Source organism: Xanthomonas sp. NCPPB 2864 (assembly GCF_056675615.1).
In genome coordinates, this window is record NZ_JBWWVS010000006.1 from 115,344 (window position 1) to 173,014 (window position 57,671).

40 protein-coding genes and 1 riboswitch (2 of these 41 cut by a window edge) are annotated in these 57,671 nt (G+C 65.5%); of the genes, 18 read left to right on the forward strand and 22 right to left on the reverse strand.

What is annotated here, in order from left to right; all coding sequences use genetic code 11:
• Positions 1-612: the start of an acetylornithine transaminase gene (locus AC1KVE_RS14510; protein WP_184456605.1), read on the reverse strand. The gene continues 615 nt to the left of window position 1, outside the view; the window shows 612 of its 1,227 coding nt (coding positions 1-612); the start codon lies at positions 610-612; the stop codon falls past the left edge of the window.
• A 72-nt stretch (positions 613-684) separates the two neighbouring features.
• Here AC1KVE_RS14510 and AC1KVE_RS14515 point away from each other — a divergent pair, with 72 nt between their 5' ends.
• Entirely contained in the window at positions 685-1,557 is an 873-nt protein-coding gene (locus tag AC1KVE_RS14515) for an ion transporter (RefSeq protein ID WP_184456603.1), read from the forward strand.
• A 538-nt stretch (positions 1,558-2,095) separates the two neighbouring features.
• Here the strand turns inward: AC1KVE_RS14515 and AC1KVE_RS14520 are convergent.
• The 4 genes from AC1KVE_RS14520 to AC1KVE_RS14535 all read right to left on the reverse strand — a co-directional run bounded on the left by AC1KVE_RS14520 (position 2,096) and on the right by AC1KVE_RS14535 (position 6,021).
• Positions 2,096-3,037, reverse strand: coding sequence for a YiiG family protein (locus AC1KVE_RS14520; RefSeq protein WP_481092405.1), 942 nt, complete (start codon positions 3,035-3,037; stop codon positions 2,096-2,098).
• A 107-nt stretch (positions 3,038-3,144) separates the two neighbouring features.
• Positions 3,145-4,119 (reverse strand): YiiG family protein, encoded by a 975-nt coding sequence (locus tag AC1KVE_RS14525; RefSeq protein ID WP_456362942.1) that lies wholly within the window; start codon positions 4,117-4,119, stop codon positions 3,145-3,147.
• 218 nt (positions 4,120-4,337) lie between these two features.
• Positions 4,338-5,153, reverse strand: coding sequence for an SDR family oxidoreductase (locus AC1KVE_RS14530; protein ID WP_065048197.1), 816 nt, complete (start codon positions 5,151-5,153; stop codon positions 4,338-4,340).
• A 208-nt stretch (positions 5,154-5,361) separates the two neighbouring features.
• The gene (locus tag AC1KVE_RS14535; RefSeq protein ID WP_154832598.1) at positions 5,362-6,021 is read right to left on the reverse strand and encodes a serine/threonine-protein kinase; all 660 of its coding nucleotides are present in this window, start codon (positions 6,019-6,021) and stop codon (positions 5,362-5,364) included.
• Positions 6,022-6,180: 159 nt separating this feature from the next.
• On the opposite strand from AC1KVE_RS14535, the gene AC1KVE_RS14540 reads away from it, so the two are divergent.
• Positions 6,181-8,268: a bifunctional DedA family/phosphatase PAP2 family protein gene (locus tag AC1KVE_RS14540; RefSeq protein WP_184456599.1), complete on the forward strand. Its 2,088-nt coding sequence runs from the start codon at positions 6,181-6,183 to the stop codon at positions 8,266-8,268.
• Between the two features lie 399 nt (positions 8,269-8,667).
• On the opposite strand, the gene AC1KVE_RS14545 is transcribed toward AC1KVE_RS14540, so the two are convergent.
• The 4 genes from AC1KVE_RS14545 to AC1KVE_RS14560 form a co-directional block, all read right to left on the reverse strand.
• The gene (locus AC1KVE_RS14545; RefSeq protein WP_024938088.1) at positions 8,668-9,552 is read right to left on the reverse strand and encodes a bestrophin family protein; all 885 of its coding nucleotides are present in this window, start codon (positions 9,550-9,552) and stop codon (positions 8,668-8,670) included.
• Positions 9,553-9,698: 146 nt separating this feature from the next.
• Positions 9,699-10,295 (reverse strand): LON peptidase substrate-binding domain-containing protein, encoded by a 597-nt coding sequence (locus tag AC1KVE_RS14550; RefSeq protein ID WP_024940084.1) that lies wholly within the window; start codon positions 10,293-10,295, stop codon positions 9,699-9,701.
• Positions 10,292-11,662: a UDP-N-acetylmuramate:L-alanyl-gamma-D-glutamyl-meso-diaminopimelate ligase gene (gene mpl / locus AC1KVE_RS14555; RefSeq protein WP_184433579.1), complete on the reverse strand. Its 1,371-nt coding sequence runs from the start codon at positions 11,660-11,662 to the stop codon at positions 10,292-10,294. Before mpl ends, AC1KVE_RS14550 begins: the two co-directional genes overlap by 4 nt.
• A gap of 342 nt (positions 11,663-12,004) precedes the next feature.
• Positions 12,005-12,568: an adenylate kinase gene (locus AC1KVE_RS14560; protein ID WP_024940086.1), complete on the reverse strand. Its 564-nt coding sequence runs from the start codon at positions 12,566-12,568 to the stop codon at positions 12,005-12,007.
• Positions 12,569-12,725: 157 nt separating this feature from the next.
• Here AC1KVE_RS14560 and AC1KVE_RS14565 point away from each other — a divergent pair, with 157 nt between their 5' ends.
• Positions 12,726-13,982 carry a 6-phosphofructokinase gene (locus tag AC1KVE_RS14565; RefSeq protein ID WP_046344185.1) on the forward strand — a complete coding sequence of 419 codons (1,257 nt, stop codon included), beginning with the start codon at positions 12,726-12,728 and terminating at the stop codon, positions 13,980-13,982.
• A gap of 264 nt (positions 13,983-14,246) precedes the next feature.
• Here the strand turns inward: AC1KVE_RS14565 and AC1KVE_RS14570 are convergent, their stop codons facing one another.
• A complete protein-coding gene (locus tag AC1KVE_RS14570) occupies positions 14,247-14,771 on the reverse strand; it encodes a hypothetical protein (RefSeq protein ID WP_046344187.1) in 525 nt (174 codons plus the stop codon).
• 249 nt (positions 14,772-15,020) lie between these two features.
• Here AC1KVE_RS14570 and AC1KVE_RS14575 point away from each other — a divergent pair, with 249 nt between their 5' ends.
• Positions 15,021-17,048 (forward strand): sodium-translocating pyrophosphatase, encoded by a 2,028-nt coding sequence (locus AC1KVE_RS14575; protein WP_166770341.1) that lies wholly within the window; start codon positions 15,021-15,023, stop codon positions 17,046-17,048.
• A 273-nt stretch (positions 17,049-17,321) separates the two neighbouring features.
• Here the strand turns inward: AC1KVE_RS14575 and AC1KVE_RS14580 are convergent, their stop codons facing one another.
• Positions 17,322-17,804 (reverse strand): hypothetical protein, encoded by a 483-nt coding sequence (locus AC1KVE_RS14580; protein ID WP_024940090.1) that lies wholly within the window; start codon positions 17,802-17,804, stop codon positions 17,322-17,324.
• A 198-nt stretch (positions 17,805-18,002) separates the two neighbouring features.
• Between AC1KVE_RS14580 and ppa the strand changes: the two genes are divergently transcribed.
• Positions 18,003-18,539: an inorganic diphosphatase gene (gene ppa, locus AC1KVE_RS14585; protein ID WP_005990841.1), complete on the forward strand. Its 537-nt coding sequence runs from the start codon at positions 18,003-18,005 to the stop codon at positions 18,537-18,539.
• 113 nt (positions 18,540-18,652) lie between these two features.
• On the forward strand, positions 18,653-19,801 hold the full coding sequence (locus AC1KVE_RS14590; protein ID WP_481092406.1) for an HDOD domain-containing protein: 1,149 nt from the start codon (positions 18,653-18,655) through the stop codon (positions 19,799-19,801).
• Between the two features lie 287 nt (positions 19,802-20,088).
• On the opposite strand, the gene AC1KVE_RS14595 is transcribed toward AC1KVE_RS14590, so the two are convergent.
• From AC1KVE_RS14595 to thiC, 4 genes are all read right to left on the reverse strand, one after another.
• Positions 20,089-22,932: a TonB-dependent receptor plug domain-containing protein gene (locus AC1KVE_RS14595; protein WP_024940092.1), complete on the reverse strand. Its 2,844-nt coding sequence runs from the start codon at positions 22,930-22,932 to the stop codon at positions 20,089-20,091.
• 48 nt (positions 22,933-22,980) lie between these two features.
• Positions 22,981-23,874 carry a helix-turn-helix domain-containing protein gene (locus AC1KVE_RS14600; RefSeq protein WP_024940093.1) on the reverse strand — a complete coding sequence of 298 codons (894 nt, stop codon included), beginning with the start codon at positions 23,872-23,874 and terminating at the stop codon, positions 22,981-22,983.
• Positions 23,875-23,984: 110 nt separating this feature from the next.
• Positions 23,985-26,318 (reverse strand): winged helix-turn-helix domain-containing protein, encoded by a 2,334-nt coding sequence (locus AC1KVE_RS14605; protein WP_184456947.1) that lies wholly within the window; start codon positions 26,316-26,318, stop codon positions 23,985-23,987.
• A 424-nt stretch (positions 26,319-26,742) separates the two neighbouring features.
• Positions 26,743-28,620: a phosphomethylpyrimidine synthase ThiC gene (gene thiC, locus AC1KVE_RS14610; protein ID WP_481092407.1), complete on the reverse strand. Its 1,878-nt coding sequence runs from the start codon at positions 28,618-28,620 to the stop codon at positions 26,743-26,745.
• Positions 28,621-28,734: 114 nt separating this feature from the next.
• Positions 28,735-28,832: riboswitch (TPP riboswitch) on the reverse strand.
• Positions 28,833-29,261: 429 nt separating this feature from the next.
• On the opposite strand from thiC, the gene AC1KVE_RS14615 reads away from it, so the two are divergent.
• Together AC1KVE_RS14615 and AC1KVE_RS14620 are read left to right on the forward strand one after the other, a co-directional pair.
• Complete coding sequence (locus AC1KVE_RS14615) at positions 29,262-32,033, forward strand: TonB-dependent receptor (RefSeq protein WP_481092421.1); 2,772 nt, start codon at positions 29,262-29,264, stop codon at positions 32,031-32,033.
• A 304-nt stretch (positions 32,034-32,337) separates the two neighbouring features.
• On the forward strand, positions 32,338-34,311 hold the full coding sequence (locus AC1KVE_RS14620; RefSeq protein WP_065032821.1) for a prolyl oligopeptidase family serine peptidase: 1,974 nt from the start codon (positions 32,338-32,340) through the stop codon (positions 34,309-34,311).
• Between the two features lie 9 nt (positions 34,312-34,320).
• Here AC1KVE_RS14620 and AC1KVE_RS14625 read toward each other — a convergent pair whose 3' ends face one another.
• A complete protein-coding gene (locus tag AC1KVE_RS14625) occupies positions 34,321-36,159 on the reverse strand; it encodes a methyl-accepting chemotaxis protein (RefSeq protein ID WP_184613083.1) in 1,839 nt (612 codons plus the stop codon).
• A 79-nt stretch (positions 36,160-36,238) separates the two neighbouring features.
• Positions 36,239-37,948 (reverse strand): gamma-glutamyltransferase, encoded by a 1,710-nt coding sequence (ggt, locus tag AC1KVE_RS14630; RefSeq protein WP_102253487.1) that lies wholly within the window; start codon positions 37,946-37,948, stop codon positions 36,239-36,241.
• Positions 37,949-38,590: 642 nt separating this feature from the next.
• Between ggt and ilvC the strand changes: the two genes are divergently transcribed.
• The 5 genes from ilvC (at position 38,591) to AC1KVE_RS14655 (ending at position 44,350) form a co-directional block, all read left to right on the forward strand.
• Complete coding sequence (gene ilvC / locus AC1KVE_RS14635) at positions 38,591-39,592, forward strand: ketol-acid reductoisomerase (protein ID WP_024940100.1); 1,002 nt, start codon at positions 38,591-38,593, stop codon at positions 39,590-39,592.
• A gap of 42 nt (positions 39,593-39,634) precedes the next feature.
• Positions 39,635-41,356 carry an acetolactate synthase 2 catalytic subunit gene (gene ilvG / locus AC1KVE_RS14640; protein WP_016902671.1) on the forward strand — a complete coding sequence of 574 codons (1,722 nt, stop codon included), beginning with the start codon at positions 39,635-39,637 and terminating at the stop codon, positions 41,354-41,356.
• Positions 41,340-41,597: an ACT domain-containing protein gene (locus AC1KVE_RS14645; protein ID WP_047127199.1), complete on the forward strand. Its 258-nt coding sequence runs from the start codon at positions 41,340-41,342 to the stop codon at positions 41,595-41,597. The genes ilvG and AC1KVE_RS14645 overlap by 17 nt, the downstream gene beginning before the upstream one ends.
• A gap of 123 nt (positions 41,598-41,720) precedes the next feature.
• On the forward strand, positions 41,721-42,791 hold the full coding sequence (locus AC1KVE_RS14650; protein WP_241239518.1) for a threonine dehydratase: 1,071 nt from the start codon (positions 41,721-41,723) through the stop codon (positions 42,789-42,791).
• Positions 42,788-44,350: a 2-isopropylmalate synthase gene (locus AC1KVE_RS14655; protein ID WP_024940104.1), complete on the forward strand. Its 1,563-nt coding sequence runs from the start codon at positions 42,788-42,790 to the stop codon at positions 44,348-44,350. Before AC1KVE_RS14650 ends, AC1KVE_RS14655 begins: the two co-directional genes overlap by 4 nt.
• Positions 44,351-45,069: 719 nt before the next feature.
• On the opposite strand, the gene leuB is transcribed toward AC1KVE_RS14655, so the two are convergent.
• The 3 genes from leuB to leuC all read right to left on the reverse strand — a co-directional run bounded on the left by leuB (position 45,070) and on the right by leuC (position 48,401).
• Positions 45,070-46,143 (reverse strand): 3-isopropylmalate dehydrogenase, encoded by a 1,074-nt coding sequence (leuB, locus tag AC1KVE_RS14660; RefSeq protein WP_047127201.1) that lies wholly within the window; start codon positions 46,141-46,143, stop codon positions 45,070-45,072.
• Between the two features lie 94 nt (positions 46,144-46,237).
• The gene (gene leuD / locus AC1KVE_RS14665; RefSeq protein ID WP_184456584.1) at positions 46,238-46,885 is read right to left on the reverse strand and encodes a 3-isopropylmalate dehydratase small subunit; all 648 of its coding nucleotides are present in this window, start codon (positions 46,883-46,885) and stop codon (positions 46,238-46,240) included.
• 67 nt (positions 46,886-46,952) lie between these two features.
• Positions 46,953-48,401, reverse strand: coding sequence for a 3-isopropylmalate dehydratase large subunit (gene leuC / locus AC1KVE_RS14670; RefSeq protein ID WP_184456582.1), 1,449 nt, complete (start codon positions 48,399-48,401; stop codon positions 46,953-46,955).
• A gap of 120 nt (positions 48,402-48,521) precedes the next feature.
• Between leuC and AC1KVE_RS14675 the strand changes: the two genes are divergently transcribed.
• Complete coding sequence (locus AC1KVE_RS14675; protein ID WP_039525576.1) at positions 48,522-49,406, forward strand: LysR family transcriptional regulator; 885 nt, start codon at positions 48,522-48,524, stop codon at positions 49,404-49,406.
• Positions 49,407-49,442: 36 nt separating this feature from the next.
• On the opposite strand, the gene AC1KVE_RS14680 is transcribed toward AC1KVE_RS14675, so the two are convergent.
• Positions 49,443-52,490, reverse strand: a complete 3,048-nt coding sequence (locus AC1KVE_RS14680) for a diguanylate cyclase (protein ID WP_456362941.1) — start codon at positions 52,488-52,490, stop codon at positions 49,443-49,445.
• Between the two features lie 232 nt (positions 52,491-52,722).
• Here AC1KVE_RS14680 and AC1KVE_RS14685 point away from each other — a divergent pair, with 232 nt between their 5' ends.
• The 3 genes from AC1KVE_RS14685 (at position 52,723) to AC1KVE_RS14695 (ending at position 55,564) form a co-directional block, all read left to right on the forward strand.
• Positions 52,723-53,376: a TetR/AcrR family transcriptional regulator gene (locus tag AC1KVE_RS14685; RefSeq protein ID WP_184456578.1), complete on the forward strand. Its 654-nt coding sequence runs from the start codon at positions 52,723-52,725 to the stop codon at positions 53,374-53,376.
• A 128-nt stretch (positions 53,377-53,504) separates the two neighbouring features.
• Positions 53,505-54,161 carry a protein-L-isoaspartate O-methyltransferase family protein gene (locus tag AC1KVE_RS14690; protein ID WP_024938983.1) on the forward strand — a complete coding sequence of 219 codons (657 nt, stop codon included), beginning with the start codon at positions 53,505-53,507 and terminating at the stop codon, positions 54,159-54,161.
• 20 nt (positions 54,162-54,181) lie between these two features.
• A complete protein-coding gene (locus tag AC1KVE_RS14695; RefSeq protein ID WP_065032829.1) occupies positions 54,182-55,564 on the forward strand; it encodes a TolC family outer membrane protein in 1,383 nt (460 codons plus the stop codon).
• Between the two features lie 577 nt (positions 55,565-56,141).
• Here the strand turns inward: AC1KVE_RS14695 and waaA are convergent.
• Positions 56,142-57,458, reverse strand: coding sequence for a lipid IV(A) 3-deoxy-D-manno-octulosonic acid transferase (waaA, locus tag AC1KVE_RS14700; RefSeq protein WP_065032830.1), 1,317 nt, complete (start codon positions 57,456-57,458; stop codon positions 56,142-56,144).
• A 76-nt stretch (positions 57,459-57,534) separates the two neighbouring features.
• Between waaA and AC1KVE_RS14705 the strand changes: the two genes are divergently transcribed.
• On the forward strand, positions 57,535-57,671 hold the 5' portion of the coding sequence (locus tag AC1KVE_RS14705; RefSeq protein ID WP_024938980.1) for an LpxL/LpxP family Kdo(2)-lipid IV(A) lauroyl/palmitoleoyl acyltransferase. Its footprint extends 784 nt past the window's final position; the window shows 137 of its 921 coding nt (coding positions 1-137); its start codon is at positions 57,535-57,537; the stop codon falls past the right edge of the window.

A 57,671-nucleotide genomic window follows, 5' to 3' on the forward strand; every position in this document is an offset into this window, starting at 1 on the left:
CGGCATCACCCCGCCCTCGCCCTGGATCGGCTCGACCATCACCGCGGCCACATCGCCCGCGGCCATAGCCGCTTCCAGCGCGGCGACATCGTTGAAGTCCACATAGCGAAACCCGCCGGGCAGCGGCTCGTAGCCTTCCTGATACTTGGGCTGCGCGGTTGCGGTGACCGCCGCCAGGGTGCGCCCATGGAAGCTGCCGCGGAAGGTCACGATCACGCGCTTGTCGGCCGGGCGGCCCTGACTGCTGGCCCACTTGCGCACCAGCTTGATCGCCGCTTCGTTGGCCTCGGTACCCGAATTGCACAGGAACACCTTGTGCGCGAAGCGCGAGGCGGTGACCAGCTCTTCGGCCAGCTTCAGCGGCGGCGCACTGAAGAACACATTGCTGGTGTGCCACAGCTTGCCGGCCTGCTCGGTCAGCGCGGCCATCAGGTCCGGATCGTTGTGGCCCAGCCCGCTGACCGCAATACCGGCGGACAGATCCACATACGCGCGGCCCTGGTCGTCCCACACGCGACTGCCCTGGCCACGCTCCAGCACCACCTGGCGCGGGCGATACACCGGCAGGTAGTAATGCGCGAGGGACAGGGGCGAATCGGCAGCGGTGCTCATGATGGTGGGTCACAGAAGCGGAGGGAGAACGCGCATTCTCGCGCATTCGCCGGCCTGCGGCACAATGCGCGGATGCGCCCCTTCTCCGATCCCCAGCTCACTCCCGCCACCGACCACGGCTGGCGCCGGCAATGGTTCGACATCATCTACCGGCACGACACCCGCCCATCGCGCAATTTCGACCTGATGCTGGTGGTGGCGATCCTCACCAGCGTGGTGGTGATCATGATCGACAGCGTGCCGCGCATCCATTCGCATTCGGCGCACCGGCTGGTGCCGCTGGAATGGGCGTTCACGGTCCTGTTCACCGTCGAATACGCGTTACGCCTGGCGGTGGTGCGGCGCCCGCTGCATTACGCATTGAGCGTGTGGGGCGTGATCGATCTGCTCTCGATCCTGCCCAGCTATCTGTCGTTCTTCGTGCCCGGTGCGCAGACGCTGCTGGTGGTGCGTGTGCTGCGCATCCTGCGCCTGTTCCGCATCCTCAAGCTCACCCGCTACATTGAAGAAAGCGGGCAACTGGTGGACGCGCTGTGGCGCAGCCGGCGCAAGGTGCTGGTGTTCCTGTTCAGCGTGCTCACCATCACCGTGATCGCCGGCGCCACGATGTATGTGATCGAAGGCCCCCAACATGGGTTCACCAGCATCCCGACCAGCATGTACTGGGCCATCGTGACCATGGCCACGGTGGGGTTTGGCGACCTGGTGCCGCAGACCACGCTGGGCCGCTTCATCACCTCGGCCCTGATCCTGATCGGCTACAGCATCATCGCCGTGCCCACCGGCATCTACACCGCCGAGCTGGCCAGCACGCTGCGCGAAGGTGGCCACACCGGCAAGCGCGATGCGCGCAATTGTCCACGTTGCGGGCTGGAAGGCCACGCGCCCGACGCACGCTATTGCCGCCAGTGTGCCGAGCCGCTGCCGGAGATCTCCAACGGCTGACGCGGTGCTGCCGACGCGACGCAACGCCTGCGCCCGCCGAGAAGCGGGGGCAGCCGGCTTTGCGGTTCCCATCGGCATGCAACAAGGCTGACATGTGCGGTGGTCTTATCGATTTCGGAACCCTTGGCGGCAAGGATGCCGCTACGGAGCCTGCTGGCACGGATTCACGGCATGTCCCGCAAGCAGTGGAGGCATCGCGCCGTCGACTCGCCGAACTTTCGATCTCAGCAGCTGATCGCGCCTAAACACGGTCACGCTTCCAGGTCTCGACTTCTTTATGTGGTGTGTTTCGATGGACCTGGATAGTGCTGATGGATCAATCGTAGAACGAATGATCTGTTGCTTGGCTGCGGGGCCCTTGCCCGCCCACCATCGCAGGACACGCCGCAAGTACGTCCTTGTAGGCTCTTACGCGGCATCCATGCCGCGTAAGGTCCCGCGACGATGGGCCGGCAAGGACCTGTCGAGATGATCGGTGTGCACGGTAAAAGCGGTGCGCGATCCGCTTACACAACGCGACAGGAATGCCTGCACAGCATCAATGCGACATGCGGTTGCTCATATCGATCAGATCGTTGTAGCTGGCCAGCACGGCCTGGCGGGTGCCGCCCGGCGGCATCGAACCGCTTTCCAGCAGCATCTGCTCGCTCTTGTTCAATGGTGTCTTGGTGCGGATACGTTCGACCAGTCGTCCCGACTCGCGCGTCAGCTTGTCGGCAGAGCGTTCCATGTGGCCCCACATCGCATCGCCCTGGCCGATCTTGGCTTTCTGCGCCTCTTCCAGAATGCCTTGATAACGCGCGAGCTGGGACTGCGCTGCGGCAAGATCCGGCGTGTCGCTGTCGAGCACCTGCACCAGCTGCTTGCCTTCGCCGATGATCTTCAGGTGATACCAGGAGGCGCTGCGACCTTCTTCCTTTTCGATCGCATCGATCTGCGCCTGGCGACGCATGTCTTCGTTACGTTCGAGTGCGGCATTCATGGCTTCGCCGGCTTCGAAGAATGCGTGATAGGCCTGCATCAACGGCGCGTGCAGCGCCTTCATGCCCTTGCCGTCGTCGCGCAGATAATCCTCGCGGTCGTAGTAGCGCACCGCTTCGCCGATACGCTCGTTGAGTGCGGTGAACCGTTCCTGATAGGTCTTGGCCACCGGATCGAGCTCGGGGTTGGCGGGCGTTTGCGCCAGCGCAGCGGTCATCGGCGCGCCACATTCGTCCACGTGATGCGACAGCACCGTGCCAGGTGCATGGATGCCGCTTTCCTTGCCGGTCGGGCCAGCCTCGGGGTCCTGCATCCACTCGATGTATTGCTGGTAGCTCTCGTGGATCGGCTGCTCAACGCCATTGAAGCACGTGATGTAGGCATTGATCTTGTCGGCGCCTTCCACTGCGGTGGCGGGTGCGTCTTTCTGGCAGCCGGCAAGCAGCGCGGCAAAAGCCATCGCCGCGGTGAGCGGCGCATAACGAAGTCGAAGGGTCATCTTGGGTTCCAGTGATGGGTTGAACGAGGTGGCTGCCGCAGCGTGCGGCCGAATGACATCTGGCGCGGCGCACCCTCGGTACGCGCGCGGCGGGTGCAGCGCGTCAATTACTGACGATTGCTTTCGAATACCAGCGCGTTGTACGTGTTGAGCAACTTGCGTGGCGAACCCTCCGGCGCCAGCGAGGGGTTGTCCAGCCAGCCCTGTTCCATCTTGCTATAGGGCGTTCGTTCGACCACGCGTTTCACCCGCGCCTTGGCTTGTCTGCGGAAGGTTTCCGCAGCGGTCTCGAAGCTGTTCCAGTCCAGCCTGCCCGGCTCCTGATCGGCCACCTTGGCATGCGCCTCGTCGGAGAGACGGTTGAAGCCGTCCAGCAGCGTATTGACCCGTGGCACGTCGAACTGCTCCTGTTCCAGCGCATCGGCGATCTCCTTGGCGTCGAGCATCATCGCCAGCCGATAGTATTCGCGCGTGCGGCCCTCGCCCTGTTCCAGCATCTTGAGTTTTTCGCGTTGCGCCGCGTCGTTTTGCGTGTCCAGTTCGGCGCTGAAGGCGGTACTGGCATCGGCATAGGTGGTCAGCACCTTCATCAGCTCCGGGTGCAGCTGCTTGCCCTTGGCGAACTGGTCGTCTTCGTAGTCCTGACGCGTGTAGTAGTCGGCTACCGCGTGACTGATCGGCTGCAGCGCCTTCAATGCCGCGCGGTAGTCGCGCGCCGCCTTGTCCAATGCAGGCAGCGACGGGTTCGCCGCAGCGGCCGCGCTGACCGGCGCATCGCACTGCTTCATGTCGTAGGCGTCGATATCGTACGGGCCGGTCATGCCGGATTCGCGACCGGTCGGGCCGGCGAACGGGTCCTGCATCCAGCCGGTGTATTGCCTGGCGCCGGCGTGCACCTTCGCATCGATGCGGTTGAAGCAGTCGATGTAGGCGCCAAGCTTTGCGGTCACGCCCTGCAGGGAGTCCGGCTGTTTTTCACTCGTCTTGGCATCGGTTGCAGGCGGCGGCGACTTGCCGCCGCAAGCGGCCACCAGGACGGACACGGACGCCGCCAAAACGACTACACGGAACATCGAAGACACGCGCTGTACATCCTTGTTGGAAACGGTTTCAGCCGCGCACGATAGCAAACACGACTGTGAACTCCCTGTGCTCACGCCCGGACGCCGACAGCCTGGCTGGCACGCGGGGGCGCGGCCGCTGGTCCGCCGCATCGATTTTTTCGGATCGCGCTGGCCGCATGCACCGCTGACGGCGTACCCGTATCAGGCCGGCTGCGCGCGCGGGCCGTTGGCCGCGCTCAGTCGAGAAACAGGTCCGGCAACAACGCGCGCGACGGGTCGACCGCGTAGCCGCTCAGGTCGGTGACGCCGGCCTCGGCCAGCACCTGGTCGTCGATCAGGAACTGGCCATGAAATCCGGCCGCCTCGCGCGTCAGCACCGCATGTGCCGCGTCGGCCATGATCTCCGGCCGTCGACACGCGGCTGCGTCCACGCCATCGATCATGTTGATCGCATCGGTGGCGATCACCGTGCGCGGCCATAGCGCATTGATCGCCACGCCTTGCGGGCCGAACTCGGCTGCCAGCCCCAGCGTCACCAGGCTCATGCCCATCTTGGCCAGCGTGTAGCCGGTATGCGCGCCCCACCACGCCGGGTTCAAGGACGGTGGCGGCGCCAGCGTGAGGATATGCGGATTGGGCGCCTGCAACAGATGCGGCAGGCACGCCTGCGCGCACAGAAAACTGCCGCGCGCGTTGACCTGCTGCATCAGGTCGAAGCGCTTCATCGGCGTCTCCAACGCGCCACGCAACCAGATCGCACTGGCGTTGTTGACCAGGATATCGATGCCGCCAAACGCATCGACCGTGGCGGCTACCGCGGCACGCACCTGCGCTTCGTCGCGGATATCGCACTTGAGCGCCAGCGCCTGCCCACCGGCCGCAGTCACCGCCGCGGCCGCGCTGTGGATGGTGCCGGGCAACTTGGGATTGGCCACTGCCGATTTGGCCGCGATCGCCACATTGGCCCCATCCCGCGCCGCCCGCAACGCAATCGCCAGGCCGATCCCGCGCGAGGCACCGGTGATGAAGAGGGTTTTGCCGTTTAGGGTCATTGGATTGGGGATTGGGGATTGGGGATTGGGGATTGGGGATTCGCAAAAGCTTACAACCCGAGCAAGAACGGTGCGGGATTCGGGATTCGGGATTCGGGATTCGGGATTCGCAAAAGCGTATCGCCTCCCCCACTTGCATCGACCAACCCGCAGGCCCAAGCCATACGCTCTTACGAATCCCCAATCCCCAATAACCAATCCCCGCCCCTCAGGGCCTCGGCCCCCGCCCCTCGTTGTCTTCCCAATGCAGCACGCGGCGGGTCACGAAGCGGTAGACCGGCTTGCCGGTGGCGAACCACAGCTTGCGGACCCAGGACGTGCGCTTGAGCACGCGACGTTCCACCGGGGTGATCGCGGCCGGGCAGTACATGCGCTTGTGCTTGAGCAGGTGCCGCAGGTCTTCACGTGCAAGCAGACGCATCCAGGGCGCGCGCGGATTGCCGCGTACCGCCAGCTGGAAATCGATCACCGCCGGGCTGCCGTCGTCCTGCACCAGCCAGTTGGCTTCCTTGGCCAGATCGTTGTGCGCCACCCCGCGGCGGTGCAACTGCTGCAACAACCTGCGCGCACGGCGGAAGTAGGCCAGATCGCCGCGCGGCGGGCGCTGGTACATCGCGTCGCCGGCCAGATAGCTGCGGTCCAGATGGCGTCCGTCCCAGTGCAACAGACGCGGTGTCCGCGCCAGGCCATCGAGCTGGCGCAGCGCCAGGGCTTCGCGCCGCGCCAGCCACCAGGCCACCCCGCGCAGCAGCCATGGCGCCGCGCTCAGGTCGCGCCGCACGAACAGGCGATCGGCGTCGCGGATCAACAGGATGCGCCCGAAGGTATCGGACTTCAGCGGCAGGTTGCCGGCGGGATCGTCACTCATCCCCCATTGTAGGCGGGGCGCCCGCATCGCCACAGCGTGCGTTACCTGCATGTCACTGCGGCGTGCGGCGTTGCCAGCCCGCAACCTGAGGTGAAGCGGACCGGGCGATGTGACGAGGGCGCAAGTCACCTCATCGCCATGCCCACCTATAATCGCGGGATGAATTCATGGATCGACGCCACGCTGGAGTGGATCGGACACCACCCCACCCTGGCTGGCGTGGTGATCTTTGCCATCGCATTTTCCGATGCGGTGATCGTGCTCGGCGCCATCGTGCCGGCGCTGCCGTTGCTGTTCGCCATCGGTGTGCTGATCGGGCTGGGTCAGATCAACGGGCCGTATGCGGTGGCCTGCGCCACCCTGGGCGCCTTCATCGGCGATGCGCTCAGTTTCTGGGTCGGCCATCGTTGGGGCCACCAGTTGCACACCTACTGGCCGTTTCGCCGCTACCCGCAACTGCTGGAGCGCGGCGAGCTACTGTTCCGGCGCAATGCCTTCAAGAGCATCCTGATCGCGCGTTACGTGGGCGCGGTGCGGCCGTTCGTGCCGGCCATCGCCGGCATGTCGCACATGCCGTTCAAGCGCTATCTGATCGCCAGCGGCCTGGCCTGCATCTCGTGGGCGCTGCTGTTCCTGGTGCCCGGCTGGGTGCTGGGCACTGCCTACGACGCGGTGGCTGCAGTCGCCGGCCGCCTGTTCGTGGTGGTCGCCTTGCTGGCCGCAGTGATCGGCCTGGCCTGGGCGATGGTGCTGTACTCGTACCGCTGGTCGGCCGGCCACCTGGACGCCTTGCTGGCGCGCCTGCTGGAGTGGTCGCATCGGCATCCGGTGCTGGGCAACTGGTCGGTGAGCGTGTTCGACCCGCGCCGTCGCGAGTCGGTACCGCTGGCGATGATGGCGTTGATGCTGTTGCTGCTGGGCTGGGGCTGGTTCGTGTTGCTGATGGTGGTGCTGGCGCACGGTGAGCCGCTGCGCGTGGACCTGGCCGTGCACGATCTGATGCTGGCGCTGCGCAACCCGCTGGCCGACTACCCGATGGTGGCGCTGGCCTCGCTGGGCGACTGGCAAGTGCTGCTGCCGGCGATCGCGGCGGCAATGGGCTATCTGGCCTGGCGGCGCCGCTGGATGGCGGTGGCGCATTGGGTGATCGCACTGGCCTTCGGCCTGGCGTTGACACAACTGCTGGGCGCCACCGTGCAGGTGGTGCGCCCGCCGGCGGCCAGCAGCGGTTTCGGGTTTCCGTCGGTGGCGGTCACCATGGCCACGATCGGCTTTGGCTTCTTCGCGCTGCTGATCGCGCGCGAGCTGCCGGGCCGGCGCCGGGTATGGCCGTACCTGGTCAGTGGCGCGATCGTGTCGCTGATCGGCTTCGCGCGCCTGTATCTGGGCGCGCACTGGCTCAGCGACGTGGTCGGCGGCATGCTGTTCGGCATCTTCTGGCTGCTGGTGCTGGGCATCGCCTATCGCCGTCGTGCCACCCGTGCGTTCTGGGTCAAGCCGGTCTCGTGGATCTTCTACGGCGTGTTCCTGACCTGCGCGATCGTGTTCGCACCGCGCAACCTGGGCACCAAGTTGGCCAGGTTCGAACCGCCGCCACCGTTGCTGATGGAGTTGCCCGCCAGCGACTGGTGGGATGGCCAGTGGCGCCTGCTGCCGGCACGCCGCAACGAATTCGACGACGACCAGCGCTGGCCGCTGGACGTGCAACTGGCCGGCCCGCTGGCACCGCTGCAGCGCCAGCTGGAAGCACGCGGGTGGCGCATGCAGCCACAAGCCGGCTGGGAGCAGGCGCTGCATCTGCTGGATGTCGGCGGCCGCCCGGACGAGGTGCCGATCCTGCCGGCCACGCTGGACACGCAGGTCGAAGCGCTGCTGATGGTGCGTCACGCCGCGCCCGGCCATGTGCATGTGTTGCGCCTGTGGCCGGCGGCCGCACGCCTGCAGCCCGGCGCGCAACCGTTGTGGGTGGGCAGCACGCAGACGCTGCGCTACAGCCGCCACTTCAGCCTGATCGGCCTGTGGTATCCGCTGCGTGGAGTCGACCCGGCGCTAAGCGCATTACGTGAAGCACTCGGCCCATTGCCGCATCGCGTCGAACAGCGTCGGCGCTCGCAGGTCCCAGTGATATTGATCGACAGCACGTCGGCAAATGCGCTGCAGCGAGAGGACAAAGACAGCGCTGCACCACAAACGGAAACCACCGCGTCCGATCCGGCTGCATCGGATCCGTCACGACAGCGTCCTTGATCAATCTGGCAGCAGCAGCGGTCGGCGAACGCGCACTTCTGTAGACAGGAGCCGCCAGGAGAACTTCTTGAACGCTGTACCGATGGCGGCAACGCGCTCGCGTCGCGTGGATGCGGCCGAATGTTCAGCTCAACAGCCTGGTTGGTCGAGTGCGCGTTGCCTCACCGCTCGCGGGACCTTACGCGGCATGGATGCCGCGTCCGCCCAAGAACTTACATGGACGGATTTGCAGCGTGTCCCGTGACGGTAGGCGGCAAGGCCCCCTGCAGCAAAGCCGCAGATCAACCGCCCTACAACCGACGCATCCGCAGCGTTCAATCAGCTCTGGAGGTGACCGAGAGCCTGCGCCTCAACGCCGTCTGGATACGCACAAACCGCATTGGTGCAGGCGCGATGCGCTTACCACAACACGCCATCCACCGGCTGCATCGGCTCGGGCGCCTGTTCGCCGATCGCCTGCAAGGCGTCGATTTCCACCGTCCGGCACATGCTGTCCAGCGGCAGGTCGTGAATGGCATTGGCGAACGGGTCGACCAGTTCGTCGCCGATCTTGAGTACTGCCAGGAACATCAGACCTGCCACCGTCGACCCCACCGGCGTCGCATATTGCAGCGTCTCCACCAGGCCGATCGGCAGCAACACGCAGAACAGCCGCGTGAACAGGTTCGGGTAGAAGCGGTATTGGTACGGCAACGGCGTATTCTTCAGCCGTTCCATGCCGCCCTGCGCGTTGGCGATATCCACCAGGATGCGCTCGACACTGGCTTGTTGAATGCTGTCGATCCAGCCATCGCGACGCGCCTGCTCGACGCTGCGCCCGGTGGTGTCGAGCAGGCCATTGGCGACATTGGTGCGCGTGATCACCGCGGCCACTTCGTCGGCATGCAGACGCGGCTCCAGCGCCATCGCCACCGGCAGCCGCCGCAATTGGCAGCGCAACGCATTGACGTAGGCGATCTGGCGCAGCGCGATGGTGCGGCCCAGTGCTGCCGCTTCCGGCGCGGACAGGATGCTGACGCTCAGGCGGACCAGATTGCGAGATGCATTGATCATCTGGCCCCACAGCACACGCCCTTCCCACCAGCGTTGATAGGTCGAGTTGGCGCGAAAGCCCAGGAACAACGCCAGCGCCGAGCCGAAGATGGTCAACGGCAATGCGGGCGCGCGGAACGGCAGCACGTAGTAGATGATCGTGATCAACACGTCCCACACGAACAATACCGCCAGGGTCCGCCAGACCTGACTGAACACATCCGCCACACGCGGTTTGACATCGATGATCAAGGCACACTCCGTGGATCGAAAACGGGTGACACCCATGCGCGCATCCACTGCATGGATGCCATCGTGAGCGCACTCAAGCGTGGCGAGTGTGCCGTTGCAGGGGTGCAAGCGCGGTGACGGGTTACCCGCGCGCTTGGTTCACCGCGTCACGGCATCCAGGCCAGCAACTGGTCCAGGCGCCGATGCGGATCGTCCAGCTGCAACAGCGACAGACGCTGCTGCTCGGTCAGCGGCAGCAGTTCGGCCAGGCGCCAGCCGACCCATGCCGCCTGGTCCAGCAGTTCCGGCCCGGCAGAGGCGAATTGGCCGCCGACCTGTTCGAGCATGCGCTCGAGCACGGTCGCCAGCAGGCCATGCTCGGGCCGCAGTTCGTCATCGCTGTCGGGCTCGCACCAACTCACCTCGCCAACCACCAAGCCGTTGTCGCGGATGCGCGAGCGCTGCACACGGAAGCGACGCGTGCCACGCAGGCGCAGCACCAACACGCCGTCGGCACCGACATCGAAATCCTCGATACGCACCTCGGTGCCGAACGCAGCCGGTGTTGCCGGCACGCCGACTTCGCTGCCATCCAGGATCAGGCACACACCGAAGCTGCTGCCGGCGCGGCCGCTCTCGCGCACCAGGTCCAGATAGCGGCGCTCGAACACGCGCAAACCCATTGCCGCACCCGGCAACAGCACGTTGTGCAGCGGAAACAGCGGCAAGGCGCTGGTGTCGGCGGTGGTCGTGAGGCCGGTCATGAGGACAATTGCGCCAGGAAGCGACGCGGCGCGCCATCGAAACCGCCATTGGACATGAACACCACATGGTCGCCCGGCTGCGCGATCGCGCCCAGTGTCTGCAGCAATGCCTCCACGTCATGCGCCACGTGCGCGTCACCGCGCACCTGCGCGATGATCGGTGCGGCGTCCCAGGCCAGTTCGGGGCGATGCAGAAACACCACCGCATCGGCATCGCGCAACGATGGTGCCAATGCCTGCGCATGCGCACCCAGCCGCATCGAATTGCTGCGCGGCTCCATCGCCACCAGCACGCGCGCCGCGCCGACCCTCGCACGCAGGCCTTGCAAGGTCGTCGCAATCGCGGTGGGGTGATGGGCGAAGTCGTCGTATACGGTGACCTCGCGTGCCTGCCCCAACCGCTCCAAGCGCCGTTTGACGCTTTGAAAGCGCGCCAGCGCCGGCATCACCGTTGCCGGATCCACGCCTACCGCATGCACGGCGGCCAGTGCCGCCAATCCATTGAGCACGTTATGCCGCCCGACCAGCGGCCACTGCACCTGGCCGATCTCCACCCCATGCTGCAGCACCGCGAACGCACTGCCGTCGGCGGCGATCAAGCGTGCGCTCCACTCGAGAGAGGCATCGAAACCGAAGCGCTCCACCGGCGTCCAGCAGCCCATCGCCAGCACCTCGGCCAGGCGCGCATCCTCGCCGTTGACGATCAGCCGCCCGCGCGCCGGCACCGTGCGCACCAGATGATGGAACTGGCGCTGGATCGCGGCCACGTCCGGAAAGATGTCGGCGTGGTCGTACTCGAGGTTGTTGAGGATCGCCACCAGCGGCCGGTAATGCACGAACTTGCTGCGCTTGTCGAAGAACGCGGTGTCGTATTCGTCGGCTTCCACCACGAATTCGCGTCCCTGGCCCAGCCGCGCCGAGACCCCGAAGTCTTCGGCCACACCACCGATCAGAAAGCCCGGCGCGCGCCCGGCAGCTTCCAGCAGATAGCTCAGGATGGTGGTGGTGGTGGTCTTGCCGTGGGTGCCGGCGACGGCCAGGGTGTCGCGGCCCGGCAACACCTGCTCGGCCAACCATTGCGCACCGGAGCTGTAGCGACGGCCGGCATCGAGCACTGCTTCGACCGCCGGGTTGCCGCGCGACAAGGCATTGCCGATGACGACGTCGCTGGCATCGGCCGAAATATTGGACGGCGCGTAGCCTTGTGCCAGCGCGATGCCGAGGGTTTCCAACTGGGTGGACATCGGCGGATAGATGGCCTGGTCGCTGCCCTCTACCTGCCAGCCCAGCTCGCGCGCAAGGGCGGCGACACCGCCCATGAAGGTCCCGGCGATGCCGAGGATGTGGAGTTTGGTCATGGGGCGCATTGTCGCCGATCGCCGGAGTTGCCGGCCATTCCGCCTCGTTGCCGAGCGCAGTGTCAGGAAAGACCTACCGTACTGTCGGGAATTTCCCGATATGCGAACTGCGTCACATCCATCACTATGCTGAACGCCAGTCGCAGCACCCCTTTGGTCCTACTCCCCAAGAGGCCAAATCCCCAGGGAGCTCATGCTGTGGAGCTCTGAGCAAGCTCATTGCTGGCGTTATTCTGCCCCGGGCGTCTTGTACGTCCGGGGTTTTTCTTTTGCGCAATCAATGCGTTACGCAAGCCGCGACGGCTTCCAGCGCGGCGGATGGACCGGGCGCACTGCCCGGCCCGAACCGTCTCAGCGACCGAGCGCGGTGCCGATACGTTCCAGCACTTCATCCAGCGAGCCCACGCCGTCCACGCGTGCCAGCTTGCCGCGCTGTTCGTAGAAACCGATCACCGGTGCCGTGGAGTCGGTATAGACCTGCAGGCGCTTGCGCACCGACTCGGGATTGTCGTCCTCGCGGCCCTCGGCCTTGGCGCGGCCGGCGATGCGCTCGACCAGCAATTCGCTGGCCACATCCAGCTGCACCACCGCATCCAGCGGCTGACCGATCTTGCCGAGCAGGTCGTCCAGCGCATTGGCCTGCGCCACGTTGCGCGGATAGCCGTCGAGGATGAAACCCTTGGCGACATCGGCCTGACCGAGCCGCGCCTCCAGCATGCCGAGCAGGATCTCGTCGGAGACCAGATCACCGCGTGCCATCACTTCCTTGGCCTTCAGGCCCAGCGGCGAGCCGGCGGCCACTTCGGCGCGCAGCAGATCGCCGGTGGAAATATGCGGGATCTCAAACTTGTCTTTGAGACGTGTCGCCTGGGTGCCCTTGCCCGAACCGGGCGGTCCCAACAGAACCAATCGCATCAGTGGACTCCACTTTCGAATAAAAACGCGTTGCGGTTGGCGGCGTTAGACTCAGGTCTTCGCCAGCGCTGACCGTATGGTCGTGCAGCTTACCGCATCCGGGGAATGTCCCGGCACTGTCCCCTGCGCCATGTCCCATCGAGGAGCCCGCCCCCCTATGTCTACTGGCAACTTGCTGTATGCCCAATCCGGCGGCGTCACTGCCGTCATCAACGCCACCGCCGCCGGCGTGATCACCGAGGCGCGCGCTCGCAAGATCAAGGTGCTGGCCGCACGCAACGGCATCCTGGGCGCATTGCGCGAGGAGCTAATCGACACGTCAAAGGAGTCCGCCGCCACGATCGCCGCACTGGCGCAGACCCCGGGTGGCGCGTTTGGCTCGTGCCGCTACAAGCTCAAATCGCTGGAAGAAGACAGCGCCAAGTACGAGCGCCTGCTCGATGTGCTGCGTGCGCATGACGTGCGCTGGTTCCTCTACAACGGCGGCAACGACTCGGCCGATACCGCCTGGAAGGTCTCGCAGCTGGCCAAGGCCTATGGCTACCCGCTGCACTGCATCGGCGTGCCCAAGACCATCGACAACGATCTGGCGGTGACCGATACCTGCCCCGGCTTCGGCTCGGCGGCCAAATACACCGCGGTGTCGGTGCGGGAGGCGGCACTGGATGTCGCCGCCATGGCCGACACCTCGACCAAGGTCTTCATCTACGAGGCGATGGGACGCCACGCCGGCTGGTTGGCCGCTGCCGCAGGCCTGGCCGGCCAGGGCCCGGACGACGCACCGCAGATCATCCTGCTGCCCGAGCGGGCCTACGACCAGGCCGCGTTTCTGGCCAAGGTCAAGCAGGTGGTGGAAAAGGTCGGTTGGTGTGTGGTGGTCGCAAGCGAAGGCATCCAGGACGCGCACGGCAGCTTCGTCGCCGACGCAGGCGGCGCGGCCGATTCGTTCGGCCATGCGCAACTGGGCGGCGTGGCTTCGTTCCTGGCCGCGCAGGTCAAGCAGGAACTCGGCTACAAGGTGCACTGGACCCTGCCCGATTACCTGCAGCGTTCCGCACGCCATCTGGCCTCCAAGACCGACTGGGAGCAGGCACAGGCCGTCGGCAAGGCCGCGGTGCAATACGCGCTCAAGGGCATGAACGCGGTGATCCCGGTGATCGAACGCGTCAGCGACGCACCGTATCGCTGGAAGATCGTGCCGGCCCCGCTGCACAAGGTGGCCAACCACGAAAAGAAGATGCCGCCCAGCTTCCTGCGCAAGGACGGCTTCGGCATCACCGAACGCGCCCGCCGCTACTTCGCCCCGTTGATCAAGGGCGAAGCGCCGCTGGCCTACGGCAGCGATGGATTGCCGAAATATGTGACGTTGAAGAATGTGGCGGTGGCGAAAAAACTGCCGACGTGGGCGGGATGAACGTCGGCGTGGGCGATCGGAAAGGGGTAATGGACACTGCACGCCCATACACCTGCTCGCACATCTGCCTCATTGCTCATGCAGCGCAACAAGGGATGCGGGACATCGATACAGCGCTTACCTTCATCGTCCAGGTTTTTTGCGGCACTGATTGACGGATGCGCCGCTGCGACGGTACATCACGGTCTTGCGAAGCGTCATACAAACAACCCCGGCCTGGCCGGGGTTTGTCGTTGAATAGAGTGACTGAAGCGGACGCCTGAGTTACTGACAGGCCTTGCCTTCCACCGTCATCTGCGCAGCAAACATCGGCACCTGCGGAATCTTTCCGGCGGCAGCCTGTTGCTTTGCATCTTCCAGATAGATGCGCGACTGGCCTTGGCCATCGAGCTGCGGCTTGGCATCCACCGGCTTGCGCCAGATGCGCACTACCGCCTGCTGCGCGGGGCAGGCTGCGCTGGGGACGCGGATCACGTCGTTGTAGATCCAGCCCGATGCGACGCTGGGCGTGGCCTTGGCGAAATCCACGAAGCGGGCGCGTGGCTGGCAGGTGGGACTGCTGCGCACCACCGACAAGGTATACGGCTGCGCAGCATTGCCGGTGAATACGCCTTCCAGGCGCGCACAGGCTTCTGGAATCTGGCGCAGGGTGTGCACGGCACCGACCGCTTGCGCGGTGCCGGCCGGGCGCTGTTTCAGCTCCGGCGTCGGGTCGGCAGCGAGCGCATGGGCGCTGAGCAGCACTGCAGCGATGGTCACGGCATATGTTGACGCGGCATGGTTGGACATCGTCACTCCTGGATCGGCTCGATCACGTTGGCCGCAGGCTGTCATGCCGCGACTGAACGACGCGCCAAAGCCGCAGTGGTGGCAGCGGCGCAGGCCGCGGCGCATACTCGCCCGCAATCCGGCCACCCGAACATCGCGACGCGCATTGCGGCCTCCATGGCCGTCGAGTCCGTATTCGCCACCCCACTCGCTGCGTGCATCGCCCTTGGTTCGTCCCGACCGGACGACATCCATTCTCTGGGAGGGGTCATGCTGGAACACTACGGGTTACCACTTGCGCTGGGATGTGCGGTCCTGGCAATCGTCTATGGCGGTGTATCGGCACGCTGGGTGATCGCGCAGCCGAGCGGCAACGCACGCATGCGGGAGATCGCCGCCGCGATCCAGGAAGGTGCACGCGCGTATCTCAACCGGCAATACCTCACCATTTCGATTGCCGGCGGCGTGCTGTTCGTCCTGGTCGGGCTGTTTCTGAGTTGGTACACCGCCATCGGGTTTGCGATCGGTGCGGTGCTATCCGGGTTGGCCGGCTACATCGGCATGAACGTGTCGGTACGCGCCAACGTGCGCACGGCCGAGGCCGCACGCCATGGCATCGGCCGTGCGATGGATGTGGCGTTCCGTGGTGGCGCCATCACCGGCATGCTGGTGGTGGGGCTGGGATTGCTCGGGGTGGCCGGTTACTACGCACTGCTGCAGGCGATGGGCCTGCCGCTGGAGCGCAACCTGCACGCGCTGGTGGGGCTGGCATTCGGTTCGTCGCTGATTTCGATCTTCGCGCGCCTGGGTGGCGGCATTTTCACCAAGGGTGCGGATGTGGGCGCAGACCTGGTCGGCAAGGTGGAAGCGGGCATCCCCGAGGACGACCCGCGCAACCCGGCGGTGATCGCCGACAACGTGGGCGACAACGTTGGCGACTGCGCCGGCATGGCGGCGGATCTGTTTGAAACCTATGCGGTCACCGTGATCGCCACGATGCTGCTCGGCAGCCTGACGCTGAGTGAAACCGGTCCGCACGCGGTGCTGTACCCGCTGGTGCTGGGCGGCGTCTCCATCATCGCGTCGATCGTGGGCGCCTCGTTCGTCAAGGTCAAAGCGGGCGGCTCGATCATGGGCGCGCTCTACAAAGGCGTGGTCGTTTCCGGCGTCTTGGCCGCACTCGCCTACTGGCCGATCACCCAGTCGCTGATGCGCGACAACACGCATGGCGCCACGGCCTTGTACGCCTGCGCATTGATCGGCCTGGTGCTTACCGGCCTGATCGTCTGGATCACCGAGTACTACACCGGCACCCAGTACAAGCCGGTGCAGCACGTAGCCGCCGCAAGCACCACCGGCCACGGCACCAACATCATTGCCGGCCTGGGCGTCTCGATGAAATCCACCGCGCTGCCGGTCATCGCGGTGTGCGCGGCAATCTGGGGCGCGTTTCATTTTGGCGGTTTGTACGGCATTGCAACCGCAGCGACGGCAATGCTGTCGATGGCCGGCATGATCGTGGCGCTGGATGCGTACGGGCCCATCACCGACAACGCCGGCGGCATCGCCGAGATGGCCGAGCTGCCGCCGGAGGTGCGCAACATCACCGACCCACTGGATGCGGTGGGCAACACCACCAAGGCGGTCACCAAGGGCTATGCGATCGGCTCGGCCGCACTGGCCGCGCTGGTGCTGTTTGCCGACTACACGCACAACCTGCAGGCGGCCAATCCTGGCGAGGTCTTCGCCTTCGACCTGTCCGACCACAGCGTGATCATCGGCTTGTTGATCGGCGGCTTGATCCCGTATCTGTTCGGCGCAATGGCGATGGAAGCGGTGGGGCGCGCGGCAGGCGCCGTGGTCGAAGAAGTGCGTCGCCAGTTCCGCGAGATTCCCGGGATCATGGCCGGCACCGCCAAGCCCCAATACGACCGCGCAGTCGACATGCTGACCCGCTCGGCGATCCGCGAAATGATCCTGCCTTCGCTGCTGCCGGTGGTGGTGCCGGTGGTGGTCGGGCTGCTGCTCGGCCCGCGTGCCCTGGGCGGCCTGTTGATCGGCACGATCGTGACCGGCCTGTTCGTGGCGATTTCGATGACCACCGGCGGCGGGGCCTGGGACAACGCCAAGAAGTACATCGAAGACGGCCATTTCGGCGGCAAGGGCAGCGAGGCGCACAAGGCCGCCATCACCGGCGACACGGTGGGCGACCCGTACAAGGACACCGCCGGACCGGCGATCAATCCGCTGATCAAGATCATCAACATCGTGGCCCTGCTGCTGGTGCCGCTGCTTTGAGACCGACCTTTCGCAAGCCACAGGCCGATCGAAGCTGATGGAAGCCGGCCCCGGAACGTGCCGACTCACGTTCCGGGGCCCAGGCGCCGTATCCCAAGGCCGTGCGCCGGTGTGCGCCGCGCGCCGGCCTGCTACTGACACGCGACAGGCCTGCGGTAATGATCCCGCGTGCCGCATCGGCTCGCACGTGCCGACGCCGGGCAGGTCCGGCGCCCGCATGCAATCGCTGCACCGGGCAACACACCGCGCCACGGCTTGCGGTGCAAGCGTTCCTCAGAGGCAACCGATCAAGCCGTCATAGATCGGTGGCGCCCCACCGGGCAGTGGCTCGAACAGCGGATTGTTCACCGCCAGGGTGCGGTACATCTCGTCCAGACGCGTCCCTGCCTTCAGCGGCGCCGTGCAGCGCCAGACCCGACTGTCCGAGCGCAGGTACCCGCTGCCGGGGTCGACGCTGACCTCGCTGGCCCCGAAGGTCCAGATGCAGCTGCGCACCACCCCGCTGACCCGGTGCACCGAGCAACGCAAGCGCAGCGGCTGGTAGTCGCTGAACTCGCCGCCGCAAAAGGTGTCGCCGCAGATGTTGTCGAAATCCTGCTCCAGCCGCTGCTCCAGATCGACAAAGGCTTCCCAGCCTTCGCCATTGGCGGGCCAGTCCACCGCATCGACGAAGGTCGGCGCCGGCGTCGCCGCAGAGGCGAGCTGGCAGGCACCGGAGAGCAGCAGCACAACGAGCAAACGCACAGGCTTGAACATGGCAATTCCCGAGCAGTGGATGAGTCTGCAGCGTGCGCCGCGCCGCGGGCCGCGACGATCGGGGAGCTTCCCGGGATGAATGCGGGCTATGCCGCACACGGCGGTCAGAACATTGCCCATTCAGTGTCGCTGCACCGCAACAGCCGAACGCGTAGAATCGCGCTCCACACACTAGATGACGCCTCGGGAGTTACGCGCATGGGTCTTGAACTGGTCACCTCCGGCAAGAATCTGCCGGAAGAAATCAACGTCGTCATCGAAATTCCGAAGGATTCGGAGCCGGTCAAGTACGAGGTGGACAAGGCCAGTGGCGCGATCTTCGTCGACCGCATCCTATCCACCCCGATGCGTTACCCCTGCAATTACGGCTATGTGCCCAACACCCTGTGCGGCGACGGCGACCCGGCCGACGTGCTGGTGGTGCTGCCGCTGCCACTGGTGCCTGGCTCGGTGGTGCGTTGCCGTCCGGTGGGCGTATTGCGCATGAGCGATGAGGCCGGCAGCGACGAAAAGATCCTGGCAGTGCCGATCGAGAAGATCTTCTCCGGCTACGCGCATATCGAGGACATCAACCAGGTGTCCAGCCACTGGATGGAGCGCATCGGCCATTTCTTCGAGCATTACAAGGACTTGGAGAAGGGCAAGTGGGTCAAGCTGGATGGCTGGGGCGGCGCGGCCGAGGCCAAGCGCATCCTGGTGGAGTCGGTGGAACGCTATAATTCCGACGCACCCTGATCCAACGACCGTGACGCAGCCCCGCAACCGCGGGGCGATCGGGATCACGCTTCCGGCGTGATCCCGGTGACCGCCGGCGGCAGATTGGGTACATTGCCGACAGCGTTTGGCCGGTGTCTGCCACCGGTGACTCTTGGGGAAGTGTCTTGCGTATTCTGTTTGTTGGGGACGAAGCCAGTCTTCCGTCCGAATTGAGCGACTATGTCGCCGATCTGGGTGATCAGTGGCAGGTGCAGCAGGTGGCCGACGGCAATTCGGCGATCGAGGCGGCCGCGTTATCGCCGTTCGACGCGGTCATCGTCGCCCCCGTCCTGCCCGATCTCACGTCCGCCACGTTGCTGGGGCAGATCCGTACGCTGCGCCCGGACACCATCCGCATCGCCCTGATCGATGCCCAGGATGGTCAGCGCACCCCGCCGGCTCGCATCATTGGCGTGGCGCACCGCTTCCTGCCGGTGCCGCTGGCCCCGGAAGTCCTGCTCGAAGCCATCACCAGCCTGGAAGAACTGCGCGATCTGCTCGGCAATCCGCGCTTGCGCGCCGCCATCGGCCGGATCGAAAAACTGCCGTCGCCGCCGCATCTGTATCTGAGCCTGATGCATGCACTGGAAGAAGACGATGGCGCCGACGCGGCCGATATCGCCAAGCTGATCGCCGGCGATCCGGCGATTGCCGCCAAGGTGCTGCAGCTATGCAATTCCGCATTCTTCTCCGGCGGCCGCAGCATCACCGATCTGCGCACGGCAGTGACCCGCCTGGGCGTGGCCACGCTGCGCGACCTGGTCCTGGCCAGCGAAGTGTTCTCGGTGCAGACGCTGACCCCGGCCGAGCGCAATGCGATGCAGCGCCGCGCCCTGCTCTCCTCGCGACTGGCCGCCAAGGTGTTGCCGCCGACCAGCGCAGAACTGGGCTCCACCGCCGCGCTGTTGGCCGATATCGGCTTGTTGCTGCCCGGCGTGCGCGACGAGCGCGAACCGCCGCTGGAAGGCGGCGACGACCGCCTGGGCCATACCGAAGCCGGTGCTTACCTGCTCGGCCTGTGGGGCCTGCCGATGCCGATCATCGAAGCGGTGGCCTTCCATCGCCACCCGCAGCGCTCCAGCCTGCGCAGTTTCTGGGTGACCGGCGCGGTGCATGTGGCGACCGCATTGGCCAGCGGCGAAACCGTGGACGAAGAGTACCTGTCCAAGGTCGGCGTGCTCGCCCGCCTGCCAACCTGGCGCGAACAGGCCGATACCTTGCTGGGGCTTGCCGAGGCTTGAGCTGCCTGTGAATAAAAAAAACGCGGCGAAAGCCGCGTTTTTTTTTGCCGCACCACTGCAGCAAGGCCGCATTGAAACGCAGCCGCTGAAGTGCAGCCGGCACCTCCTTTCCGATCGGCGGCTCGCCACATCAGTGCAGATGTCATCAGTGATGGCAGTGGCGTCGGCTGACCGTCGGCACGGTCGCTTTGATCATGAGGGCCGCAGAGGCCTGCATCGCATCCACCTCACCATAAAAAAAGGACGGGCCTTGCGGCCCGTCCCTCATGCAACAGCGCGTCGATGGATCAGAAACGCTGGGTGTACTTCATGTACACGAAGCGACCGATTTCGAAGCCGCCGTAATAGGCGAAGCTGCTGTTCGGTGCCGAGTACTGCAGCGGACCGCGGTGATCGAACACGTTGTTCGCGCCGAGTGCGATCGTTGCGTCCCACGGTGCCTTCCAGTTGACCTGCAGGTCGTGGAAGGTGTTGGAACCGGTGTGGCGCAGCGGATCGGATTCGCCGTTGGCGAAATGGTCGGGAGCGTCGCAATAGCCCTCGGCCAGCGTGATGCAGCTTTCCTTCATGCCCGAGTAGTAACGCAGGGTGTAGTTGACGCCGAAATCACCCAGCGCCCAGTTCACGCCAACGTTGGAACGCACGCGGAAGATGCCCGGCTCGCCGACGCGGCCGATCATGATGGCGTTGCCCGCGCTGTCCTGGCCGGCTTCGTCGTACTTGCTGACGTAGCTGGTCTGCCAATCCAGGGTGAAAGAGCCGATTGCAGTTTCCGGCAAACGGTACTTCACGCCCAGGTCGTAGCCTTCGGTTTCCATCTGGCCGAGGTTGGCCACGCCGTAGGTCATCGAGGAGATATGGCCGTCGGCTGCACGCGTCACGCCTGCGCAGCGCTCCGAATTGCCCAGCACGTAGCAGTCGCGCAGGATACGGTCGACGCTATCGGCGATGATCATGTCGTTGATCTCGTAGCGGTACCAATCCAGCGAGATATCCAGGCCCTGCACCCAACGCGGGCTCCACACCAGACCAGCGGTCTTGCTGGTGGAGGTTTCCGGCTTCAGGTTCGGGTTGGCACCGCTGACGAATTCGTCAGGCGTCTGGCACGGGTAGGTCGTGCAAGGCACGAAGCCCTGACCCAGCTGGGTGTAGCCCAACGGTACGCCGGCATTGGTGCAGGCTGCATTGCCATTGACGCTGTTCGGAGCACCGACGCCGCAGGGATCGATGTAATCCTCGAAGCTGCTGCTCAGGCCGCCGTACAGATCGCTGATGGTCGGCGCACGGAAGCCTTCCGCATAGGTCGCACGCACCAGTAGGTCTTCCAGCGGACGCCAGGTCAGGCCGAACTTGGAGTTCAGCGTGTCGCCGAAGTTGCTGTAGTCCGAGTAACGCGTCGCAGCGTTGAAGGTCAGTTCCTTGGCGAATGCGACGTCGCTCAGCAGCGGCACATTCAATTCGAGGTAGACCTCGTCCAGCGAGTACTCACCCTGCGTGGTCTTGGCACCCAGGCCCGTGCTCTCGCCCGACTGCGCGAATGCGTCAGGAGAGAAGCGGCCTTCTTCCTTGCGGTGTTCATAGCCGACCGCAATGCCCAGGTCGCCAGCCGGCAGTTCAACGATCGAACCGGACAGGTTGGCAGTGAAGCTGGTGGTCTTGGTCAGGCCGGTGTCGGTGAAGGTGGGGAACAGGAATTCCTGCAACGCCGGATCGGCGAGCGAGCCCTGACCTGCAACGTTGTACGGCAGCAACGGGTTCCACGGACGGCACGCCGACAGCGGGGTCGGGTTGGCAGCGGTACCGCACTGTGCAACGCCCTGGCCGTTGATGAAGGACGGGCCCAGTGCCTGACGCGATGCGATCAGGCTCATGTCGCCACGGCTGCGCTTGGTGTTCTCGTTGCGATTCCACAACGCGCCAACGTCCCAGTCCCAGGTCTTGCCACCGAGATCGAAGTAGCCGCTCAAGGTCGGCGCAAAGCGCAGGGTCTTGAGCTGGTTTTCGGTGGCGCGCGGCACTTCCCACAGGCGGCGACGGAAATCGACGTCCTGGCCAACCGGATTGAACGCGCTACCGGCTTCCAGCGGCGTGCCGAACGAACCGGACTGGTACGGATAACCCGCGATCTGTCCGTCGGTCGTGCGCTCGTTGTAAGCGATGTCGGCGTTGAAGGTGATGGCATCGGCAACGTCGTAGTTGACGTTGGCAAACACCGACTTCCGCTCGATACCGGTCTGCACCATCATCTGCTGGTTCGAGTTGGCGTACTCGGCCGGGGTGATGGGGTGATAGTCGGCCGGGTTGTTCGGGTTACCACCGGCATTGAGGGTCTGCCACACCGCGGTGTCCGGATCTGCGCAGTCGACCTGCAGCGGATTGCACCACGAGCCGTTCTGGCTGATCGGGCTCCAGCTGTTCGGGGTGGAGTTGGGACCACGCGAGCCATCGCGGCTGAACCAGCGGTTCTTGGCGAACACCGGATCCTGCTTGGAGTACTCGGCCGACAGCGTCACGCCGCCGCGCTCGCCCTGCGAACCGACAGTGAAGGAGTACTGCGTGGTATCGCCGTCGCCCTGACCGAACTGGCCGAACTGCACGCTGGCTTCAGCGCCGTCGAAACGCTTGCGGGTGATGACATTGACCACACCGGCAATGGCATCGGAACCGTAGATGGACGAGGCGCCATCCTTCAGCACTTCGATACGCTCGATTGCCGACATCGGAATCTGGCTGAGATCCTGCAGACCGGAGGTCGATGCACCCAGACGCTTACCGTTCACCAGCACCAACGTACGCTGCGCACCGAGGTTACGCAGATCGACGTAGTAACCGCCGACGTCTTCGCCCGACGACAGCGCATCAGCGCGCGAGATCGCCGGCGAACCAGCGGAGGTCAGGTTCTGCAGCACGTCGGCGACGGAGGTCAGACCCTGCTTTTCCAGTGCCTGACGGTCAAGCGTCAAAATCGGCTGCTGGGTCTCGACATCGGCGCTGCGGATGCGCGAGCCGGTGATCTCGATACGGTCCAGCGTGGTGGTCGATTCTTGCGCGACGGCAAATGCCGGCGTCAACGCGATCGCAATACCGGCGGGCAACAGGCCCAGCCGCACTGCGGAGGTGCGAAGGTTCATCAATCTCTCCAGGGTTCGTTAGTGGCGCGTTAAGCGCCCCTGTGCAAATTACGATTGCGTGAACATCGTCGCTTTGCGCGTCACGTTCCGTGGCTTTGCCGAATCTGGCGGATTTGTCGTTTGGTCGCGGTAATGCGATGCGGAGACACCGAAACGCGCACGAAACGCACGCGCAAAGCTGCAGCAATTGTCGAACCCGCTTGCGGCCGCAACCTCACCGATCATCATCGAGGTATCGCGCAGCAGATCGGAGGCGCGTTCCAGGCGCAGGCGCGCCGACAGGGCCTGCGGGCTTTCCTCGTACAGGCTCTGGAACGTCTTGGACACATACCAGCTGGAGAAGTTGGTCAGCTGCGCCAGCTCGGCGATGCGCACCACGCGGTCGCTATTGCCTTCCAGATACAGCCGCGCACGTTGCATGCGACCGAAGACCTGACGGCGACGGCTGCGCGAACGCCCCGGGCAGCGCTGCTCCTGCGCGATGAAGTCGCGCTGCATCGCAGCCAGATGCAGCAACAACGGGCGTGCCGATGCACCGCCGCTCTGCGCAGCCGCGTTACGCCACAGACGCAATGCAATGCGCAGATCGCCACGCGACAGCTGGCTGCGTCCCGGATACAACGTGGCGTCGGTCAACTCGGCCAGCGACTGCAGACTGTCGCCATCGAGGCTGACGCCGACACAGAGCGCGCTGCGGTCGGCCTGTACGGTGGGATGCGATTCCTTGTCGAAAGCGATCCAGTCGCCGGCGCGCAGACGGAAGCGCCCTTCCTTGGACTCCACCCAGGCGCGGCCGCGCAACTGCACCCACAGCGTGAACGTGGCCGCGGCGGTCCGGATGCTGCCCAGGCGGGAGACCGCCAGACAGGTCGTCGACGTCGGCTCGCTGGCACCGTCCAAGGAAAGTGCGAGCCCGCGATCTGCGGTGATGACCTGTTGCATGGTGGCAGCCCCCTGTACAAAAGAGGGCGTAGTGTTTTGCCGAATCTGGCGTCAGTCAGGAAGTTCCGACGAAGGTCTGCCGAAATTGCCACGAAGTCTTTCCGAAAAACTTACGAAGCGATTTTCCTCAACACGATCAACAGGTTGGATATCACACCCAACGGCGTGGCCAGGCGCTCCGGCAACGCCATGAAGGCAATCGAGCTGCCGTCTTCTTCTGCCAATGCCACATACAACGCGCCGCTGCGCTGATCCACGCTGAAACCATTGATGGTGGTGTACTTGGCCGCATCCATGCAGCGCCCGACACCGCCGCGCAGGTCGCTGTCATAGGTGGCACAGGCGTCGGTGGACGACAGGTAATGCAATTGCCCGCGCGCGCCGGGAGCCCAGCTGCGATAGCGCCAGCGCGATGGCTGCTGCGGATCGACCGGTCGCAAGGTGTCGGCGGCCAGCGACGGGGCGACCTGCCATAGCCCGCCGCCGGTCAGACGCGTCAGCAATACCTGGCCGCTGGCGCGGTCCAGCCGCAACTGCGAGACGTCCTGCAGCGACGCCAGCGCGCGCCATGGAGCACTGCGTCTGTCGTAGAGCGTGGCAAAGGTGCGCCCGTCATCGGCGGCAGCCACCACCAACAACTGATCGGGATCGGGAACATGGATCGCCTGCAACGGTCGCGGCTGCGGCACCGGGAGCCGCAGCGCCTTGCCGGTACTCGGGGTCACTTCGAACAGTGCCGCATGCCCGTGCGCATCGCTGCCGCTGACCAGCACGCGTTGCGAGTCGGCCGACCAGTCGGCGGCCTGGCGCGCATCCGGCCGCAGGCCTTCGATCAGGCGCACCGAGCCGGGCTTGCCGACATCGCCCCACCACAGGCCGTACGCACCGGAGCGATTGGAGGCAAAGATTAACTGGCGCCCGTCCGGCGCAATCATCGGCTGATCGTCGCGCCCGCTGGAAGGAAACAGCCGGCGGCGAATGTAGCCGCCATTCATGGGGTCGTGAATGACCTGATACACGCCAAATTGCGGTTTGCGCTGCACGAAGACCAGATGACCATGCGCCACATCCGGTGCCTGCGCATCGTCCACACCGAGGTCATGCAGGCTGCGGTCGACCAGATCGAGCCGGTAGAGCCGCGCTTCGCTGTCCACACGACGCCCGAAGATCAGCCCGCTGCCGTCGGGCAACCAGCTCCAGCCACGGATATCGGCGTTGTCGTGGGTCAGCCGCTCGGCGGTTCCGCCGCTTGCCGAAATGCGCCACAGATCGCCAAGCTGCGGATTGCGCAGAAACACGATCCAGTGCCCGTCGGGCGAATAGCGCGGCGTGTAGTCGAAGTCGCTCGACTGCGCGCTGTAGCGCAGCGGCTGCCATTGGCCGGTTTCCAGATCCAGCCGCCGCATGCGCGGCGACCCGTGCATGCCGGTCATGCTGCCGAACAGCAGGGCACGGCCGTCCGGCGACCAACTGAAACTCAGCATGTCCGCGCCATCGCAGCGCGCCACCTCGCGTGCGGCAGCCGGGCCGTTGGCAGCAGCGATCATGATGCGGCAGCTGCCATCGGGCGCCTGCCGCGAGAAGGCGATCTCGCGCCCATCCGGTGACCAGGCCGGCAGCCGATCGGAAATACCGGCCGCCGGCGTGTCCAGCACGCGCGGGTAGGCGTTGTTGGTGGTCTTGACCAGGATCGAGGTGCCTGCGCGATCGCTGGTCAGCGAGGCATAGGCCACCATCGCCCCGTCCGGCGACAGGCTGGGCATGAGATCGAATCCGCCGCCCGCAGTGATGATCTGATACGGGCGCTTGGGGCTGCCGAGCACTGCCGAGGCCGCTGCCGCGTCGCGATCCGGCGGGCGCATCCACAGCGTCCGCGCCGCCAGTCCCAGCACCACCAATAAGGCCACGCTGGCCACTGCCAAGGCCATCCATCGGCGCTGCCGCACTGCAGCCGACGCAGCCGGAACCGATGCTGGAGGCTGCCGGGTGACCGGGCTGCGCTGCAACGCGGCAGTGGCGGTGACGCCGGCGGTGCGGTTGCGCTCGTCGGGCTCCTTGTCCGATGCAGTCACCGCCGTCGCGGGCGCGGCAACATCGGCCGGACCGTCCGACGGCTGCTCCCACGCAACCGGGGCCAGCAGCCGATAGCCGGTCTTGGCAATGGTCTCGATATGCTCGAAGCGCTGGCTGCCGTTGCTGGCCAATGCCTTGCGCAGTTGCGTGACCGCCTGGGTCACCACGTCGTTGGTCGGCAAGGTGTCGGGCCAGACCTCGGCCAGCAGTTGCTCGCGCGTCACCACCTGGCCCGGCTGCCGCGCCAGCGTCAGCAGCACCGCCAGGGATTTCGGCGCCAGACGCGCGGCGCGCTTGGCGCCGGGCGCATGCACTTCGCGCGAGGCGACGTCGACCACGCACTGGCCGACACGTAACCGGCCCGATGGCATGGCATTAGCGGGAGGAACACTCATCGGCAAGAAACACGCGTCGGCATGCAAGGACTACAAAGAACGCAACACGCACTTCGCGCGAAACGCCAAATTCAGCAAAGGACCACAACCAACTGTGTCATGCATCCATTTGGTGCAAATTTTACTCTATGCCTCGTTGCTTCCCTACGACAGGTGGCGACGTCAGGCTCTCTCTCTCTCGCCGACGAATTCAAATAATTACGATGTCCCCTTCGCGCCTCTGGCGCGATTTTTTTATCTGCGATTCAGGAAAATGCCGCGAAATGCTTGCGGGCTGTAACCGCTTGCAACGCAGTCACCGCGCGGCACTTGCGTACCGCGCTGCGATCTGACTAAGCCGAAGCTGAATTTTTCCTAAGCAGCCAGTCGGTCTGCTGCAACGTGACGATGCTGCCGCATGTCACGTGGCGCGATACACCTGCGCGCCTTGCGCCAGAAACTGCGCCGACTTCTCTTCCATTCCCGCCGACAAGGCATGCGCCTCGCCCATACCGTGCTCGGCCGCGTAATCGCGCACGTCCTGGGTGATCTTCATCGAGCAAAAATGCGGCCCGCACATCGAGCAGAAGTGCGCCAGCTTGTGCGCCTCCTTGGGCAGGGTTTCGTCGTGAAACTCCCTGGCCTTTTCCGGATCCAGCCCGAGATGGAACTGGTCGTCCCACCGGAATTCGAAACGCGCCTTGCTCAAGGCGTTGTCACGCACCTGCGCACCGGGATGCCCCTTGGCCAGATCCGCAGCATGTGCGGCGATCTTGTAGGCCATGATGCCGTCGCGTACGTCCTGCCGGTTGGGCAGGCCCAGATGTTCCTTGGGCGTGACATAGCAAAGCATCGCGGTGCCGAACCATCCGATCATCGCCGCACCGATGGCGCTGGTGATGTGGTCGTAGCCGGGCGCGATATCGGTGGTCAGCGGCCCCAGGGTATAGAACGGCGCCTCGCCGCATTCGCGCAGCTGCTTGTCCATGTTTTCCTTGATCAGCTGCATCGGCACGTGCCCCGGACCTTCGATCATGGTCTGCACATCGTGCTTCCAGGCGATCCTGGTCAGCTCGCCCAGCGTTTCCAGCTCGCCGAACTGGGCTGCATCGTTGGCATCGGCAATGCAGCCCGGGCGCAGGCCATCGCCCAGCGAAAACGCCACGTCATAGGCTTTCATGATCTGGCAGATGTCTTCGAAGTGCGTGTAGAGGAAGTTTTCCTTGTGATGGGCCAGGCACCACTTGGCCAGGATCGAGCCGCCGCGCGAGACGATGCCGGTCACCCGCTTTGCCGTCAGCGGCACATAGCGCAGCAGCACGCCAGCGTGGATGGTGAAGTAATCCACACCCTGCTCGGCCTGCTCGATCAAGGTGTCGCGAAAGATCTCCCAGGTAAGCTCTTCCGCACGCCCGTCGACCTTTTCCAGCGCCTGATAGATCGGCACCGTGCCGATCGGCACCGGCGAATTGCGGATGATCCATTCGCGCGTTTCGTGGATGTGCTTGCCGGTGGACAGGTCCATCACCGTGTCGCCGCCCCAGCGGATCGACCACACCAGCTTTTCGACCTCTTCCGCAATGCCGGACGACACCGCGCTGTTGCCGATGTTGGCGTTGATCTTGGTCAGGAAGTTGCGACCGATGATCATCGGCTCGCTTTCCGGGTGATTGATGTTGTTGGGCAGGATCGCGCGGCCGCGTGCGATTTCGTCACGCACGAATTCCGGTGTGATGCGTTGCTGGATCGCGGCACCGAAGGCTTCGCCCGGATGCTGCTTGCGCAGCATCGCGTCGGCCACCGCTTCCAGGCGCTGGTTTTCGCGGATGGCCACGAACTCCATTTCTGGGGTGATGATGCCGCGCCGCGCGTAATGCATCTGGGTGACGTTGGCACCCTCGCGCGCCACGCGTGGCAGGCGCCGTGCAGGAAAGCGCACCGCATCCAGGCGCGCATCGTGCTCGCGGCCGCGGCCGAAGCTGGAACTCAGGCCATCCAGCGCCACGGTATCGCCACGCTCGGCGATCCAGCGCGCGCGCAGCGGCGCCAGACCGGCGGCAAGATCGATCGCGGCATGCGGGTCGGTATACGGCCCTGAGGTGTCGTAGACGCTGAGCGGCGCATTGTCCTCGCCACCGAACAGGGTCGGTGTGCGGGTCAATGCAATCTCGCGCATCGGCACCTGCAGGTCGGCGCGCGAACCCTGCACGAAGATCTTGTGGGAGCCTGGTATCGGCTGGGTCACAGCCTCGGACAGCGACTGGGCTTGTTGCTGCAAAACGGTCGGCGCGGCATTCATGGCGTTCGTCCTGTGTGCTGGAAGACCAGCACCCACGGCGCTGGCCCTGCGAAGGATTCGCAGGCGGACGAAGCGGCGGCGCTCAATGGCGATGCGCCCGTACAGGCACGGACCATCGCATCTAACGAAGCTTCCCTACGCCGGTATCAGCCGGATCAGGTTCGAAGGGACTATCTCAACCGCAGCGCACTGCGGTACCCCCACTTCGGCGGCGATTAAACCACATCGCACCCTGCGCGGCTGAAAAAATATCACGGGGCGTCGGCAACGCGCCCGCACCGAGTGCGCCAGCGGCGCATGCCGTTCTAGGCAGCGAACGCTGCCCACCTGGCAGAGCGTGCAGCAGTAGCCTCGCCTTCCACAGCGACATATGTCTCCGCCTGCCACCGCAGGTCGGCGGTGCACATGCACGGCCTCGCCACGGCATTGCATGGCGCGCCCGCGCACTGTGCGCGGCGCAGCGCAACAAGGCGCCGATTGGCGAAAAACGGTGGCGACACCCGCTCGTTAAATTCCCGCTAAGCCTGCTTGTCGTGTCGATGAAGACATACGCGCAGGTGCCATCCAACGGGGATCGCGCTGTCGTTCCTCCTCTATCGGGAATCGCCGTACACATGACTATGTCCACGCTCCACCCGACCCTGCGTCGGGGCTCGCTCGCGATCGCCATCGGCCTGTGCATCACCACCAGTGCCGTTGCCCAGGAACAGACCGACAAGAGTCCGACCAATCTGGACAAGATCGAAGTCACCGGCTCGCGCATCCGCTCTGTCGATGTGGAAAATTCGCAACCGGTGCTGGTGCTCACGCGTCAGGACATCGAGAAGCAGGGCCTGACCTCGGTGGCCGACGTGCTCAAGCGCATCCCCTCCAATGGCGCAACGATGAACTCCACCGTCAACAACGGCGGCGACGGCTCGGCCACCGTGAGCCTGCGCAACCTGGGTGCCTCGCGCACCTTGGTCCTGGTCAACGGACGGCGCTGGGTGTCGGGCCTGTCCGGCTCGGTGGATCTCAACACCATTCCGTCGGCCATCGTGGAGCGGGTGGAAGTGCTCAAGGACGGCGCCTCGTCAATCTATGGCTCCGATGCCATCGCCGGTGTGGTCAACATCATCACCCGTAGCGATTTCGATGGTGCCGAAGTCAATGCCTACGTCGGCCAGTACGGCCAGGGCGACGGTCAGCGCACCTCGTTCGATGCCACCGTGGGCGCCACCAGCGAGCGCGGCAATCTGGTGATCGGGCTGTCCAGCGTCAAGGAAGATGCGGTGATGGCAGGCGACCGCGAGATCTCGGCCGAGCCGGTGTATGGCGCAGGGTCGTCGGCCTACAGCAGCTACTCGGCAAGTGGCCGTCTGCGTGCAGGTGGCAACAGCGGTGCCTGGACCGTGTTGCCCGGCAGCGCAACCGCCAGCGGCGACAGCAATTATCCGCGCTACGGTCTGGACCAGTACACCGCCTTCAATACCTCCGACTACGGCTACAACTATGCCAAGGACAATTACCTGGTCACGCCGCAGAAGCGCGATGCCTTGTACGTGCAAGGCAACTACGCACTTACCGATAACGTGCGCTTCAAGTTCGATGGACTCTACAACCGCCGCCAATCGTCACAGCAGCTGGCCGGCTTTCCGCTGGCCTCGGTCAACACCGGCATCCTGATGAGCGGCGACAGCTACTACAACCCGTACAACAGCGCCTACGGCGGCGACGGACGCGATGTGGGCTGGTCGCATCGGTTGACCGAATTCGCGCGCACCTACCAGCAGGACGTCAAGACCTCGCACGTGTATACCGGGCTGGAAGGCGACTTCCAGTTTGCGGACAGGCAGTTCAGTTGGAATGTGGGCTTTGCGCACAATCAGACCGACCAGACCGAAACCCAGTACGGCGACGTCAATCTGCTCAACCTGGGCAACGCGCTCGGCGCATCCGCCATCGTCAATGGCACCCTGTCGTGCCTGGACAGCGGCGGCGCAGTCATTGCCGGCTGCGTGCCATTCAACCCACTGTCGCCGGCCGGTGGCGTGACTCAGGAGATGCTGGACTACATCCTGTTCACCGCGCACAACACCTATCAGTACAAGAACAGCAGTTTCACCGCCAACCTCACCGGCGATCTGTTCGAGCTTCCTGCCGGCTGGATGAGCTTTGCCGCCGGCGTCGAGCATCGCGAGGAAAGCGGCTTCTCCTCGCCGGATGCGTTGATTTCGGCCGGTTACACCTCGGGCAATTCGTTTACGCCCACCTCCGGCTCGTACACGCTCAACGACTACTACACCGAAGTGGCGATTCCGCTGCTGAAGGATGTGGCCGGTGCGCAATTGCTGGAATTGAGCGCAGCCGTGCGTTACTCGGACTACAACACCTTCGGCAGCACCACCAACAGCAAATTCGGTTTCAAGTGGAAGCCGGTCGCCGACCTGTTGATCCGTGGCAACTACGCTACCGGCTTCCGCGCGCCATCGATCGAAAACCTGTACCTGGGCGCATCGGACAGCTTCGATACCTATTCCGATCCCTGCTCGACCAACAGCACCTCCTACACCGGCGCGATTGCCGCCGCGTGCGCGGCCGGCGGCGTACCGGCCAATTACGTGGCCGAGTACAACAGCGCCAGCGGCAACTCCGGCCAGACCATCTATGCGTTCACCTACACCAGCAACGCCAACCTGCAGCCGGAAAAGTCCAAGAACGCCACGCTCGGTTTCGTCTACAGCCCCGCCTCGGTGCAAGGCCTGGATGTGTCGCTGGACTGGTGGAAGATCAGGATCACCGACGCCATCACCGAATTCAGCGCCAACCAGATCCTGTCGCAGTGTTATCAGTTCAATGTCTCGGCGTTCTGCGACCTGGTCACCCGCGATGCCACCGGCGCCATCACCGGCCTGGTGATCCAGCCGGTGAACGTCGGCGAGCAACGCATGGAAGGCTACGATTTCACCGCGCGCTACAAACTGCCGCAGACCGCGATCGGCCAGTTCATGCTGACGCTGGATTCGACCTACGTGGCCGTCAACGAGCAGAAGCAGGACGACAATGCGGCCTGGGAAAGCTACAACGGCATCTACCACACCGATAACCCGAACTGGCGCACGCGCGGCACGCTCACCCTGGACTGGAGCTACGGCAACCTGGCCGCCAACTGGGCCGTACGTTACTACTCGGGCATGAAGGACTACGACTCGGAGCTGGACGACGCCGGCAACTATCGCCACGTCGCGGCGACTGCGTTCAACGATATGCAGGTGTCTTACCAGTTGCCGTGGAATGCGACCGTGCGCGTGGGTTTGAACAACGTCTTCGACCGCGACCCGCCGGTGGCGCTCAGCGCTTCTGCCAATTCGTTCGATTCGGCCTATGCCATCCCGGGACGCTACAGCTACCTGCAGTACACCCAGCGCTTCTGATCGCGCGCCCTTGGGCCGCCGGGACCGCTGGCTGGATACGCCGGTTGTCACAACGACCTCCCTCGGGAGGTCGTTGTGCATGTGCCAGGGCTGACACGCAGGCGGCCGCCTGGCACGCAGCACGCCAGCGGCGCCATGCAGGGACATTTCCACGGCACATCCCCCCGCTAGCCTGCAGTCACTACAACAAGAAACCCGCTCTCTCTCCCTGCCGCCGATCTTCGGCGGCTTTTTTTTTGGACCTACTTGCCACAGCCGTCGCCGGTTCGTTATCGTTCTGTGAAACAGGGGATGGACGACGCAGATGCAGGGGATGCACCGGTTTGGCTGGGCAGCAGTGCTGCTGACGGGAATATTTTCAGGGACCGCGCAGGCCGCCTCTGCGCCGCCTGTCGAGGCATTCGTCGAATCCGGTCCGATCACCTCGCCGGCGATGTCACCCGATGGAAAGCATCTGGCGGTCAGTGCGGATCTGGGCGATGGCAACTACGCGCTGGTGGTCTACCGCATCGCCGGCATGCAATCCACCACGATGCTGCGCTTGCCGCGCTATGAATTGCCGGTGCGCATTGCCTGGGTCAGCGACCGGCGGCTGGTGATCGGCAAGGGGCGCAAACTCGGCTCGCTGGAAGAACCCGTGCCGATGGGCGAGATCATCGCCACCGATCTGGATGGCAGCAATCAGCGCTATGTGTACGGCTACCTGCAAAGCACGCGCAATGCGGGCCTGGAGCGCGGATTCGGCTATATCGAGGGCCTGCCGAGTCGCCGCAACGGGCACTTCTACATGCGGCGTCTGTCGCTGGACTCGCGCCACTCGATGCTCTACGACGTCGACGCCAACACCACCACCCATCGCCTGATGGCCGACATCGACGTCCCCGATCTGCGGTTCGTGCTTGACCACGATGGCGTGGCGCACTACGCGTACGGCACCGACGACAACGATAACCCGTTGCTGTTCCGCCGCTCGGGCAATGGCTGGTCGCCAATGACCCAGGTCCAGGCCAGCTGGCGACCGATCGCATTCGCGCGGCAGCCGGGCCGCCTCTATGGCTGGTACAGCGACGCGGGTGGCCCTGCAGTCCTGGTGGCCACCGATCCCGATGGCCAGCAGCGCAGCGTGCTTGCGTCGGACCCGTTCTACAGCGTGGATGACCTGCAGTGGGGTTCGGCGCCGCAAACGCCATTTGCTGCACGGCTGGGGCCAGGGCGGCCGACACTGCGCTATTTCGAGCAGGACACCGCCGAAGCGCAACTGCACCGGAGCCTGAGCCAGACCCTGGCCGGCCAGTACGTGGACTTCATCAATTTCACCGAGGACGGCAATGGCCTGCTGCTGAGGGCCTACAGCGACCGCGATGCCGGAGCCTGGTACATCTTCGACCGGCCGAGCAATACGCTCAAACTCGTCATCAAGGCACGCAATGCATTGCAGGCGGCGCAGATGAGCGAGCGGCGCATGGTGACCTTTCAAGCCAGCGACGGCTTGACCCTGGACGGCGTGCTCACCGTTCCCGGCAACGCCGCAAACGGGGTGCGCCTGCCGATGATCCTGCTGCCGCACGGCGGCCCGCACGCAGATGGCGATGGCTGGGCCTTCGATACCGACGCCCAGTTCCTGGCCAGCCGCGGGTATCTGGTGCTGCAGGTCAACTATCGCGGCGGCCTGGGTCGTGGCAACCGGTTCGAGCGCGCCGGATATCGCCAGTGGGGCGAACGCATCCAGGACGATCTGATCGACGGCGTACGCTGGGCGGTGGGCCAGGGACTGGCCGATCAGACGCGCATCTGCAGCTACGGCGCCAGTTTCGGCGCGTATGCCGCCATGATGGTGCAGGTCAAGGCGCCGGAGTTGTTCCGCTGCGCGGTCGGTGTGGCCGGCATCTACGATCTGCAGATGATGTACAGCAAGGGCGACATCAATCGCAGCGAGTACGGCCTGAATTATCTGGAGCGCGCCATCGGCCGTGATGCCGCCGAACTGGCCGCACACTCCCCGGTGATGTTGGCCGAGCGCATCAAGGTGCCGGTGCTGCTCGTGCACGGCGAAGAGGACGAACGCGCCCCGTTTGCACAGGCCAAGAGCCTGCGCGCGGCATTGACGCGCAGCGGCAACGCGCCGCAGTGGATGGCCGTTGCCAAGGAAGGCCACGGTTTCTACAAGGAAGCCAATCAGGTCACCTTCTACCGCACGCTCGAACGCTTTCTTGCCGAGCAGTTGGGCGACACCACCACAGCGACGACGTCCAGTGCCGTATCCGCCGCGCCGCAGTGACCACGCAAGCTAGTCCAGCGTATAGCCCACCCGCAAACCGCCCCAGTGCTTGCGGCCGACGTAGATCGGGGCCGACAGGTCGAACATGATCTGGCCGGTGTCGCGGCGGTAGACCTGCAGGCGATACGGGTCGGTGTGCGCGCCCACGCTGCGGCCGACGCGGTCGGTGAACTTGCGCTTGGTGCGGTTGCCGACCAGATCGCGCTTGGGATCGCCGGTCAGCGGCTGGGTGAAGCGCAGATTATGCGTGGGCACATAGCCGTCGGGATTGGCGCAGATGGCGAACACGATCCACGGATGCGCATCCAGCAGCGGCTCCTGCAAGGCCGGCAACACCTCGTCGCAAAGCGCATCGAAGTCGGTGCTGAACTTGGCCGGCTCCACGCCGGCAATCGGCGTGTAGGTGCGGGCGAACAGCGCCGCTTCGTCGATCTGGCCGCGTGCGATGGCCTGCGCCAGGGCAGTGCCGATACGAGCGGCGGTCGCCACGGTGAGTTCCTTGACGCGCGCGTGCCGGGGCACTGTCAGCGGGTCGGCCGGCAGACGGAACAGGCCCACGCAATCGCGCAGCGTTTCGGTACCGCGCTCCAGCGCCTCGCTGCGTTCGGCCACGTGCGCGGCATGCTGCAGGTTGCTGCGACCTAGCGCCACCACGCCATCGACGGCACGTTCGATGCCGCGAATCTCACCGTCCTGCGCCTGGATCCGCCCGGCCACGGTGGTCATCGCGCTGCTGGCCTGGCCGAGCACGCGGGTGATGCCGTCGAGTACCGCTTCGGTGCCGCGCGCGGAGGCCGCACCCTCGCCCACCGCGGCGCTGGTTTCGGCCAGGATCGCGCGCACGTCGCGCGCTGCCGCTGCCGCCCGTTCGGCTAGGCGGCGGATCTCAGTGGCGACCACCGCGAACCCGCGCCCCGCATCGCCGGCATGCGCGGCTTCGATACCGGCGTTGATCGACAGGATATTGGTCTGGAACGCCACCGAGTCGATGACTTCGATGACCTCGCCGGCACGCGCGGCGCGACGTTCCACTTCGTGCATGGCCTGGCCCAGCGCATGTGCGGCGGCGACGCCCTGACGTGCGCTGTCGTCGGCACTGGCGGCCAGCGCAATCACCTGCGCCAGATCGGCGTTGACGTCCTGCAGGCTCGAAGAGAGCCGCTGCACCGCCGTGCGGGCGCCATCCAGTGCATCGGCCTGCGCCTGCGACTGACGCACCATGCCGTCGTTTTCGGCCACCAGCGGCGGCACTTCGGCGGCGATCTGCACCGACAACGCCACGGCCTGGCGGATCGCTTCGGCCAGATTGCCGAAGCCGGCCTGCAGCCGGCGCCCCATGTCGGTCTCCGCCAGACCGGGCGGCAGCAGCAGTTCCAGTTCGCAACCGGCCAACGCGTTGGCGGTGCGCTCCAGCACGGTGCGGTCTTCGTGTTCGGCCTGCAGGCGCGCCACCAGCGGCTGCAGCAGCGGCGAGATCGGCACCGGTCGGCTGTCGTCGGCCAGGCGGGTGGCTTCGCGCAGCAGGATCGCGGTTTCCACATGCGGCAACGACAGCATCCAGCCACCGTGCTCGCGGTCGCGCACATAGCGCACGCGCCGGGCCGGGTCGTCGCCCGGGGCCGCCCAGACGCCGTCTTCGCCGATCAGATCGGCTGCGCACAATCCCCACAACACCGACGCCGGTGCGCCTTGCAGCTCGCCGGCGGTCTTGCCCAGGACGTCCAGGCCTGCGCGGTTGCAGGCCACCACGCAGGCCTCGGCCGATAGCCGCAACAGCGCGACCGGTGCATCGGGGAGCAGCGCCGCATGCGTTTGCGACGGCGGATCGGGCTGTTGCATCGAGCTCATGGGCTTTCCTAATCCATCACCATCATTAGCGGCGCACTGCGGTTGCAATTGAGCGGCGCCACGCACCGCAAGCGCCCGCTCAGTAGCCGGCGGCCTGCCCGTCCTTGCGGCTTTCCGAAGCGCCGTAATACACCCCGCTGGCCGGGTCGCGCGCGATCGCCTGGTACCCGCCATACGGGCCATCGGCAAAGATCACCCGGTGGCCTTTGCGCATCAGCGCGCGAATGGTGTCGTAGGAGAAGCCGGTTTCCAGGTTGACCTCGCCGCCGTCGCTCATCGCGGTGGCCTGGCCGGTCGGCTCGGTGGAGCCTTCATGCTGGATGCGTGGCGCGTCGCCGGCCTCCTGCAGATTCATATGGAAGTCCACCAGGTTCATCACGATCTGCACGTGTCCCTGCGGCTGCATCGCCCCGCCCATCACCCCGAAGCTCAGCCACGGCTTGCCGTCCTTGGTGACGAAGGCGGGAATGATGGTCTGGAACGGCCGCTTGCCCGGCGCGTAGCCGTTTGGGTGATCCTTTTTCAGCACGAACATCTCGCCGCGGTCCTGCAGGATGAAGCCCAGCCCGGGCGGGGCCATGCCGCTGCCCATGCCGCGGTAATTGGACTGGATCAGCGACACCATCATGCCGTCGGCATCGGCCACGGTCATGTAGATGGTGTCGCCTTCTTCCAGCTGCTTGGGCGTGCCCGGCTGCACTTCCTTGAGCGCCTTGTCCATGGAGATCAGCGCGCGACGCTGCGCGGCGTAGTCCTTGGAAATCAGCCTGGCCAGCGGCGCCGGCTGGAACGCCGGGTCGGCATAGAAGCGCGCGCGGTCGGCGAAGGCCAGCTTCTTGGCTTCGGTGAACAGGTGCACATGCTCGGCCGAGCCGTACGGTATCTTGGAGAAATCGTAGCCTTCCAGGATATTGAGCATCTGCAGCGCGGCGATGCCCTGGCTGTTGGGCGGCAACTCCCAGACGTCATAACCACGGTAGTTGGTGGACACCGGCTCCACCCACTCGCCGGTGTGGCTGGCCAGATCCTCGTAACTCAGGTAGCCGCCATTGGCCTTGAAATAGGCGCCGATGGTGCGGGCGATGTCGCCCTTGTAGAACGCATCGCGGCCACCGTCGGCGATCTGCTGCAAGGTGTTGGCCAGGTTCGGGTTCTTCCACAGCTCGCCCTTGCGCGGAGCATGGCCGTCGATGGTGAACTGCTCCTTGAAGCCGGGGTACTGCGACAGCCGCGGCACCGAGCGGTCCCAGTAATAGGCGATGGTCTCGGCCACCGGATGGCCTTCACGGGCGTAGCGGATCGCCGGGGCCAGGTTCTGCGCCATCGGCTTGCGCCCGAAGCGCTCGTGCAGCGCGAACCAGCCATCCACCGCGCCCGGCACCGAGACCGGCAACGGGCCGGTCGGCGGTATGTCCTTCAGCCCACGGCGCTGGAACTCGGCCAGGGTCAGCGACCTGGGCGAGCGGCCCGAACCGTTGTAGCCGTAGAGCTTGCTGGTCTTGGGGTCCCAGACGATGGCGAACAGATCCCCGCCGACGCCGTTGCCGGTGGGCTCCATCAGGCCCAACGCGGCATTGGCGGCAATCGCCGCATCCACCGCCGAGCCGCCGTCCTTCATCACATCCAGCGCGATCTGGGTGGCCAACGGCTGCGAGGTCGCCGCCATCGCATGCGGGGCGATGACTTCCGAACGGGTGGCGAACGGCTGCCCGGTGATCCGGTCGGCAGCACTGAGGGGCGGCGCAAGCAGCGCCAAGGCAGACATCAACAACACAGGTACGCGACGCATGACAGAAGATCCCCGGACACCACAGGTGAGTGACCAACCATACCAGCGGGTCGGGCCGCCTCGCTCGGCAAGCGCTGCCTGTCAGCACAAATACCGCGCATTTAGTGACTCGCATCGCCCGTCACCACCCTGCAATGATGCGGTTTCAACAGCAACCATGCTGCTGCCACGCGGTTTCGCGCGACACAGCGCCGATTGATGCGGCCGTTTCATGCGCAAGGGTTGACACCCCACCTGCAGCGATGGTTATCTCAGTCACATGTCGCACCGCCACACCACCTCGAACGCTCCAGTGTCCGCGCCCATCGGCGCGTCGGCAGTGTCGCTTCTCGTGCTCGTACTTATTACCTCGCCAACCGGTGCGGGACGGGACTTCGTGTAGGCAACAGACACACAAGGCTTCGATCAGACCCCGCACCGGCAACGGCGCGGGGTTTCGCGTTTCAGGGACCACCAAAAGTTTCGAATGACATGAACGACATCACCGACATCGCCACCAACTGCCCTACCCGCGCCGGCCACTGCGCTGGTGCAGTGCCTGCATGGCCGGTGCCGTCGTCCATCCCCGCTTTGCTCGGCCGGCCAGCCCCTGACGCTGCCTGCTGATCCTTTTCCCACTGCCAACCCCGCAAGGACTACTCCATGAGCAACGACACCCAACCGAAAATCGCGATCATCGGCTACGGCAGCCAGGGCCGCGCGCATGCGCTGAACCTGCGCGATTCCGGCTTCGACGTCACCGTCGGCCTGCGCGCCGGTGGCCCGACCGAATCCAAGGCCCAGGCCGACGGCTTCACCGTGGTGGCGCCGGCCGAGGCGGTCAAGAGTGCCGACCTGGTCGCGATCCTGACCCCGGACATGGTGCAGAAGAAGCTCTACGAAGAGGTCATCGCCCCGAACATGAAGCAAGGCGCCTGCCTGCTGTTCGCGCATGGCTTGAACGTGCATTTCGACATGATCACCCCGCGCGCCGATCTGGACGTGGTGCTGGTCGCGCCGAAGGGTCCGGGCGCGCTGGTGCGTCGCGAATATGAGATCGGCCGCGGTGTGCCGTGCATCTATGCGGTCTACCAGGACACCAGCGGCAAGGCCGAGCAGTTCGCGCTGACCTATGCCGGCGGCCTGGGCGGCGCGCGCGCCAACATCATCAAGACCACCTTCAAGGAAGAGACCGAAACCGATCTGTTCGGCGAGCAGGCCGTGCTGTGCGGCGGCGCCTCGTCGCTGGTGCAGGCCGGGTTCGAAGTGCTGGTGGAAGCCGGCTACCAGCCGGAGATCGCGTACTACGAAGTGCTGCACGAACTGAAGTTGATCGTGGACCTGTTTTACGAAGGCGGCATCACCCGCATGCTGGAATTCGTGTCCGAAACCGCGCAATACGGCGATTATGTCAGCGGCCCGCGCGTGATCGACGCCAGCACCAAGGCGCGCATGAAGGACGTGCTGACCGATATCCAGAACGGCACCTTCACCAAGAACTGGGTGGCCGAATACGAAGCCGGCCTGCCGAACTACACCAAGTTCAAGCAGGCCGATCTGGAGCACCCGATCGAGGAAGTGGGCAAGAAGCTGCGCGCCAAGATGGTGTGGCTCAACGGTCAGCAGCAGGCCGCCGCCGCACCTGCGAATCAACAAGCGGCGTAATGCCGCCGCACCCCCACCGCTAACACCGAAGGTCCGCAACGCATGAACACCTCCGCACACAGCACGCCCCGCAACGGCGCGCGCTGGCTGACGCAGGCCCTGGAAGCCGAAGGCGTGGAAACGCTGTTCGGTTATCCGGGCGGCACCATCATGCCGTTCTACGACGCCCTGGTGGATTCCAGGCTCAAGCACATCCTGGTCCGTCACGAACAGGGCGCCGCCCTCGCTGCCAACGGCTACGCCCGTGCCAGCGGCCGGGTCGGCGTGTGCGTGGCCACCTCCGGCCCGGGCGCGTCAAATCTGGTCACCGGCATCGCCGATGCGATGCTCGATTCGGTCCCGATGGTGTGCCTGACCGGCCAGGTCGCCACGCCCCTGCTGGGCACCGATGCGTTCCAGGAACTGGACGTGTTCGGCATGACCATGCCGATCGTCAAGCACAGCTTTCTGGTGCGGCGCGTGGAGGATCTCCCGGAGATGGTGCGCGAAGCGTTCCGCATTGCGCGCGAGGGACGCCCCGGGCCGGTGCTGATCGACCTGCCCAAGGACGTGCAGATCGCCGATGCCTCGCATCTGCCCGATCATGTGCCGGCGGCAGTGTTGCCGCCTCCGGCCCCGGAAGATGCGAAATTGGCCGAAGCGCTGGCGGCCATCGCCAGCGCCGAACGCCCGGTGGTGTACGGCGGTGGCGGCATCGCCCTGGCCGGTGCGGTGGAGGCGTTTCGGCGCTTTGTCGAAGCCACCGGCATTCCCACCGCGCTGACCTTGCGCGGGCTGGGCGCGTTGCCGCATGCGCATCCGGATTATCTGGGCATGCTGGGCATGCACGGCACACGTGCGGCCAATATGGCGATCCAGGAATGCGATCTGTTGGTAGTGGTCGGCGCACGCTTCGACGACCGTGCCACCGGCAAGTTGAGCGAGTTCGCACCATTCGCGCGCGTCATCCATCTGGATGCCGATGCGTATGAAATCTCCAAGCTGCGCACGGCCGACATCGCCGTGCCCGGCGATGTGGCGGTCAGCCTGAAGGCACTGAGCGCGGCACGTGGCAATTGCCAGGCATGGCGTACGCGCTGCTTTGCCAACCGCGAAAAATTCGGCGCGCGTTACGACGCGCCCGGCACCGATATCTACGCGCCGGCGCTGCTCAAGCGCCTGAGCGAAGTGGCCCCGGCCGACACCATCATCGCTTGCGACGTGGGTCAGCATCAGATGTGGGTGGCCCAGCATTGCCGGTTCAACGATCCGCGCAATCACCTCACCAGCGGGGCGCTCGGCACGATGGGCTTCGGCCTGCCGGCGGCGATGGGCGCGCAGTTCGCCTGCCCCGACCGCACCGTGGTACTGGTCTCCGGCGACGGCAGTTTCATGATGAACGTGCAGGAGCTGGTGACGATCGCGCGCTGCAAGCTGCCGGTCAAAATCGTGCTGCTGGACAACAGCTCGCTGGGTATGGTGCGGCAGTGGCAGGAACTGTTCTTTGCCGAGCGTTACAGCGAAATCGATCTGTCCGACAACCCGGATTTTGCCGCCCTGGCGCAGGTCTTCGGCATCCCGGCCAAGCGCATCATCGCGCGCGGCGATGTCGATGCCGCGCTGGCCGAACTGCTGGCGCAACCCGGCCCCGGCCTGCTGCATGTGGCCATCGACGCGCGTGCCAACGTGTGGCCGCTGGTGCCGCCCAACAACGCCAACAGCACCATGCTGGACAGCAATCCCGCACACGCGGCCAAGGAGACATCGCATGCGTTACCGGCTTGATCTGGTGCTGAAGCCGGCCGAAGGCGCATTGGTGCGCGTGCTCGGCATGACCGAGCGACGCGGCTTCCGCCCCTGCGCCATCCAGGGCGCCAGCGCCCCGGACGATGCCGGCCGCTGGCATCTGCAACTGGACGTGGACAGCACCCGCCCGCCGGAGACGCTGCGCCTGCAGTTGGAGAAGGTGTACGACTGCGAGTCGGTGGTGATCACCGTGCTGGACTCGGTCGAGGTCGCGGCGTGAACGCCCGGACCTCGCGCGAGCATGAAACCGCTGTCCGGAGGTGTCTTCTCCCGGATCGGCCGTGCGCGTGCCGCAATGCCTGATTCCGGCCGCCCCTCCCCGCAGGAGCCAGACGTAGGCGACGTGGCGGTCAGCGTGGCCGACGTTCTGGCCGCGCAGGCCCGTCTGCGCAAGTATCTGTCGCCCACGCCGCTGCATTACGCCGAGCGCTTCGGTGTGTGGTTGAAGCTGGAAAATCTGCAGCGCACCGGCTCGTACAAGGTGCGCGGTGCATTGAATGCCTTGCTGGCAGGGCTGGAACGCGGTGACGAGCGCCCGGTGATCTGCGCCTCGGCCGGCAATCATGCGCAAGGCGTAGCGTGGTCGGCGTACCGGCTGGGCGTGCAGGCCATCACGGTGATGCCCTACGGCGCGCCGCAGACCAAGATCGCCGGCGTCGCGCACTGGGGCGCCACCGTCCGCCAGCATGGCAACAGCTACGACGAGGCGTTTGCGTTCGCGCGCGAGCTGGCCGACCAGAACGGCTACCGTTTTCTGTCCGCCTTCGACGACCCGGATGTGATCGCAGGGCAAGGCACGGTCGGCATCGAACTGGCCGCGCATGCGCCGGACGTGGTGATCGTGCCGATCGGCGGCGGCGGGCTGGCCTCCGGGGTGGCGCTGGCGCTGAAATCGCAAGGCGTGCGCATCGTCGGCGCGCAGGTGGAAGGTGTCGATTCGATGGCGCGCGCCGTACGTGGCGATCTGCGCGAAATCACTCCCGTCCCCACCCTGGCCGACGGCGTGAAGGTCAAGATTCCCGGCTTTCTGACCCGCCGCCTGTGCGCGAGCCTGCTCGACGATGTGGTGATCGTGCGCGAGGCCGAATTACGCGAAACGCTGGTGCGCCTGGCCCTGGAAGAACACGTCATCGCCGAGGGCGCTGGCGCGCTGGCCTTGGCCGCCGGTCGCCGCGTTTCAGGGAAACGCAAGTGTGCGGTGGTCTCTGGCGGTAATATCGACGCAACTGTTCTGGCCACACTCTTGTCCGAGGTGCGGCCGCGGCCGCCACGCAAGCCGCGTCGTCGCAATACCGAGCGACTTCGCAACGAACGCAGCGCCAAGTCACTTCCCGAAACACCCGTTCTTTCCCGCCCATCCGCAGTCGCTCCAACGCCTGTCACCGCCATCGCCGTAGAGGAGTCTTCCTGGTGAACACGACCGTATCCAACCAGACCCCGCGTATCCGAATTTTTGACACCACCCTGCGCGACGGCGAGCAATCCCCCGGCTGCAGCATGACGCCCCAGCAAAAGCTGGTGATGGCGCGCGCGCTGGACGAACTCGGCGTGGACATCATCGAAACCGGTTTCCCGGCCAGTTCGCATTCGGACCGCGAGGCCGTCGCGATGATCGGCCGCGAGCTGCGTCGCCCCACGCTGGCGGTGCTGTCGCGCTGCCTGCAGGCCGACATCGAAACCTCCGCGCGTGCGCTGGAGGCGGCCGCCAATCCGCGCCTGCATGTCTTCCTGTCCACCAGCCCGCTGCACCGCGAGCACAAGCTGCGCATGAGCCGCGAGCAGGTGCTGGAGTCGGTGCACAAGCATGTGACGCTGGCGCGCGGCTATATCGACGACATCGAGTTCTCCGCCGAAGACGCCACCCGCACCGAAGAGGATTTCCTGGCCGAGGTGGCGCGCGTGGCGATCGCCGCCGGTGCCACCACGATCAATCTGCCGGACACGGTAGGCTTTACCACGCCGGAAGAAATCCGCGGCATGTTCTCGCGCCTGATCGCCAGCGTGGAAGGTGCCGACACCGTGATCTTCAGCGCGCACTGCCACAACGATCTGGGCCTGGCAGTGGCCAACTCGCTGGCGGCGATCGAAGGCGGCGCACGGCAGGTCGAGTGCACCATCAACGGTATCGGCGAGCGCGCAGGCAACTGCGCGCTGGAAGAAATCACCATGGCATTGAAGGTGCGCGGTGCGTTCTACAACATCGATACCGACATCAACACCCCACGCATCGTCTCCACCTCGCAGTTGCTGCAGCGCCTGGTCGGCATGCCAGTGCAGCGCAACAAGGCAGTGGTCGGCGGCAATGCGTTCGCGCACGAGTCGGGCATCCACCAGCACGGCATGCTGCGCCATCGCGGCACCTACGAAATCATGCGTCCGGAGGACGTGGGCTGGGAGTCCTCGCAGATGGTGCTGGGCCGCCACAGCGGCCGCGCGGCGGTGGAACAGCGCCTGCGTGCCCTGGGGTACCTGCTGGAGGAAGAAGAGGTCAAGCTGGTCTTCGAGCAGTTCAAGGCATTGTGCGAAAAGCAGCGCGTGGTCACCGACGCGGACCTGCAGGCCTTGATGCAGGACGCCACTGTGCAGGAAGGCTATCGCCTGGCGTCGATGACCATCAGCGATGTCGGCAGCCGCGCCAATGCGCTGGTGGAGCTGTCCGATCCGGAAGGCAATCGCGTGGCCGAAACCGCGCAGGGCAATGGTCCGGTGGATGCGCTCTTCGGCGCACTGGCCTCGGCCACCGGTGTGAAGCTGGAGCTGGACAGCTACCAAGTGCATAGCGTGGGCATCGGCGCAGATGCGCGCGGCGAAGCCAGCCTGAGCGTGCGCCACGATGGCGTGGAATACGAAGGCACCGGCACCAGCAAGGACATCATCGAAGCCAGCGCCCTAGCGTGGCTGGATGTAGCCAACCGCCTGCTGCGTCAGCGCGAGCGCGGCGTGGTCGCCGGCAAGACGGCTGCGGTGGCGTAACACCGCTCATTCGCTGGACGATGCAAACCTGACGGCCGGCAGCGTGATCTGCTGGCCGTTCTGGTGTTTGGTGTTCCAACTTTCTTGCAAGGCCGTCGATTTGCTGCGGGCGCCTGTGCGCCTACCGTCACTGGATACGGCGCCGCGCCACCGATCTTGGGGGGCGGCATCTGCGGGTTCTGTACGAATGCATCGGGTTGCTGCAGGCGCTTGCACGCGCACCGACACAGAACAGCCTCGCGCACGAGGTCTGCCGACTTTGCGCGAATGCTTCGGTTTGCTGCGGGCGCTTGCACGCGTACCGGTGTGGGACACGCCGCAAGTACGTCCATGTAGGCTCTGGCGCGGCATCCATGCCGCTCAAGGTCCCACGCCGGCACCCGCGCAAGCATCACCAATTGCTATCGGTTACGGAAAGAAATGCAGAGGGCATGCTGGGAACGTGGTGCCGCGTCCGGGGACGGGACCGTGTGGCGGCATGGATGCCGCCACCGAGCCTCCAGGGACGGATTCACGGCGTGTCCCGACATCGGATGCGGCGCCGCGCCACCGACCGACCTGCATGCCGACCAGTCCTGCGCACACCATCCGCAGGTTCATGCAGATGCTTCGGTTGAATGATGTGGTCACGGATGAGGCAGCCGCCAAACGAAAGTGGCTATCGTCAGAAGAACGATAGCCACCAGTACAGCCACGACGCATCAAAGAAGCGATCGCTGTTACAGCGCGGCCACCACTGCATCGCCCATTGCCACCGTGCCAACCTTGGTCGTGCCTTCCGACCAGATGTCGGCGGTGCGCAGGCCTTGGTCGAGCACCTTGCCGACCGCTTGCTCGATCGCATCAGCGGCAGCAGATTGCGCAAACGTATAGCGCAACATCATTGCCACCGACAGGATGGTGGCCAGCGGATTGGCGATGCCCTTGCCTGCGATGTCCGGCGCCGAGCCATGACACGGCTCGTACATGCCCTTGCTGTTGGCATCCAGCGAGGCCGAGGGCAGCATGCCGATCGAGCCGGTGAGCATCGACGCCTGGTCGGACAGGATGTCGCCGAACATGTTGTCGGTCACGATCACGTCGAACTGCTTGGGCGCACGCACCAACTGCATCGCCGCATTGTCCACGTACATGTGCGACAGCGCGATGTCCGGATAATCCTTGGCCACTTCTTCGACGACGGCACGCCATAGCTGGCTTGATGCCAACACATTGGCCTTGTCCACCGAACACAGCTTCTTGCCGCGCAAACGTGCCATCTCGAAACCGGCCTTGGCGATGCGGCGGATCTCGCTTTCGCTGTATGGCAGCGTGTCGTAGGCCTGACGCTCGCCGTTTTCCAGTGTGCGCGTGCCCCGCGGCTGACCGAAATAAATACCGCCGGTGAGCTCGCGCAGGATCAGCAGATCCAGTCCGGACACCACCTCCGGCTTCAGCGTGGAGGCCTCGGCCAGCTGCGGATACAGCAGTGCCGGACGCAGGTTGGCGAACAACCCAAGCTGCGAGCGGATCTTGAGCAGGCCCCGCTCCGGGCGCAACGATGGGTCGATGGTGTCCCATTGCGGCCCACCGACGGCGCCCAGCAGCACCGCGTCGGCAGCGCGCGCACGCTCCAGCGTTTCGTCGGCCAGCGGGCTGCCGTACTTGTCGTAGGCCGCGCCGCCCAGTTCGTCGTACACCAGGCTGAAACCCAAACCATGTTGCGCATCGATGCGCGTCAGCACCTTGACCGCTTCGGCCATGATCTCCGGGCCAATGCCGTCGCCAGGAAGAATCAGAATCTGCTTGCTCATGCAATCCTCGTCAGTTGGCGCCGCAGCGCCTTGGAAATCAACATCGCGCCACACACACCTGGCATGACCGGCTCATCGGTGACCGCCGGCGACTTTACTGCAGCGCGCCGAACAGCCACGGTTGACGCGCGCGATGGCCTTGCTCGAAGCGGCCGATCGCATCGGCGTCCTGCAGGGTCAGGCCGATGTCGTCCAGGCCGTTGAGCAGGCAGTGCTTGCGGAATGCATCGATGTCGAAGCCGTATTCCACGCCATCGGGGCGGCGCACGCGCTGTGCGGCCAGATCCACCGTGAGTCGATAGCCCTCGGTGGCCAGGCACTGCTCGAACAAGGCGTCCACTTCCGCTTCGGCCAGCACGATCGGCAGCAGGCCGTTCTTGAAGCTGTTGTTGAAGAAGATGTCGGCAAAGCTGGGCGCGATCACGGTGCGGAAGCCGTATTCGTCCAGCGCCCACGGCGCGTGCTCGCGCGAGGAACCGCAGCCGAAGTTCTCGCGTGCCAGCAGCACGCTGGCGCCCTGATAGCGCGGGAAGTTGAGCACGAACTCCGAATTGAGCGGGCGCTGGCTGTTGTCACGGCCGGGCTCGCCGATGTCCAGATAGCGCCACTCGTCGAACAGGTTCGGCCCGAAGCCGGTGCGCTTGATCGACTTGAGGAATTGCTTGGGAATGATCTGGTCGGTATCGACATTGGCGCGATCCAGCGGCGCCACCAGTCCGGTGTGTTGGGTGAAAGGGGTCATTGGGAGAGGCCGGGATTGGGGATTGGGGATTGGGGATTCGAAAAGGCTGGGGATGGTGGAGCGCTTTTTACGAATCCCGAATCCCTATTCCCGAATCCCCAAGGTCACGCACATCAACAAAATACCCGCTGACCGCCGCCGCTGCGGCCATCGCCGGGCTGACCAGATGGGTGCGGCCGCCGGCGCCCTGGCGGCCTTCGAAATTGCGGTTGGAGGTGGAGGCGCAGTGTTCGCCGCTGCCCAGCTTGTCCGGGTTCATCGCCAGACACATCGAGCAACCCGGCTCGCGCCATTCGAAGCCGGCGTCCAGAAACACCTTGTCCAGGCCTTCGGCCTCGGCCTGCGCTTTGACCAGACCCGAGCCCGGCACTACCAGCGCCTGCTTGATGGTGGAGGCGACCTTGCGGCCCCTGGCGACCGCAGCGGCCGCACGCAGGTCTTCGATGCGCGAGTTGGTGCACGAGCCGATGAACACGCGGTCCAGGCGGATCTCGGTGATCGGCTGGTTTGCGCGCAAGCCCATGTACTTCAGCGCGCGTTCGATCGAATCGCGCCGGGTCGGATCCTGTTCGGTTGCCGGGTCTGGCACCTGCTGATCCACCGCCAGCACCATTTCCGGCGAGGTGCCCCAGCTGACCTGCGGCTTGATGTCTTCGGCGCGCAGCTCCACCACGGTGTCGAAGTGCGCGTCGGCATCGGAGACCAGCGTGCGCCACAGTGCGACCGCCGCCTCCCAGTCGGCGCCCTTGGGCGCAAACGGGCGACCTTGCACGTAGGCAATGGTCTTTTCGTCCACCGCCACCATGCCCACGCGCGCACCGGCTTCGATGGACATGTTGCAGATGGTCATGCGGCCTTCCATCGACAGCGCGCGGATCGCGCTGCCGGCAAATTCCAGTGCATGGCCGTTGCCGCCGGCAGTGCCGATCCTGCCGATCACCGCCAGCACGATGTCCTTGGCGGTCACGCCGAACGGCAGCGTGCCTTCCACGCGCACCTGCATGTTCTTCATCTTCTTGGCGATCAGGCATTGCGTGGCCAGCACATGCTCGACCTCGGAGGTGCCGATGCCGTGCGCCAGCGCGCCGAACGCGCCATGCGTGGAGGTGTGCGAATCGCCGCAGACCACGGTCATGCCCGGCAGGGTGGCGCCCTGCTCGGGGCCGACCACATGCACGATGCCCTGGCGCGCATCGTTCATCTTGAACTCGAGGATGCCGAAGTCGTCGCAGTTCTCGTCCAGCGTCTGCACCTGCAGCCGCGAGACTTCGTCGGAGATCGACTCCAGCCCGCCCTGGCGCTCCGCACGCGTGGTCGGCACGTTGTGGTCGGGCGTGGCGATGTTGGCGTCGATGCGCCAGGGCTTGCGCCCGGCCAGGCGCAGGCCTTCGAACGCCTGCGGCGAGGTCACTTCATGCAGGATGTGGCGGTCGATGTAGATCAGCGACGAACCATCGTCGCGGCGCGTGACCTCGTGCAGGTCCCACAGCTTGTCGTACAGCGTCTTGGCAGTCATCGCGGCGATCCGGTTGGCGGATGGTGGGAGCACCCACCTGGCTGCGTTCGATGCTAGGAGCTTGCCTTGGATAACGCAAATTCATATTGTTTATTCAACAAATGAAATTTGGGAATGGCAATGGACCTGGCAAGCCTCAGCGCCTTCGTGGCGATCGCCGAGAGCGGCAGCTTTTCGGCAGCCGGCGAGGCCTTGCACCTCACCCAGCCGGCGGTGAGCAAGCGGATCGCCTTGCTGGAAGCGCAACTGTCGGCGCGGCTGTTTGACCGCCTTGGTCGCCAGGTGGTGCTGACCGAGGCCGGCCAGGCCTTGCTGCCGCGCGCGCAACGCATCCTCGCGGAGCTGCAGGACACCCGCCGGGTGCTGGAGCATCTTGGCGCGGCGGTCGGCGGGCGCCTAAGCCTGGCCACCAGCCATCATGTCGGCCTGCATCGCCTGCCCGCCCTGCTGCGCGGCTTCGCTGCGCAACACCCGCAGGCCGCGCTGGACATCCAGTTTCTGGATTCGGAGCTGGCCTATGCTGCGGTGCTGCGCGGCGAGGTGGAGCTGGCGGTCACCACGCTGGCACCGGATACGCGTGCGCCGCTGCGCGCGCAACCGATCTGGCATGACCGCCTGCAGTTCGTGGTGGCGCCGGATCACCCGCTGGCCGCGTTGCGCGCGGTGTCGCTGGAAGATGTGGTGGCGCATCCGGCGGTGCTGCCGGACCCGGGCACGTTCACCCATCGCATCGTCGCCGGTCTGTTCGCCGAGCGCGCCCTGGTGCCGAGCCTGCGCATGACCACCAACTATCTGGAGACGATCAAGATGCTGGTGTCGGTGGGCCTTGCGTGGAGCGTGTTGCCGGAGCGCATGATCGATCATCAGATCGTGGCGCTGCCGCTGCCCGACGTGGCGCTGTCGCGCGAGCTGGGCTGCGTGACCCATGGCGGGCGCACCCTGTCGCGTGCCGCGCAGGCATTTGTCGCGTTGTTGCATGCGCAGGCGGACCAGCTGCAGACGTGAGCGCGGCAGCTCCACGCAGCCGGCAACACAGCAGCCTTATTGATCCACCAACCGATCGCGCCCCAGCCGCTTGGCGTGGTACAGACGGCGGTCTGCCAGCGCCAGCAATTCGCGCCGGCTCGGTGCCTCATCGCTCATCGCCATGCCCATGCTAGCGGTGCAGCGCACCGTCGTGCCCTGCGTCATGACAGCGATCGCGGCGAGCCGCTGGCGCATGCGTTCGAACAGCGCGCGCGCCTGTGCCGCGTCCACACCCACTGCCGCGAGCAGAAACTCTTCGCCACCGTGGCGCGCGGCAAAGCACTGCGCCCGGTCCTGTTCACTGAGTGCTTCGCCGATCGCGGACAGCACCGCGTCACCGACCTCGTGGCCGTATTCGTCGTTGATGTGCTTGAAATGGTCGATATCCATCAGCACCAACGCCAACGGGGCGCCACCGGCGTGCGCATCGTCGAACCATTGCTGCAGGACCCGCTCGGCCTCGCGGCGATTCGGCAGGTCGGTCAGCACGTCATGGCTGGCGCGGTATTCGAGCTGGCGCATCAGCGCTTCGCGCTCCTGGCTGGCCTGCTGCAGCGCGAGGTTCTTGTCGCTCAGCTCGCGTGTGCGTGCGTCGATCACCGTATTGAGCTGGCGCTGCCGGCGGCGATAACTGGCGGTACGCCACAGATAAAACCCGTAGATCAGGCTGCCCAGCCCGAGGATGCCCAGGGCGATCACTTCGCCACGACGCCACCACGGCGGCGCCAGCGCGATCACCAGGCTGGATTCGCCCAACAGCGCGGTCTGTCGCCAGTCCACCGGCAGCGACATCGCCTGGACACGGAAGCGGAAGCGCCCCGGCGGCAGATTGGTGTAGACCGCCTCGCTGGTGCTGTCGGCGTCCACCCAGTCCGGGTCGAAGCCCTCCAGCCGGTAGCGGTAGCGCACCTTGTCCGGGCCACGGAAATTCAACCCGGCATAGCCGATGGCGATGCGCCGGGTCTCCGCACCGAAGCGATGCAGGCCAGTGAGCGGCTGCACCATGCCGTCGACCAGCAGGCGCTCGAACACGATCGGCACGCGATGGCCTTGCAAGGTGCCCACGCGCGCCGGATCGATCACGCCCAGGCCCGCAGCGGTGGGGAACAGCAGCTGCCCGGACTGCGTCATCCAGCCGGCCGGCGCGCTGCTGCCGTTGCCTTGATTGCCGGGCATGCCGTCGCTGCGATCCACCACCTCCACGCTCAACTGCTCGCGCGTCCCGGCATCGAGCTGGTCGAAGTCGCTGCGCGCGATGCGGAACACGCCATGGTTGCTCGACAACCAGAAATAACCGCGGCCGTCATCGATCACCCGGAACACCTTGTCGCGCGGCAGCCCGACCCGGTGGTCGTAGACGCGAAAGGTCTCACCACTCAGCCGCAGCAGGCCACGATCGCTGGCGATCCACAGGTCGCCCTTGGCATCGCGCAGGAAGTCGAAGGCGTTCTGTCCGGGAAAATCCTGCTCGCCCAGCCATGCGCGCGTGCTGCCGTTTGCCGACAGCGCGGTCATGCCGCGATCGGTGCCGATCCACACGGTGCCCAGCGTGTCGCGATACAGCACCTGCACCGAGCCATCGGGCACGCCGTCGGCGGCGGTGTAGCGGCGTGCCTTGCCATCGCGCCAGCGCACCAGCCCGGCCGTGGTGCCGATCCATAGCGTCTGGCCATCCGGCAACACCGCGCGCACCGACAGCGACGGCAGGCCGTCGGCCGCACCGATGCGCGCCAGCACGCGACCTTGCGCATCCAGCCGCACCACACCCTGGCTGTAGGTGCCGGCCCAGACGCCGCCATCGCCGGCGTCGGCCAGGGCCAGCACCGACTGCTCCAGCACGCGTCCGCCCTGGTTCGGCACCACCGACACGCGACTGATCTGACGATTGCGCCAGCGGTCCAGGCCCACCGCGCTGCCCACCCACACGGTGCCGTCGCCGGTCTGCAACACCGTGCGCACATAGTCCGAGGCCAGCCCGTCCTCGTGGGTGATGCCGTGCGCGGCGCCCTCGGCAATGCGGAACAGGCCGTGCGTGCTGCCGACCCAGATCAGGCCCTCGGCGTCTTCCAGCAGCGCCGGGCTGGCCACTCCTGAAATGGCGATCTGTTCGTCGGGCGCATTCGCACCGCTGTGGACCACCAGCGTGCCCGAGGGCAGGCTCATCCACAGATGTCCGCGCCGGTCCAGCAGCAATGCATCCACGCGCTGGCCCTGGCGGAACCGCTGCAGGCCGCCGCCGCGGCTCCACCACCACACGCCGTCGTCGCCTGCAACGAGCAGGCCGCCCTGACGATCGCCGGCCAGCCGCCGCACCGGTGCGGCGCGCATCCCATGTGCCTTGCCCCAGGCCTCGGCTGCGCTGCCGTCGCGGGGCAGACGATAGAGCCCGACTTCGGTACCCACCCATAAATCGCCACTGCCCTCGGCCGCCAGCGCGGTGATGCGCGCGCGCGGCAGGCCGGCCTGGCGACCGACGTCCACCACCCGCCCATCCGGCTCGATGCGGTACAGCGTCTGCGGCGTGCCGACCCACAGCGCGCCGTCGGCGCGTCGCAGCAGCGCACTGACCGCCAGGTGCCGCGCCGAAGCGTCGCCCAGTTGCTGCCAGTGGCCGTCCTGGTAGTGATAGACGCCATCGAACGCGGTGCCGAACAGCATCCCGCCGGTGCTGTCGCGTATCACCACGAACACGCCTCCCAGCTCGACGCCCGGTGTGTTCTGGCGGTCATACACGGTGAAGTCGCGGCCGTTGAAGCGCGCCACGCCTTCCCAGGTGCCCAGCCAGATCAGTCCGTCGGCGCCCTGCGCGACCGCATGCACCAGGTTGTGCGGCAGGCCGTCGTCCATGCTCCAGCGCGTGACGGTGTGATACGCGGTATGGGTCGGCGGCTGGGCGCCGGCCGGCCACACGCCGAGCAGGATGCAGGCCAGCAACGCCCATCGCCACAGCAGCCCGGTCCGCCGCACGCATGTGCTGCGGACGCAGCCTGTATGCGCATGCGCCCCGACCCTGTCCACGCTCTCCCATCCCCTCGTCGTGCCGGCAAAAGAGGCTGCCGACATGCGCCGACAGACCGTTAGTCAATCTATCACCGGGGGTTTTTCGGCGCCCTAGGTGGATTCCCCACAAGGATGGGACGCACCATGACACCGGGAGGCATTCAGTTGAAACAATTATTGGCCATCACCAAGCGGGGGCGCAGCTAACGCGGTGGCGCGATCTTTCCTGAGTGCTTCAAGGCGCAGCGCGGGCGGCGAGTATAAATATAGAACCCGATGGTCTAGTATTGGCGGCATGTCCAGCTCGCCCCCCCTCAAGTCCAAGGCCAAGAGCAACGGCCCTGGACGGCCCAAGGATCTTGGGAAACGCGCCGCCATCCTGGGCGCTGCCCGCACCATGTTCATGGAGCAGGGGTATGCCGGTGTCAGCATGGATGGCATCGCCGCGCAGGCGGGCGTGTCCAAGCTCACCGTCTACAGTCATTTTGGCGACAAGGAGAGCCTGTTTTCCGAGGCGATCCGTGCGCAATGCCAGCACATGATGCCGGACGACCTGTTCGACCACGCCCCCGAGGGCGCGTTGCGCGATCAGCTGATCGAAATCGCCGATGCCTTCTTCGCCATGGTCAGCACCGACTCGGCCATCGCCACCCACCGCATGATGATGGCGCCGGGTACCGGCGATGTGCATGTGCGCGAGATGTTCTGGGACGCCGGCCCCAAGCGAACCCAGCAGGCGCTGGCGGATTTCCTGTCCGCGCGCGTGGCCGACGGCCAGCTGAAGATCGACAACGTGGCGCGTGCGGCCTCGCAGTTCTTCTGCCTGCTCAAGGGCGAGCTGTATGCGCTGATGATGTGCGGCCTGCATGGCCAGCCCACCCGCGCGCAGGTGGACGAGCACCTGCAGGCCAGCGTGGATTTTTTCCTGAGGGCGTATGCGCCGCGCTGACCGCCCCCGGCCTTTGGTGGCGATGACTTCCGGCACTGCGCCGTTTGGCGGCGCGCAGCGATGCTAGATGCGCCAGTTGCCCCGTGCACCGGTAAAATGCCTGCCCCACCGCGTTGGATAACCGCACCATGACGATCGATTTCTCCCAGGCCCGCGAAAAGATGGTCGAACAGCAGATCCGGCCGTGGGACGTGCTGGACCTGCGCGTGCTCGAGGTGCTGGCGCGCCTGCCGCGCGAAGCCTTCGTGCCCGAGGCCTACAAGACCCTGGCCTATGTCGATGTGGAAATCCCGCTGTCGGCCGGCCACAAGATGATGAAGCCGGTAGTGGAAGGCCGCATGTTGCAGGCGCTGGATCTGCAGCCGGGCGAAGACGTGCTGGAAATCGGCACCGGCAGCGGGTTTTCCACTGCCTGCCTGGCCGCGCTGGCCCGCGAAGTGCTGAGCCTGGAGATCGACCCGGCACTGGCCGCCGCTGCACGCGCCAATCTGGATAGCAGCGGCCTGGGCAGCAACGTGCGGATCGAGACCGCCGACGTGTTCGGCTGGCAGAGCGAGCGTCGCTTCGATGCCATCTGCGTGACCGGCGCGGTCGAGTCGCTGCCGACGCAGTGGCTGCAGTGGCTGCGCCCGAACGGCCGGCTGTTCGTGGTGCGCGGTCACGATCCAGTGATGGAAGCGGTCCTGGTCCGTGGCGACGTCAACGCGCCGCGCATCGAATCGTTGTTCGAAACCGACCTCGCCTATCTCCAGGGCGCCGCACCGACGCCCCGATTCCAATTCTGATTCCCAAGGAAGCTTCCCCGATGATCCGCCGATCCCTCGTCCTGGCGCTGGCCGCCGCCCTGTCTCCGATGGCCGCGAACGCCACCGATCTGCTGCAGGTCTACGAAATGGCCCGCAACGGCGATCCGCAGCTGGCAGTGGCCGAGTCCACCCGCCTGGTCAACCGGGAAGGTCAGGTGCAGGCGCGTGCGGCGTTGTTGCCGCAGCTGGATGGTAGCGCTGGCTTCACCCAGTCGCATCGCGAACTGGAAGGCCAGCCGGGGCGCTCCACCACCAAACAACGCCAGTACGCGATTCAGGGTAGCCAGACCATCTTCAACTGGGCGCAGTTCTCCAATCTGCGTGCACAACGCGAAGTGGCCAAGGCGGCAGACTTCAACCTGGAATCAGCCAACAACGACCTGATCACCCGCACCTCGGCGGCATATTTCCAGGTACTGGTCGGTATTGAATCGCTGGCGGCAGCGGAGACCAACGAAGCGGCGGCCAAAAAGCAGTTCGACTACGCCGACAAGCGTCTGGAAGTGGGCCTGGCACCGATCACCGACGTGCACGAAGCGCGTGCTCAGTATGACCAGGCGCGCGCCGACACCATCAATGCCCGCAATACGCTCAAGGATTACTACCAGGCACTGACCGAGCTTACCGGCCAGCCCGTCGTCGGCTTGCGCGCGTTGCCGGAAGAATTCCGCCCGGAAGTACCTGCTGCCTACAGCAATGTGGATCAGTTGGTCTCCACTGCCATCGCCGATAACCCGGCGTTGAAGGCGCAGCAGCTGCAGGTCAGTGCCGCCGAGGCGCAGGTTAGTGCCGCGCGCGCTGGTCACCTCCCGACACTGAACCTGTCCGGCAGCATGGGACGAACCAATAGCTGGGGCGGTGCCACCGATATCGATACAGCTGCCGGCAACTTCACGACCAATAATCGCAACATTGATACCGATTCGATCGGCATCACGCTGTCGATTCCTATCTTTGCTGGCGGTGCCACCCAGTCGGCCGTGCGTCAGGCGCTGTCGCAGCGCGATATCCAGCAGGACACCTACGAGCAGCAGAAGCGCGCGCTGGATCGCAATACGCGCAATGCCTACCAGACCGTGGTCGCCGGCATCAGCGAAGTGGAAGCACGCCGTTTGGCCGTGGTCTCCGCGCAGGCCGCATACGACGCCTCGCAGGTGGGTCTGGAAGTCGGTACGCGCACCGTGCTGGACGTGGTGCAGAACCAGCGCACCTTGTTCCAGGCGCAGTTGAACTATGCGCAGTCGCGCTACAACTTCCTGCAGAACCGTCTGCTGCTGGGCCAGGCGATCGGCAAGCTCGACATCACCGACCTGCAGGACGTGAACCGCCTGCTGTCGCAGGATGCCGAGTCCAAGCTGCAGGGCAGTGGTTCGCTGCAGTAATGCGGGCGGATAGGTAACTAAAAAGGCGGGCGCAGGCCCGCCTTTTTTATGTCCGATGCACACGCGTACCTGGCTGCGTGCGATCCCTGCGATGACTGCGGCATTAGCAGCTGATCTGCGACTTGGCTGCAGGGCCCTTGCCCGCCCACCATCGCGGGACACGCTGCAAGTACGTCCTTGTAAGCTCTTACGCGGCCTCCATGCCGCGTCAGGTCCCGCGACAGTGAACGGGCAAGGACCAGTCGAGATGGTCGGCCGTGCAGGTTTGCAAGCAATTTCAACAAAGCAACCGGCGAACTCCCTGCTTCGGTGTCCTCGCCGGTTGCGGGACCGTGTGGCGGCATGGATGCCGCCACCGAGCCTCCACGGACCGATTCACGGCGTGTCCCGCGAACGGCGAGGACACCGCACGCTCGACCAATGCGGCTTGAGACTCTCCAGATGACGCCCAAAGCGGCTGATCACACGACTGCGCGATCGCCACGCCCTGTTGGCACTCCAAGGCCGTTGGATGACGCGCATTAGCGTGACTGCGGCAGGATTACTGCAACGCTGCAGTGCAGGCGCAGTGACATCCTCAGGACGCCGCGCCTTCGCTCACCACCGGTGGCAGGTCCGGCGCGATCTGCACCAGCGTCCGCGCCACCGCACCCTTGCCATTGGCGACCAAGGCCAGCCCCGCCGCGGCCATCGCCTCGCGTTGGGCTGGGTCGCCGAGCAGGCGCGCAAGATCGTGGTAGACGCAGTCGGCATCGTCGCAAATGGCCACCGCATCGGCCTCGCGCATGCGCCGCGAAATCTCCGAGAAATTGTGCAGATGTGGGCCGGTGACTGCCGGCGTGCCGACCGCCGCCGGTTCGAGCAGATTGTGCCCGCCGATCGGCTGCAGGCTGCCGCCGACGAAGGCGACCTGTGCGCAGGCGTAGAAACTCATCAGCTCGCCCAGGGTATCGATGACAAACACCTTGTCGCGCGCCTGCGGCCATTGCTGGCTCTTGCGCGTGGACACGGCCCAGCCACGCTCGCGCGCCACGGCCTCGACCTTGGGAAAGCGCTCCGGGTGGCGCGGCGCCCATAACATCAGCAGATCAGGAAACTGCAGCAGCAGGCGCGCATGGATGTCGGCCACGGCCGCTTCCTCGCCTTCGTGCGTGCTGGCGGCAATCCACACCGGCCGCGTTGCCGGCACCTGCGTATGGAACTGCGCGACCAGGGCCTGCAACTGCGCAGGTGCGGCGATATCGAATTTGAGATTGCCCAGTGCGATCACCTGGTCGGGCCGTGCACCCAGCGTGATGAAGCGTTCGGCATCGTCGTGCGACTGCGCCGCCACGCAGGTGACGCTGCGCAGCGCGCGGCTGATCAACGGCGCCAGCAGGCGATAGCCACGCAGCGAGCGCGCCGACAACCGCGCATTGAGGATGTACACCGGAATTTGGCGATCGCGGCAGCCGAACAACATGTTCGGCCACAGTTCGGTTTCCAGGATCAACGCCAGGCGCGGGCGGAAATGCTCCAGGAACCGGCCAACGCTGCCGGGTACGTCATAGGGCAGATACACGTGGTCCACCGCATCGCCCCAGACCGCGCGCACGCGCTCGGAGCCGGTGGGGGTGATGGTGGTGATGACCCAGCGGATATCCGGACGCTGCGCGCGCAAGGCGTTGACCAGCGGCGCGGCGGCATTGACCTCGCCCACCGACACCGCATGCACCCATACGCGCGGCCGACCGCAGGCATGCGTGTAGGAGGCATAGCGCTCGTTCCAGCGGTTGAAGTATTCGCGCACGCGAAAACCGCGCCACACCAGGTGGTACACCGTCACCGGCAGCAACAGGTACAACAGCGCCGAGTACAGTCCGCGCAACAGCCATTCGATCGGGTCTTTCCGCATCGCTGCAGGATACGGGAGCGTTGCGGCGTGCGCATGTGCACGCTGCCGCGCGCGCATGATCCCTTAGAATTGGCGAATGTCCGAACCCGCCAACGTCGCTGTCCGCCCTTCCCTGCGCAACCCCAGGCACTGGCCGATGTATCTGGCCCTTGCCGTCATGGTGATCGCCGGGCGCCTGCCGTGGACACTGCAGCGCGCGCTCGGCCGTGGCGT

Coding starts and splice junctions, on each gene's coding strand:
- AC1KVE_RS14550 (WP_024940084.1), bottom strand. CDS start 10,295: ATGACCGGCCTCACGACCACCGCCGACACCAGCGCCTTGCCGCTGTTT.
- leuB (WP_047127201.1), bottom strand. CDS start 46,143: ATGAGCAAGCAGATTCTGATTCTTCCTGGCGACGGCATTGGCCCGGAG.
- leuC (WP_184456582.1), bottom strand. CDS start 48,401: ATGACTGCCAAGACGCTGTACGACAAGCTGTGGGACCTGCACGAGGTC.
- AC1KVE_RS14565 (WP_046344185.1), top strand. CDS start 12,726: ATGTCTACTGGCAACTTGCTGTATGCCCAATCCGGCGGCGTCACTGCC.
- AC1KVE_RS14520 (WP_481092405.1), bottom strand. CDS start 3,037: ATGACCCTTCGACTTCGTTATGCGCCGCTCACCGCGGCGATGGCTTTT.
- thiC (WP_481092407.1), bottom strand. CDS start 28,620: ATGAATGCCGCGCCGACCGTTTTGCAGCAACAAGCCCAGTCGCTGTCC.
- AC1KVE_RS14580 (WP_024940090.1), bottom strand. CDS start 17,804: ATGTTCAAGCCTGTGCGTTTGCTCGTTGTGCTGCTGCTCTCCGGTGCC.
- AC1KVE_RS14685 (WP_184456578.1), top strand. CDS start 52,723: ATGTCCAGCTCGCCCCCCCTCAAGTCCAAGGCCAAGAGCAACGGCCCT.
- AC1KVE_RS14560 (WP_024940086.1), bottom strand. CDS start 12,568: ATGCGATTGGTTCTGTTGGGACCGCCCGGTTCGGGCAAGGGCACCCAG.
- mpl (WP_184433579.1), bottom strand. CDS start 11,662: ATGCGCCCCATGACCAAACTCCACATCCTCGGCATCGCCGGGACCTTC.
- AC1KVE_RS14515 (WP_184456603.1), top strand. CDS start 685: ATGCGCCCCTTCTCCGATCCCCAGCTCACTCCCGCCACCGACCACGGC.
- AC1KVE_RS14695 (WP_065032829.1), top strand. CDS start 54,182: ATGATCCGCCGATCCCTCGTCCTGGCGCTGGCCGCCGCCCTGTCTCCG.
- AC1KVE_RS14690 (WP_024938983.1), top strand. CDS start 53,505: ATGACGATCGATTTCTCCCAGGCCCGCGAAAAGATGGTCGAACAGCAG.
- AC1KVE_RS14645 (WP_047127199.1), top strand. CDS start 41,340: ATGCGTTACCGGCTTGATCTGGTGCTGAAGCCGGCCGAAGGCGCATTG.
- ppa (WP_005990841.1), top strand. CDS start 18,003: ATGGGTCTTGAACTGGTCACCTCCGGCAAGAATCTGCCGGAAGAAATC.
- ilvG (WP_016902671.1), top strand. CDS start 39,635: ATGAACACCTCCGCACACAGCACGCCCCGCAACGGCGCGCGCTGGCTG.
- waaA (WP_065032830.1), bottom strand. CDS start 57,458: ATGCGGAAAGACCCGATCGAATGGCTGTTGCGCGGACTGTACTCGGCG.
- leuD (WP_184456584.1), bottom strand. CDS start 46,885: ATGACCCCTTTCACCCAACACACCGGACTGGTGGCGCCGCTGGATCGC.
- AC1KVE_RS14620 (WP_065032821.1), top strand. CDS start 32,338: ATGCAGGGGATGCACCGGTTTGGCTGGGCAGCAGTGCTGCTGACGGGA.
- AC1KVE_RS14540 (WP_184456599.1), top strand. CDS start 6,181: ATGAATTCATGGATCGACGCCACGCTGGAGTGGATCGGACACCACCCC.
- AC1KVE_RS14570 (WP_046344187.1), bottom strand. CDS start 14,771: ATGTCCAACCATGCCGCGTCAACATATGCCGTGACCATCGCTGCAGTG.
- AC1KVE_RS14625 (WP_184613083.1), bottom strand. CDS start 36,159: ATGAGCTCGATGCAACAGCCCGATCCGCCGTCGCAAACGCATGCGGCG.
- AC1KVE_RS14535 (WP_154832598.1), bottom strand. CDS start 6,021: ATGAGTGACGATCCCGCCGGCAACCTGCCGCTGAAGTCCGATACCTTC.
- ilvC (WP_024940100.1), top strand. CDS start 38,591: ATGAGCAACGACACCCAACCGAAAATCGCGATCATCGGCTACGGCAGC.
- AC1KVE_RS14605 (WP_184456947.1), bottom strand. CDS start 26,318: ATGCCATCGGGCCGGTTACGTGTCGGCCAGTGCGTGGTCGACGTCGCC.
- AC1KVE_RS14575 (WP_166770341.1), top strand. CDS start 15,021: ATGCTGGAACACTACGGGTTACCACTTGCGCTGGGATGTGCGGTCCTG.
- AC1KVE_RS14595 (WP_024940092.1), bottom strand. CDS start 22,932: ATGAACCTTCGCACCTCCGCAGTGCGGCTGGGCCTGTTGCCCGCCGGT.
- AC1KVE_RS14675 (WP_039525576.1), top strand. CDS start 48,522: ATGGACCTGGCAAGCCTCAGCGCCTTCGTGGCGATCGCCGAGAGCGGC.
- ggt (WP_102253487.1), bottom strand. CDS start 37,948: ATGCGTCGCGTACCTGTGTTGTTGATGTCTGCCTTGGCGCTGCTTGCG.
- AC1KVE_RS14530 (WP_065048197.1), bottom strand. CDS start 5,153: ATGACCCTAAACGGCAAAACCCTCTTCATCACCGGTGCCTCGCGCGGG.
- AC1KVE_RS14600 (WP_024940093.1), bottom strand. CDS start 23,874: ATGCAACAGGTCATCACCGCAGATCGCGGGCTCGCACTTTCCTTGGAC.
- AC1KVE_RS14680 (WP_456362941.1), bottom strand. CDS start 52,490: ATGTCGGCAGCCTCTTTTGCCGGCACGACGAGGGGATGGGAGAGCGTG.